This window comes from Porphyromonas endodontalis ATCC 35406, assembly GCF_000174815.1.
In the GTDB taxonomy this organism is placed as follows: Bacteria; Bacteroidota; Bacteroidia; order Bacteroidales; family Porphyromonadaceae; genus Porphyromonas; species Porphyromonas endodontalis.
This window is the reverse complement of record NZ_ACNN01000016.1, coordinates 1-57671: the sequence shown is the minus strand read 5'-3', so window position 1 is coordinate 57671 and position 57671 is coordinate 1. Positions and strand designations below refer to the sequence as shown.

43 protein-coding genes and 1 pseudogene (1 of these 44 running past the window's edge) are annotated in these 57671 nt (G+C 48.6%); 27 read left to right on the top strand and 17 right to left on the bottom strand.

The genetic code is table 11. The features are described 5' to 3' along the window. The 25 genes from POREN0001_RS03760 to POREN0001_RS03630 form a co-directional block, all read left to right on the top strand. Window positions 1-159, top strand: the final stretch of a protein-coding gene (locus POREN0001_RS03760) for a hypothetical protein (RefSeq protein WP_004333175.1). Its footprint begins 465 nt before the window's first position; the window shows 159 of its 624 coding nt (coding positions 466-624); the start codon falls outside the window, past its left edge; the stop codon is at window positions 157-159. A 107-nt stretch (window positions 160-266) separates the two neighbouring features. Then, window positions 267-1928, top strand: coding sequence for a dipeptidase (locus POREN0001_RS03755; protein WP_004333350.1), 1662 nt, complete (start codon window positions 267-269; stop codon window positions 1926-1928). Window positions 1929-2020: 92 nt separating this feature from the next. Then, window positions 2021-2902, top strand: coding sequence for a glucose-1-phosphate thymidylyltransferase RfbA (gene rfbA, locus POREN0001_RS03750; RefSeq protein WP_004333293.1), 882 nt, complete (start codon window positions 2021-2023; stop codon window positions 2900-2902). Window positions 2903-2913: 11 nt separating this feature from the next. Then, entirely contained in the window at window positions 2914-3969 is a 1056-nt protein-coding gene (gene rfbB, locus POREN0001_RS03745; RefSeq protein ID WP_004333352.1) for a dTDP-glucose 4,6-dehydratase, read from the top strand. A 21-nt stretch (window positions 3970-3990) separates the two neighbouring features. Beyond that, complete coding sequence (locus POREN0001_RS03740) at window positions 3991-5418, top strand: CCA tRNA nucleotidyltransferase (protein ID WP_004333193.1); 1428 nt, start codon at window positions 3991-3993, stop codon at window positions 5416-5418. Window positions 5419-6033: 615 nt separating this feature from the next. Beyond that, window positions 6034-7464 carry a TolC family protein gene (locus tag POREN0001_RS03735; RefSeq protein WP_004333346.1) on the top strand — a complete coding sequence of 477 codons (1431 nt, stop codon included), beginning with the start codon at window positions 6034-6036 and terminating at the stop codon, window positions 7462-7464. A 30-nt stretch (window positions 7465-7494) separates the two neighbouring features. After that, window positions 7495-8550: an efflux RND transporter periplasmic adaptor subunit gene (locus tag POREN0001_RS03730; RefSeq protein ID WP_004333324.1), complete on the top strand. Its 1056-nt coding sequence runs from the start codon at window positions 7495-7497 to the stop codon at window positions 8548-8550. A gap of 31 nt (window positions 8551-8581) precedes the next feature. Beyond that, window positions 8582-11710 (top strand): efflux RND transporter permease subunit, encoded by a 3129-nt coding sequence (locus POREN0001_RS03725; RefSeq protein ID WP_004333259.1) that lies wholly within the window; start codon window positions 8582-8584, stop codon window positions 11708-11710. A gap of 4 nt (window positions 11711-11714) precedes the next feature. After that, the gene (locus POREN0001_RS03720) at window positions 11715-12017 is read left to right on the top strand and encodes a PG0541 family transporter-associated protein (protein WP_004333200.1); all 303 of its coding nucleotides are present in this window, start codon (window positions 11715-11717) and stop codon (window positions 12015-12017) included. A gap of 402 nt (window positions 12018-12419) precedes the next feature. Further along, the gene (locus tag POREN0001_RS03710) at window positions 12420-13013 is read left to right on the top strand and encodes a DUF3575 domain-containing protein (RefSeq protein ID WP_004333187.1); all 594 of its coding nucleotides are present in this window, start codon (window positions 12420-12422) and stop codon (window positions 13011-13013) included. Window positions 13014-13072: 59 nt separating this feature from the next. Beyond that, window positions 13073-14551 (top strand): tetratricopeptide repeat protein, encoded by a 1479-nt coding sequence (locus POREN0001_RS03705; protein WP_004333159.1) that lies wholly within the window; start codon window positions 13073-13075, stop codon window positions 14549-14551. Window positions 14552-15760: 1209 nt separating this feature from the next. Further along, entirely contained in the window at window positions 15761-18868 is a 3108-nt protein-coding gene (locus tag POREN0001_RS03695; protein WP_040580593.1) for a SusC/RagA family TonB-linked outer membrane protein, read from the top strand. A 32-nt stretch (window positions 18869-18900) separates the two neighbouring features. Then, complete coding sequence (locus POREN0001_RS03690) at window positions 18901-20298, top strand: RagB/SusD family nutrient uptake outer membrane protein (protein WP_004333264.1); 1398 nt, start codon at window positions 18901-18903, stop codon at window positions 20296-20298. A gap of 308 nt (window positions 20299-20606) precedes the next feature. Beyond that, the gene (locus tag POREN0001_RS09020) at window positions 20607-23285 is read left to right on the top strand and encodes a trypsin-like serine peptidase (RefSeq protein ID WP_004333353.1); all 2679 of its coding nucleotides are present in this window, start codon (window positions 20607-20609) and stop codon (window positions 23283-23285) included. A 37-nt stretch (window positions 23286-23322) separates the two neighbouring features. Further along, complete coding sequence (locus POREN0001_RS03680; protein WP_004333356.1) at window positions 23323-24954, top strand: hypothetical protein; 1632 nt, start codon at window positions 23323-23325, stop codon at window positions 24952-24954. Window positions 24955-24988: 34 nt separating this feature from the next. Beyond that, window positions 24989-25954, top strand: a complete 966-nt coding sequence (locus POREN0001_RS03675) for a hypothetical protein (RefSeq protein WP_004333285.1) — start codon at window positions 24989-24991, stop codon at window positions 25952-25954. Window positions 25955-26275: 321 nt separating this feature from the next. After that, complete coding sequence (locus POREN0001_RS03670) at window positions 26276-28243, top strand: ComEA family DNA-binding protein (protein WP_147286685.1); 1968 nt, start codon at window positions 26276-26278, stop codon at window positions 28241-28243. 340 nt (window positions 28244-28583) lie between these two features. Next, window positions 28584-29864, top strand: coding sequence for a serine hydroxymethyltransferase (gene glyA, locus POREN0001_RS03665; RefSeq protein ID WP_004333270.1), 1281 nt, complete (start codon window positions 28584-28586; stop codon window positions 29862-29864). Window positions 29865-30147: 283 nt separating this feature from the next. Then, complete coding sequence (locus tag POREN0001_RS03660) at window positions 30148-31095, top strand: helix-turn-helix transcriptional regulator (protein WP_004333320.1); 948 nt, start codon at window positions 30148-30150, stop codon at window positions 31093-31095. A 181-nt stretch (window positions 31096-31276) separates the two neighbouring features. Beyond that, window positions 31277-32524, top strand: a complete 1248-nt coding sequence (serB, locus tag POREN0001_RS03655) for a phosphoserine phosphatase SerB (RefSeq protein ID WP_040580630.1) — start codon at window positions 31277-31279, stop codon at window positions 32522-32524. A 55-nt stretch (window positions 32525-32579) separates the two neighbouring features. Next, window positions 32580-32882: a Dabb family protein gene (locus POREN0001_RS03650; protein ID WP_004333235.1), complete on the top strand. Its 303-nt coding sequence runs from the start codon at window positions 32580-32582 to the stop codon at window positions 32880-32882. Window positions 32883-32894: 12 nt separating this feature from the next. Continuing rightward, window positions 32895-33635 carry an LPS export ABC transporter ATP-binding protein gene (gene lptB, locus POREN0001_RS03645; protein ID WP_004333284.1) on the top strand — a complete coding sequence of 247 codons (741 nt, stop codon included), beginning with the start codon at window positions 32895-32897 and terminating at the stop codon, window positions 33633-33635. Window positions 33636-34167: 532 nt separating this feature from the next. Then, on the top strand, window positions 34168-35256 hold the full coding sequence (gene gcvT / locus POREN0001_RS03640; RefSeq protein WP_004333304.1) for a glycine cleavage system aminomethyltransferase GcvT: 1089 nt from the start codon (window positions 34168-34170) through the stop codon (window positions 35254-35256). 78 nt (window positions 35257-35334) lie between these two features. Next, the gene (locus POREN0001_RS03635) at window positions 35335-35811 is read left to right on the top strand and encodes a hypothetical protein (RefSeq protein ID WP_004333289.1); all 477 of its coding nucleotides are present in this window, start codon (window positions 35335-35337) and stop codon (window positions 35809-35811) included. A 4-nt stretch (window positions 35812-35815) separates the two neighbouring features. Next, complete coding sequence (locus tag POREN0001_RS03630) at window positions 35816-36562, top strand: 2-phosphosulfolactate phosphatase (protein ID WP_004333326.1); 747 nt, start codon at window positions 35816-35818, stop codon at window positions 36560-36562. 129 nt (window positions 36563-36691) lie between these two features. Here the strand turns inward: POREN0001_RS03630 and POREN0001_RS03625 are convergent, their stop codons facing one another. The 14 genes and pseudogenes from POREN0001_RS03625 to POREN0001_RS03565 form a co-directional block, all read right to left on the bottom strand. Further along, window positions 36692-39214, bottom strand: a complete 2523-nt coding sequence (locus POREN0001_RS03625) for a S9 family peptidase (RefSeq protein WP_004333341.1) — start codon at window positions 39212-39214, stop codon at window positions 36692-36694. A 13-nt stretch (window positions 39215-39227) separates the two neighbouring features. Beyond that, entirely contained in the window at window positions 39228-40286 is a 1059-nt protein-coding gene (gene selD / locus POREN0001_RS03620; RefSeq protein ID WP_040580585.1) for a selenide, water dikinase SelD, read from the bottom strand. Further along, on the bottom strand, window positions 40277-40528 hold the full coding sequence (locus tag POREN0001_RS03615) for a putative Se/S carrier protein (RefSeq protein ID WP_004333318.1): 252 nt from the start codon (window positions 40526-40528) through the stop codon (window positions 40277-40279). Before POREN0001_RS03615 ends, selD begins: the two co-directional genes overlap by 10 nt. Continuing rightward, window positions 40515-41657, bottom strand: coding sequence for an aminotransferase class V-fold PLP-dependent enzyme (locus POREN0001_RS03610; protein WP_004333348.1), 1143 nt, complete (start codon window positions 41655-41657; stop codon window positions 40515-40517). Before POREN0001_RS03610 ends, POREN0001_RS03615 begins: the two co-directional genes overlap by 14 nt. 11 nt (window positions 41658-41668) lie before the next feature. Further along, window positions 41669-42262 carry a sulfurtransferase-like selenium metabolism protein YedF gene (yedF, locus tag POREN0001_RS03605; RefSeq protein WP_004333302.1) on the bottom strand — a complete coding sequence of 198 codons (594 nt, stop codon included), beginning with the start codon at window positions 42260-42262 and terminating at the stop codon, window positions 41669-41671. A 22-nt stretch (window positions 42263-42284) separates the two neighbouring features. After that, on the bottom strand, window positions 42285-43604 hold the full coding sequence (locus tag POREN0001_RS03600; protein WP_409371955.1) for an ABC-F family ATP-binding cassette domain-containing protein: 1320 nt from the start codon (window positions 43602-43604) through the stop codon (window positions 42285-42287). A gap of 39 nt (window positions 43605-43643) precedes the next feature. Continuing rightward, window positions 43644-44207 (bottom strand): annotated as a pseudogene (locus POREN0001_RS09665) (ATP-binding cassette domain-containing protein); the annotation flags it as partial. Then, entirely contained in the window at window positions 44204-46264 is a 2061-nt protein-coding gene (locus POREN0001_RS03595) for a tetratricopeptide repeat protein (RefSeq protein ID WP_004333331.1), read from the bottom strand. The pseudogene POREN0001_RS09665 and the gene POREN0001_RS03595, both read right to left, overlap by 4 nt. Before the next feature lie 27 nt (window positions 46265-46291). Further along, window positions 46292-46864, bottom strand: coding sequence for a peptide deformylase (gene def, locus POREN0001_RS03590; RefSeq protein WP_004333154.1), 573 nt, complete (start codon window positions 46862-46864; stop codon window positions 46292-46294). Between the two features lie 22 nt (window positions 46865-46886). Beyond that, a complete protein-coding gene (ruvX, locus tag POREN0001_RS03585; protein ID WP_004333162.1) occupies window positions 46887-47333 on the bottom strand; it encodes a Holliday junction resolvase RuvX in 447 nt (148 codons plus the stop codon). Between the two features lie 540 nt (window positions 47334-47873). Next, on the bottom strand, window positions 47874-50153 hold the full coding sequence (locus POREN0001_RS03580) for an NADP-dependent malic enzyme (protein ID WP_004333179.1): 2280 nt from the start codon (window positions 50151-50153) through the stop codon (window positions 47874-47876). 138 nt (window positions 50154-50291) lie between these two features. Beyond that, the gene (locus POREN0001_RS03575) at window positions 50292-51629 is read right to left on the bottom strand and encodes an ABC transporter permease (RefSeq protein ID WP_004333333.1); all 1338 of its coding nucleotides are present in this window, start codon (window positions 51627-51629) and stop codon (window positions 50292-50294) included. After that, complete coding sequence (locus tag POREN0001_RS03570; RefSeq protein ID WP_004333351.1) at window positions 51622-52563, bottom strand: ABC transporter ATP-binding protein; 942 nt, start codon at window positions 52561-52563, stop codon at window positions 51622-51624. The genes POREN0001_RS03575 and POREN0001_RS03570 overlap by 8 nt, the downstream gene beginning before the upstream one ends. Window positions 52564-52574: 11 nt before the next feature. After that, on the bottom strand, window positions 52575-53069 hold the full coding sequence (locus POREN0001_RS03565) for a type I restriction enzyme HsdR N-terminal domain-containing protein (protein ID WP_083797831.1): 495 nt from the start codon (window positions 53067-53069) through the stop codon (window positions 52575-52577). A 57-nt stretch (window positions 53070-53126) separates the two neighbouring features. Here POREN0001_RS03565 and holA point away from each other — a divergent pair, with 57 nt between their 5' ends. Next, window positions 53127-54170 carry a DNA polymerase III subunit delta gene (gene holA / locus POREN0001_RS03560; RefSeq protein WP_004333233.1) on the top strand — a complete coding sequence of 348 codons (1044 nt, stop codon included), beginning with the start codon at window positions 53127-53129 and terminating at the stop codon, window positions 54168-54170. Beyond that, window positions 54170-55105 carry a tRNA modification radical SAM protein MnmL/YtqA gene (gene mnmL / locus POREN0001_RS03555; RefSeq protein WP_004333240.1) on the top strand — a complete coding sequence of 312 codons (936 nt, stop codon included), beginning with the start codon at window positions 54170-54172 and terminating at the stop codon, window positions 55103-55105. Before holA ends, mnmL begins: the two co-directional genes overlap by 1 nt. 141 nt (window positions 55106-55246) lie before the next feature. On the opposite strand, the gene POREN0001_RS03550 is transcribed toward mnmL, so the two are convergent. Genes POREN0001_RS03550 through POREN0001_RS03540 form a run of 3 tightly spaced genes read right to left on the bottom strand, consistent with a single transcriptional unit; the run spans window position 55247 to window position 57563 of the window. Continuing rightward, window positions 55247-56110 carry a BamJ family beta-barrel-assembly machinery protein gene (locus POREN0001_RS03550; protein ID WP_004333246.1) on the bottom strand — a complete coding sequence of 288 codons (864 nt, stop codon included), beginning with the start codon at window positions 56108-56110 and terminating at the stop codon, window positions 55247-55249. 20 nt (window positions 56111-56130) lie between these two features. Then, complete coding sequence (locus POREN0001_RS03545) at window positions 56131-56946, bottom strand: BamJ family beta-barrel-assembly machinery protein (RefSeq protein WP_004333267.1); 816 nt, start codon at window positions 56944-56946, stop codon at window positions 56131-56133. 20 nt (window positions 56947-56966) lie between these two features. Continuing rightward, complete coding sequence (locus POREN0001_RS03540) at window positions 56967-57563, bottom strand: BamJ family beta-barrel-assembly machinery protein (protein WP_004333355.1); 597 nt, start codon at window positions 57561-57563, stop codon at window positions 56967-56969. Between the last annotated feature and the right edge of the window lie 108 nt (window positions 57564-57671).

Genomic DNA, 57671 nt, shown 5'->3' with positions numbered 1-57671 from the left:
CGTATAACCAACTATGACTATATGCCCTTCCCTAATGTGGGGTATGAGTTTACTATTACCTGCAATCGTAGTGATGTGGAGGGGAAGTTTGATCGGCTGGAAATACGCGTTATACTCAAAGATGGCAAGATACTCCATCGTGATATGCCTTTGAAATAGTAGGGCGATCGTCTTTTTATCAAGCGAATGTATGGAAGTCAATAGGCTGGATACATTCGCTTTTGTCGTATATTTGTGGGAGAATAATAAGCAAAAGCATTAGTAAGATGAAGATTCGTACTTTCTTTGCGACCCTTACCGTCGCAGCAATTGCCTCGCTATTAGCCCCCCAAGCTGATGCTTGTACCGGGTTGATCGTGGGTAAAGGGGCCTCAAAAGATGGCTCTGTAATGATCTCTTATGCCGCAGACTCACATACTCTCTACGGCGAACTTTACCATTGGCCTGCTGCCGACTGGGCAAAGGGCTCGATGCGTCAGATCATTGAGTGGGACACACATACCCCCATCGGGTCTATCCCTCAGGTAGCTCACACCTACAATGTAATTGGTAACATGAACGAGCATCAGCTCGCCATTACCGAGTCTACATGGGGAGGGCGCTCCGAGCTCGTCAATAACGAGGGTATCATGGACTATGGTAGCCTTATCTATGTAACCCTGCAACGCGCCAAAACGGCACGCGAAGCCATCAAGGTAATGACAAGTCTTGTCGAAGAGTATGGCTACCGCAGCTCAGGCGAAAGCTTTAGTATTGCTGATAAAAATGAGGCGTGGGTAATGGAGTTGATCGGCAAGGGCCCTGGTAAGAAGGGGGCTGTTTGGGTGGCTATGCGCATACCCGACAATGCAATTTCTGCGCATGCCAATCAGGCTCGTATCCAGCAAATCAAGTTCAATGACCCCGATAATTGTCTCTATGCTAAGGATGTAATTTCTTTGGCTCGGGAGAAAGGCTACTTCAAGGGAAAGGACAAAGACTTCAGCTTCCAGAAGGCATACAACCCCTGGACGTCCGATGGTCTCCGTGGTTGCGAGGCTCGTGTATGGAGCTTTTTCAATCGCTTTGCCGATGGTATGAAGAAGTACGAAGCTCTTGCTATGGGCGATGTAAACCAAGAGCCTATGCCTCTTTATGTCATCCCCAACCGCAAACTTTCGGTGGCCGATGTACGCAACATGATGCGCGACCACTACGAAGGCACCCCGATGGATATGACTCAAGATATCGGTGCCGGTCCTTATAGCGTTCCCTACCGCTGGCGTCCTATGTCGTGGGAGTATAATGGCAAAACCTATTTCAATGAGCGTGCTATCGCAACGCAGCAAACCGGTTTTGTACTCGTGGCTCAGCTCCGCCCCAACCTCCCCGATGAGGTAGGTGGTATCCTTTGGTTCGGTGTAGACGATGCCAATACCGCCGTATTTACGCCTATGTATGCCTCCATACAACGCACTCCCGAGTGCTATCGCGTAGGTAATGGTGACATGATGCACTTCTCTTGGACAAGTGCTTTCTGGATCCACAACTGGGTAGCTAATATGGCGTATGCACGCTATGCTCCCATGATTCAAGACATCCGTCCCGTTCAGTATGAGTTGGAAGATGGCTTCGATAATGCCCTTGCTCAGATCGATGCTAAGGCTGTTGCCCTCCTCAAGGAGTCGCCTGCCAAGGCACGAGCTTTTCTCACCAACTATAGTTGCACTGTGGCAGATGCTGCTACGGCTCGCTGGAAGTCTCTCGGCGAATATCTACTTGTAAAGTACATGGATGGTAACATGAAGAAGGAAGAAAACGGCAGCTTCAAAGACAATGGTCACGGCTTGAGCGCTATGCCCGAATTCCCCGGTTACGATACACGCTACTACAAGCAGATTGTAGACGAAACGGGCAATAAATTCCTCTCTACGGGGGGAGGTCACTAATTGACTTTTCCTTATCACTAACGGCAACAACTGCGGGTCGCTCTTTTGTGGCTTGCGGTTGTTGTATCTTTTCTCTAGTCAGTATCAGAAAAATGAAGGGTATAGTATTAGCAGGAGGCTCGGGCACGCGTCTCTATCCGATCACTAAGGGGGTGAGTAAACAATTGCTCCCTATCTTTGATAAACCCATGGTTTACTATCCGCTCAGTGTACTGATGCTGGCAGGCATTCGGGATATTCTCCTGATTTCCACACCGCAAGATCTCCCTGCTTTTGAGCGTCTTTTGGGAGATGGTAGCGACTTGGGGATTCGTTTGCAATACGCCCCTCAGCCCTCCCCCGACGGCTTAGCACAGGCCTTTATCATAGGGCGAGAATTCGTGAGCAATGACGCTGTTTGCCTTATTTTGGGGGATAATATTTTTTATGGAGCCGGCTTCCCTGAGATGCTTACAAGGGCGGTAGCGCGAGCGGAGCAAGAGGATAAGGCAACGATTTTTGGCTACCGAGTTAGTGACCCCGAGCGTTATGGCGTAGCGGAGATTGATGCCGATGGTCAAGTCTTATCTATCGAAGAAAAACCCAAACAGCCTCGCAGTCCGTATGCCGTAACAGGGCTTTATTTCTATCCCAATAAGGTCTTGGATATTGCACAAGCAGTGCGTCCTTCCGCACGTGGAGAACTAGAGATTACCTCAGTTAATCAAGCTTTTTTGTCCTTAGAATCCCTCTTTTTGGAGCAGCTCGGACAGGGTTTTGCTTGGCTCGATACCGGTACGCACGACTCCCTCAGTGAGGCCTCCACCTTTATAGAAGTTATCGAGAAAAGGCAGGGCATCAAGATCGCTTGCCTCGAGGGGATTGCTTACCAACAGGGTTGGATTGGGGCAGATACCCTCCGCAAGGTAGCCACCCCGATGGCAAAGAATGCTTATGGTCAATACCTTCTCTCCCTACTCGTCCCCTCTATTTGACATTTATTCCTATGAATTTACTGATTACGGGAGCAGCCGGTTTCATTGGATCCCATGTAGCACGGCACTTTGTTCGGCAGTATCCTGAGTACCGAATCATTCTCTTGGATGCCCTCACTTATGCGGGAAATGTGGCGAATCTCGAAGACCTCCTAGACCTTCCCCAAGTGCGCCTTGTGGTGGGGGATATTACGGACTTACCTTTGCTTCAGGCTCTTTTTGCCCAAGAGAGAATTGATGGCGTGGTGCATTTGGCGGCCGAGAGTCATGTTGATCGTTCCATATCCGACCCTCTTCTCTTTGCCCGAGCCAACGTATTGGGCACCCTCTCTTTACTAGAGACGGCCCGCGCTGCGTGGCAGGAGAAGTCGATAAGAGGGCGTTTTTATCACGTCTCTACAGACGAAGTGTACGGAGCTCTCCCCCTAGAGGGCGGACTCTTTACCGAGAAGACGCCTTATGCTCCTCACAGCCCCTACTCAGCCTCAAAGGCTTCGAGCGATCATTTCGTTCGCGCCTATCATGACACCTACGGACTGGATGTTGTGCTTAGCAACTGCTCCAACAATTATGGTCCCTACCAATTCCCTGAAAAACTGATACCTCTTTTCATCAACAATATCCGCCAAAAACTTCCTCTGCCTGTCTATGGCGAGGGGCTTAATGTGCGCGATTGGCTCTATGTAGAAGACCACGCTCGTGCCATTGATCTCATCTTTCACAAGGGACGCTCCGGCGAAACCTACAATGTGGGAGGGAGTAACGAGTGGAGCAATATAGAGCTAATCAAAAAACTTATTGAGACGGTAGATCGGGTTTTAGGACGCCCCAAGGGGGATTCTCTCTCCCTCATTACATATGTACAAGACCGCGCCGGGCACGACCTCCGCTACGCTATTGATGCTAGCAAACTGCATACGGAATTGGGCTGGACACCCTCAACCTCTTTCGACGAAGGGCTGGAGCAGACGGTGCGCTGGTATATAGACAATGCCGCTTGGCTCGATGCCATTACCTCTCAAGCCTACTTAGCCCAAAACGAAAAGGCTCGTAAAGCCTCCATATAATAGCCCCTACGACAATTCAGCATGACCCCGGATTACTCTCTTCGCTCTGCTATAGATACGCCTCTTTTCCACTTGATTAGTGAAGCTGCCGACGAACTCGGTGTGGAGGCTTATGTGGTGGGAGGTTATGTGCGAGACCTCCTGTTGCACCGCACCACGGGAGATATTGATGTGGTTTCTGTGGGGCGAGGTATCGACCTTGCGCGTGCTTTTGCCAAGAAATGGGGGCGAGGAGCACATCTCTCCGTCTTTGCTAATTTTGGCACCGCCCAAGTAAAAAAAGGGGGGATAGAGGTAGAGTTCGTAGGAGCTAGGCGCGAGAGTTACCGACGCGATAGCCGTAAACCCATTGTAGAAGATGGCACACTCGAAGAGGATCAAGAGCGGCGAGACTTTACCATCAATGCCATGGCTTTGTGCCTCAACAAAGAGCGATTTGGCGAGCTGGTAGACCCTTTTTACGGCCTAGAAGACCTCGAAGACTGTCTATTGCGTACGCCCTTAGATCCCGATGTAACCTTCTCAGACGACCCCTTGAGAATGCTTCGGGGGATTCGCTTTGCAAGCCAATTGGGCTTCTTTCTTGACGAAGAGACTTTTGAGGCCATTGAGCGCAATGCCGAGCGTATTCAGATTGTCTCTGCCGAACGCATCATCGTGGAGCTGAACAAAATAATGCTCTCGCCCAAACCCTCCATAGGACTGGAGCTATTAGAAAAGACAGGCTTAATGGCACTCATATTGCCCGAGGTATTAGCTCTCAAAGGCGCCGAGACCCGAGATGGCATTGGCCATAAAGATAATCTTACACACACCTATAAGGTGGTAGACAACCTCGCTGCAAAGAGCGATAATCTCTACCTCCGCTGGGCAGCCCTTTTGCACGATGTGGCAAAGCCGCAAACGAAGCGTTTCGATCGAGCGTTGGGCTGGACCTTCCACAACCACAACTATATTGGAGCCAAAATGGTGCCCAAGATGTTCAGGCGACTCAAGTTGCCCCTCGATGCCTCTATGAAGTATGTTGCCAAGATGGTAGAGCTGCATATGCGCCCTGCGGCACTCGTAGATGAGGGGGTAACGGACTCTGCCGTGCGTCGCTTGCTCTTCGAAGCCGGAGACGACATAGACGACCTCATGCTCCTTGTGGAGGCGGACATTACGAGCAAGAATCCCCAAAAGGTGCGCCGCTACCTCGATAACTATGTAGTGGTTCGCCGCAAACTCCACGAAATAGAGGAGAAGGATCGGATACGCAACTTCCAGCCTCCCATCTCAGGAGAGGAGATCATGGAGCTGTTTGGCCTCCCCCCCTCTCGCCCCGTGGGTACACTCAAAGAGGCGATTAAGAATGCGATACTCGATGGGGTTATTCCTAATGAGTACGATGCGGCATACGACTATCTGCTCAAAAAGGCAGACGCTATGGGGCTAAAACCCCTTCACTAACTCTCTTTTTTGCTTTGCGCTTATCCTGTTTCCCGAGAGGCTGTGAGAAGAGAGACGCGAACGCGCAATGGTTTTCTCATTTTCCCTATCCGATTTCCCCTAAGAGACTATTCCGGATTTTCCCGAAGAGCCTCTTAGGGGTTTCTTGTAAGGCTTCAACTCAATTTCCCTCTGCCTGGTTTCTTACTTTTTCTTGCCCTGTAACAAAAAATATATTAGGTAAATATGCCCCCCATAACTAGCCTAGAAATTTATTTTTCTTGGGCAGCATTTGAACAGAAAATCAGCGAGATAAATCTTTCTCCGCGTCTTAGGGCAATGGGAGGTCAGAGTATTCTTTTTTGCTAATTGCGTTTTTCATCTTGCCGGCTATAGTACGAATATGTACCTTTGCAGGCAAGAAAGAGATGGAATATAATTAAACCTTGCCCTATTATCCCCCTCCAATAGAGAGTATGCAATGTGCTAGCGCTACTCTAAAAGAGAAGAGAAGAGGCATGTTGAGTGGAGATGAAGCCCCCTTATTCGAGTGCTCTACAATGGAGTTTGTAGGGAGATTGGTTGGAATTCCTCTCCGAAGAGAAATAGAATAATACGATATTAGAGATAGAGTTTATGAAGCATCGAACTGTGATTAAAGCCTCTCTTGCCCTACTTTTGATGGGAGGAGCAACGTGGAGGCTGTGTGCCATAGAGGACTATCGGCCCTCAGTTACCGACACCCTTACGAGCCCTACCCCTCTCCCTGCATCCATCACTATCGATGACGCAGTGCGCATCGCTCTTACCGAGAGCACGAGTGTGCTGGTGGGAGATATGGCGGTGCAAAAGGAGCGATACACCTACAAGAGTGCGGTAGCTCAGTTGTACCCGAGTATTAATTTGCAGGGTTCTTATGGGTATACCATTAAGAAGCAAGTTATGTACCTCGATGGTTTTCCCGGAGCACCCTCTATGCCTGGGGCTTCTGCAGGGATTGAAATTGGTCGTACGCACAACATCCAAGGGGGGCTTAGTTTGGCTCTTCCTGTAGTGAATGCTTCCCTATGGAAAAGTGTGAGTATCAGCAAAGAGAATCTTCAACTCGCTCTAGAGAAATCTCAAACCTCTCGACTAAACAAAGTAGCTGAGGTGCGCAAAGCTTTCTTGCAGGCCCTTTTGGCAGAAGATAGCTACGGGGTACTCAAGAAAAGCTACGCCAATGCACAGAGAAACTATCAGTTGGTGGAGAATAACTTCAAGCAGGGACTTGTAGCTCAATATGATCTCTTGAGAAGCGAGGTACAGATGAAAAATCTTGAGCCTAACGTGTTGCAAGCCGACGATGCTCGCCGTATGGCTCGCCGTTCACTTCTTATTCTTATGGGATTATCTCCTGAAACCGAAATTTCACTCCGTGGCTCTCTCTCCGATTTTGCTCCGGAGGTGCTCCAGCAATATGTAGAAGCCGAGCAGAATCCCCTCGAGGGCAATGCAACTCTACGCGAGTTAGCGATTCAGCGCAACTTGGTAAACCATGCTACGGAGCTTAAAAAACTTGCTTTTTTACCTACTCTCAATCTCTCCGGATCTTATACTTACTCTTTTGCTAGCAACGATCTAAAGTTGAATAATAACAAACTTTGGACACCCCATTCCATGGTCTCTCTTTCGCTTTCGTTCCCTGTATTTACGGGGGGACGACGCATTTTCGACCTCAAGGGGCAGAAGATTGCCTTGATGCAATTTGACCTCAATGCTCGTGATGCTGAGCGTCAAGTCTCCACCGCCTACGAAGAGGCGAAAGATCGTTTGCGTAGGGCAGCTCGTACTTATAGCGTAAGCGAAGGGGCGGTCTCCACGGCAGAGAGAGGGTACACCATCGCCGAGAAGCGTTTTGAGACAGGCGAAGGTACCTTGCTAGAGGTAAATGATGCCGATTTGTCTTTGTTGCAAGCTCGGCTTAACTACCACCAGAGTATCTACAACTTCTTGGTGGCGCGCTGCGACCTTGACCTCCTAACGGGCAAAGGGGTACCCGAAGAAACTCCTACTCAACAAAAGTAATAAGACGAACCTTTTTTCGATATAACTAGTATGAATCCGATCTCATCTTTCCGTGCAAAGTGCGCACTTCTCTCTTTGGGAGCTATGCTTTTGGTTGCTCCCTCTTGTTCCAAGAACTCAAAGTCCAAAAAGGACAACCAGGATAGTGCACAGGTAGCTGTGGAAACGGCCATTGTGCAACAAGGTTCGATAGATAACATTGGTAGCTTTACGGCTTCTGTGCAAGCTAAGGCAACGAACGAGATTGTCCCACAAACGGGAGGACGTATCCGCCAAATCAAAGCCGAAGTGGGGCAGCAGGTAAGTCGTGGGCAGATTTTGGCTGTGATGGACAATAGTCAGCTTTCGCAGGCAGAGGTACAACTTGCCGATGCTAAGCTAGCCTACTCTCGTACCGATGAGTTATACAAGGTAGGAGGCGTGAGCAAAGCTCAGTGGGATGCCCGCAAAAGTGCCCTCGCTGTAGCCGAGACTGCGCACCGCAATTTGCAAGAGAATACCTATCTACGAAGCCCGATCTCCGGAGTGGTTACAAAGCGTAATTACGATACGGGGGACATGTGTTCTCCCTCTCTTCCCATATTTGTTGTGGAGCAGATATCGCCGGTAAAACTCCTGATCAACGTCTCCGAACGATATTATACCCAAGTAAAGAAGGGGATGCCGGCACGAGTGCACGTAGATGCTTTGGGTACAGACGAAGTTTTTGAAGGCAAGATCGCCCTCATCCATCCTACGCTCAATGCTCAGACTCATACCTTCGACGTTGAGGTAGAAATACCCAATAAGGATCAGAAGCTGCGTCCTGGGATGTATGCCAATGTAGAGATAGATTTTGGGCAAGTTACCGCTGTAATGGTATCGGATAGAGCTGTTGTGAAAACGCCTGGTAGTGGGGAATACTACGTCTACATGTTGGAGAATGGCAAGGCAGCGCGTACTATAGTAAAGGTCGGCCGTCAAGTAGAAGATCAATACGAAATTATTTCCGGTTTGACTCCCGGCACTACGGTGATTACCGAGGGGGCGCAAATAGTGCGCAATGGCGAGCAGGTAAAAGTGGTGAAGAAAGCTTCATCCAAATAACATCCTCTTATTAAACCCAAATAGAGTAGCTATGAGTATATATAGTGCTGCCGTAAAGAAGCCGATCACCACGATACTTGTGTTCGTGGCATTGGCTATCTTAGGTATATTCTCTTTGCAGAAGTTGCCTATCGACCTCTATCCAAAGATCGAGACCAACAACATTATTGTCTTGACCTCCTACCCTGGCGCAGGACCACAAGATGTGGAGGCAAACGTTACCGAACCTATCGAAAATGTCCTCAATGGTATTGCCAATCAGAAGCATATTACGAGTGAGAGTCGTGAGAATGTTTCTATGATAACCGTTGAGTTTAATGAGGGTACGGACATGGAGAGTGCCACCAACGACATTCGCGACAAACTCGGTCTTTTGAGCGAAACTTTGCCTGATGGGGCGCACGATCCTATGCTCTTTAAGTTCGGAGTAGACGATATCCCCGTACAGATCTTGGTGGCCACAGCTCGGGAGAGTACTCCGGGGCTGGACAAGATCCTAGAGGATAAGGTACTGAACGTGCTTGGGCGTATTGATGGTGTAGGGAGTGTTTCTTCCTCGGGTACCATAAAACGTCAGATACAAGTTTACTGCGATCCCTCCGCCTTGGAGGCTTATGGGCTTACTATCCAGCAGATCAGTGCGATTATTCGTGCCGAGAATAGCAATGTACCGGCAGGGCAAATCAGTATAGGGAATGCGACCAATTCAATCCGCGTACAGGGCGAATTTGCAGAGCCGCGCGACCTCGAGAATATTGTCGTACTAAGCCGTATGGGGCAGAATGTCTACCTGCGAGATGTGGCTCGTGTAGAGGACACCGTTGCCGAGCAAATGCAGGAGGCTTACCTCAATGGAGAGCGAAGCGCTGCCATTATTGTAAACAAACAGAGTGGGGCTAACTCCGTAGAGATCTCCCGTAAAGTGGCAGAAGCATTGCCTAAGATCCAAGAGACGCTCCCTAGCGACGTCGAGATATTCTCAGTCGTCAATACCTCTCGATCAATTGTCAATACCATCTCAAGTTTGGGAGAAACCATCCTTATCACCTTTGCTGTGGTTATGCTGGTTGTCTTCCTCTTCCTTGGGCGTTGGCGTGCCACCATTATCATCATTCTTACCATCCCTATCTCCCTGGTAGGTTCGTTTATCTACCTTATGCTTACGGGGAATACGCTCAATATTATCTCAATGAGTTCGCTCTCCATTGCTATTGGTATGGTGGTGGACGACGCTATCGTGGTATTGGAGAATATTACGACCCATATAGAGAGGGGGAGTTACCCCAAACAGGCAGCCGTACATGCTACCAACGAGGTGGCAATATCCGTATTTGCCTCTACCCTCACCATGCTTGCCGTCTTCTTGCCTCTTACGATGGTAGGAGGGGTGACTGGGATCATGTTCCGCCAATTGGGTTGGATTGTAAGTATTATTATGATCGTCTCCACCATTTGTGCGGTATTGCTTACGCCAACACTTTGCGCCCATTGGCTCCGTAGACGAGATACCAGCAAGCAGAAACCTAACTTCTTGGTTGTAAGGATGGAGAAACTATTAGGGAAGATAGAAGACCACTATGTAAGGTTGCTCCGTCTCACTCTGGCTCATCGCACCCTCACTGTACTCGTTGCGATAGCTATTTTTGTAGGTAGTATTGCTCTTGGTTCCTTCATCAATACCGACTTTATGCCCAAAAGTGATAGTAATGCTGCCACGGTACGTATAGACCTCCCTGTGGGGACGAATGTCAATATCGCTCGTGAGGTGGGGCTTGATATCTCCCGAATTTGGAAAGAAAAGTATCCCGAGATGACCAATTGTAACTTTACCGTGGGGCAAGCCGATGCTAGCAATACTTTTGCTACGTTCATGGGGAGTGGAAATAATATCATCCGTTACAACATTGGCTTTTTGGACGCAGGAGATCGTAAGCGTTCTATCTACGAACTTGCCGATATGATGCGTGCCGACCTTGATAATTATCCTGGTCTTAAATCTTATGTGGTCACTCCGGGAGGTGGCGGAGGTAACTTTGGAGGACAGACAGCAGTCTCGGTAGAATTGTATGGGTACGACTTTGAAAAGTCTAATAAGGCAGCACAGCAAGTGACTGAAGCCCTTCTCAAAAAATCCTCTTGCTCCGAGGTCAACAATGACCGCAACGAGGATATGCCCGAGTACTACATGGAGTTCGACCGTAGAAAACTAGCCGAGCATGGACTCTCCATGGCTACGGCTGCCGGTTATATATCAAGCAGCGTAACGGGTAGTCTTGCCTCTCACTTTAGAGAAGATGGGAATGAATATGAGATACGAGTTCGCCTAGCTCCCGAGCACAGACGCTCTCTCGAAGATCTCAAGAATATACTCGTAGCCACACCCTCTGGGCAGTCCGTACGTTTGGGCGATTTGGGTACGTTCCGCGAGTACTATACACCGCCTACGATTAAACGTAAAGACCGCGAACGTGTAATCACACTCTCTACGGTAGCTGCAAGTGGTGTTGCACTCTCTGAGTTGGTAAAGGATGCCAATGAGGTAATGAATAGCATAGATCTCCCTCAGGGTATAACCTACAAGCTTGCCGGGAGCTACGAGCAGCAACAAGAGTCGTTTACAGATCTTACGGTATTGCTTGTCTTGATTCTTATCCTAGTGTACATCGTAATGGCGGCTCAGTTTGAGAGTTTTCTCGATCCCTTTGTTATTATGTTCTCTGTGCCTTTTGCCTTTACGGGGGTAATACTCGGCTTGGTACTCACTGGGGTATCCCTTAGTTTGATCGCCTTTATCGGTGCAATTATGTTGGTGGGTATCGTGGTGAAAAACGGGATTGTGCTTATCGACTACACCCGCCTTGGTAGAGAGCGTGGGCACAGTGTGTGCCGGTCTATTTTGATTGCAGGTCGCTCTCGTTTGCGTCCCGTACTGATGACAACGCTCACTACCGTACTTGGTATGGTACCGATGGCTATTGGTATTGGCGAAGGTAGCGAGATGTGGCAACCCATGGGGGTAACCGTGGCTTTCGGGCTCACCATCTCTACCTTTGTAACCCTCGTACTTATCCCCACTATATACGCTTCATTTACAGGACGAGAAATAAAAAGAGATCGTCGTCGTTTGTACAAAGAACTAAAGAACAAAGCTAACTCGTGAGCCTATGAATCCCGATAAGATTATTTTCATCAGCTTCAACCAAGCTCTGCATGGGCTTGTCATACGACTTCTGGAGCGACACAATCTTCGAGGCTATACCCAATGGGACGAAATCCGAGGAGTGGGCTCTCGTGGAGGAGAACCTCACCAAGGTTCCCATGCTTGGCCTACGCTCAATGGAGCCTTGTTGGTAGCTTGTCCGGGTGCGGTTGTACCCACCATTCTGGAAGAACTACACGCCCTCGATGAAAGCCAACCGCTACAAGGGCTTCGAGCTTTCGTCTGGAATGTAGAGGCGTCCATCTAAGAAAGGAAGGATCCCCCTTCTTTCTTCTACAGAACCCTTCCTTCGGCGCCCCCTTTGTAACAGGGGAGCCGTGAAGAACCCTAGAATACTCTTTCTGCGTGCCTCATCTTCGGATAGGGGCATGCAGAGTTTTTCCCCACGACTTAGAGATGAAAAAACTCTCCACCACAATATTGAGCCCTTGAGAGAGACTTATAAATTCCCGAAACTATTTCATCCTCCTTTTGGGTTGTAGAGGGAGATGATAGAATCCGTCCATAGTATTGTTTGTACGGAAAAAAATCCTACCTTTGCACCTAAGATGAGGTTACCTAGAGGTAAATGTACCCGTAAAGCGTGCGAGTGGGTGCTTCGAGGGGTTGTCTCGTTACTGGTTGTGAATTTGATTTTGCATAAAAACATATGAAGAAAAGAATTATTATTTCTCTTGTTGCGTTGCTTGTGCCTTGTGCTCTTTCTGCACAGAAGGTTGCCCTAAAAACCAACTTGCTGCATCTCGCAACAGTTACCCCTAACCTCGCTCTTGAGATAGGTCTCAGTAGCCGTACTACTTTAGATTTGTATGGGGCTTTCAATAACTTCAGCCTCACGAAAGACAATACCAAATGGCATCATTGGTTGGCTCAACCTGAGTTGCGCTTTTGGACTTGCGAGAAGTTTGATGGGCTTTTCTTTGGACTGCACGCCATGGGGGGGCAATTTAATGTCGGAGGTCTTAAGCTCCCTCCTCTCGCTTATACGTGGAAAGAAAATGTGATGGCAAACCTCCCCGATTTCCGCTATCAGGGCTGGTTCCTTGGAGGAGGGGTTAGTGTTGGCTATCAATGGATTTTGGGTAATCGTTGGAACTTGGAGGCCAGTATTGGTGGTGGTTACAACCACTTGTGGTATGAGAAGTTTAGTAAAGAAAAGTGCGGACCAAAGTGCGGTGAAGGACAAACCAATTACCTTGGGATTACGAAAGCAACCCTCTCATTGGTGTATCTTTTCGACTAAATTCTCCTTGTGGGAAGTCCTTATTTATTTACCATAACCCTATAGATAAAGTAACGATAATGAAACTAAATAAACTATTTCTCATCCTTCCTCTCTTGTTCCTTGGTATACAAGTGGGGCGTGCTCAAGACAATCTTTCTCATCGCTATCAGAACCTCAAGATTGTTCGTGTGAAGGATCATCAGGGGAAAACAAAGGCTGTAAAGATTGATTTTGACCTTGATATTAATACTCTCACGGACATCAAGTCTACAGAGATGCTCTTTGTTTCACCTCAGCTTCTCGGTACCAATAAGGAGGAACCGATGCTTCTCCCCGGTCTTATGCTTGCGGGCAATAACAAGTATCTTACAACGCGTCGTAAGATTGCTTTAGGTAATACTAGTAAACTTTTTATGCCCCCTGCCCAGCTTTACAAGCTCAAAGATCTCAAGGGGCAGTCTTCTGTGCACTACACTCAGGAGGTACCCTTCGAAGACTGGATGCGTGAAGCTAACTTCGGGATTTCTGAACAGATTTTGGGTTGTGCTAGCTGTCCCAATGCAGGTGCGGCTCCCTATATCTTTGCTCGGATTTATGAAGACCCTTATAAGCCACAATACCAAAATCTTTACGTAAAGCCTGCTGTAGAAGCTGTTAAGCATCGTGCTGATAAACAAGAAGCTCGCTTCAACTACAAGCAAGGTCGTTATGAGCTTCTTAGAGATTTTGGCAACAATGCTGCCGAGTTTAAGCGTGTAGATGACTTTATCAAATCATTTATTGATGATAAGAACCTCAGTGTAAGTGATTTTGCTATTGATGGATATGCTTCTCCAGAAGGTAACTTCCAAAGCAATATTATCCTCTCTAAGAATCGTGCTTATTCTTTTGCCAATTATTTGAAGGACACCTATAACATAGCTCCTAATCGTGTGAAGATCAATTGGCATGGTGAGGACTGGGATGGACTTCGCAAGGCTGTAGAAGCAAGTTCTTTTACTAATAAGAGACAGATTATTGACATCATTGATAAGTACGATACCGATGTCAAGCGTGAGGCTGCTATCTCTGCTCTTGATGGAGGAGCTACCCTTGCTAAACTGCTCAGAGAACTCTATCCGCCACTCCGTCGTAACGTATATAGTGTGAGCTATGTAGTGAAGGGCTTTACGCTTGAGGAGGCTCTCCAGGTATATCGCACTAAGCCGGGTCAGCTTAGTCTTGAAGAGCTCTTCCATGTGGCTAACACCTATGAGAAGGGTAGCAAAGAGTTTATTGATGTGTTTGAGACCGCTGTAGCTCTCTTCCCCAATGATCCTGTTGCAAATCTTAATACAGGGTCAGCTCTTCTTGAAAGTGGGCAGTATGAAAAGGCTATTAGCCATCTTCGTAAGGCTGGTGATACTCCCGAAGCAGATAATAACCTCGGGATTGCTTACTCGCAGATGGGAGACTATAAGAAGGCTCGTGCCCATTTCGAAAAAGCATTGAAGCAAGGATGTAAGCCTGCTGAGCAGAATATTGCAGAACTTGATAAGTTAGAGAAATCTCTTTGATAACCTATCCTTTATAGAGAATAACGCTCTACAAGATTAAGGTTTTACTCATCAGGGGTTGTGGCCACAGGGTGGTTGCAATCCCTTTCTTTCGTTTGGGGGTGTTTCGAGCATAGGGTGATAGGGATGTGGTTGTTGTAAGGTTTCGCTCGCTTCCCTGCTTGCTATGGTGTTGAGAGTAGGGTGCTTCTACCGTGTCTGTTGGGTGGTTATGGTTGCTTTCTTGCCTAGGTTTGTGCCGAGTATTGGGTGGTTTGGAAAAGACTATAGGGTGGTTATAATTCTTTTCTTGGCTAAAGGGAGGAAGGAGTAGAGGGGGAAGGGTTATTTACACGAACCCAATACCAGAAAGAGAAAGGCTTCTTGTTTCTATGTAGGTCTAGGGTAAGTGTGCTTGTAGAGCGGCGGGTATGGCTGAGAGGAGAAAGTTTCTCTTTTCTATAGCTTCGCTGTTTTTACGGGGAGTTTTCTACCTATGGTGAGGGAGTTTTGTCCCTTATCTCCCACAAAGAATAGCTTCTCTTTCTGCTCAAGGTGGGGCTCTGAGGATTTTTTTTACTTGAAATCTTTCCCCTTTTCTTTAGAGTCTTTGTATCCTTATCCTCTTTTCCTCGAGAAGATTCTCTGCGCTTTTGCTCTCTTTTGGATAGGGACTCCTTCTTACCTTTTCCTTCTGTATCTTTATTTTTGTTACTACTAAGGTCGCTCCTTCTTTCTTGTGATAATGTTCCTTTGTAATTGTGGTTGATAATGTCCGTATTGTTATTATTCTTATATCAGATTATTTTTCATCCTGCATATTTATCTGTTTTATGGTCTTATTTTTATTTCTTTTTCTGTCTGTTACTTCTTCCTATTTCTGTTCTGTTTTACCCAATCTTCGTCTCTGCTTTTTCTTTTAATTGTTGAGTTCTCTCCTTCTTTTGGTAGTATTTGTAAAATGAGTCTTGCAATTTAGCCTCCCTTCATTAAAAAATAATGCTCTTGTGTGTTGCATATATCCTCGAATAGTGTATATTTGTATTGCGAAATGATTTTAATGAAGGTGTAGAGCAACATTATAGCTGGTTTTTCTTCTAAAATCTTTCAAAGAGGCAATGTGAAGTTGATCTTGCAACTTGTAAAAGAACACAACTAGAGGGAAGCGCCCTTTAGTATTCTCCCCCACTAAGAAGGTAATAGATAGAATCTAACTTAAATAGTAAGAGTATGAAAAAATTTGTATTGCTGCTGACTACACTGCTTGTTTCAGTGGGTTTAGCGATGGCTCAGACAAGAGTCGTCAGAGGTACGGTCACGTCTGCCGAAGATGGCTCTCCCGTGATTGGGGCTGCCGTTGTGCTTAAAACGGACATGACCAAGGGTACTACTACCGACTTCGATGGGAAATTTCGCTTAGAAGTGCCTTCGTCTGCAAAAACTCTCTTGGTTAGTTTTATGGGGATGAAGACGGAAGAGGTTACCATTACAGGCGGTGATCTCAAAATTGTACTTGCTTCGGACTCCAAGGTAATGGAGGAGGTTGTTGTTACAGGTTACACTACCACGAGTAAGAAGGCGTTCACCGGAGCTGCAAGTTCTGTGGGTGCTGAAACGGTAAAGGCTAAGTTTGATGCTAATCCGATTAACGCTCTTAATGGTAATGTGCCCGGTCTCCAGATGAGCCAAGCCAGCGGTCAGCCTGGAGCTCCTACCACTATCTTCGTTCGTGGGCGTAACTCTCTTAATTCGGGTACGCAGCCGCTGTACGTAATTGACGGGGTGCCTCTAGAGACGGGTGTGATGGGTACCCGTACTAGAGAAGGGGTGCAGGTTTCTCCTCTTTCTACCTTGAATTCAGACGATATCCAGTCTATCACCGTGCTAAAGGATGCTACGGCTACTTCTATTTATGGAGCTCGTGCTGCTAATGGTGTGATTGTAATTACAACCAAACGCGGTCGTGCCGGATTCAAGATGAACTTCTCGGTTCGCATGGGTTCTAGTATGATGCCCCGTACGATCAATGGTTATCGTCCCGTAGATGCGGCTACTTACAAAGAACTTGTGACAGAGGGGATTCTTAATACCCATAAGTATAGCTCTCTAGGGCTCAATTCTGTCTTTGATATTTACAACAATAAATTTTCTCTCGGACTTACTCCGGATGCTGAAGGAGCTGCCAAATTCCTCGAGTGGTATACGGATATCCCTAATATAGCCGGTGCAGGTACCGACTGGGTTAAAGAGGTAACTCGCTCGGGATTCCAGCAGAGTTATAATCTCGACCTAAGTGGTGGCGGTGATACACCTCGCTCGCCTCGTTACTTTGTTTCGTTCGATTATATGAATGATAAGGGTATTGTACGAGGCAAAGACCTTGAGCGTTATGCTCTTCGTCTCAACTTGGACCAAGCTCCTTTTGAGTTCTTTGCGTATGGTTTGAACACCTCTTTCTCAAAGACAACCACCAATATGGGTGCTGGTGGAGGTTACTTCTCAGATCCCATCACACAGGCTTTTATGCAAAGCCCGATGAGCCCTGTCAAAGACGAGAAGGGTAATTGGAATTTCAATACCGTCAATGGATACAACCCGGTTGCTCAACGTAGTAAATATGGGGATAAGAATATGGGGACACAATATCGTGTGCTTTTCTCTCCCTATGCTACGCTTAAGTTCAACGATTGGCTCAGCTTTACCTCTCGTTTTGGTCTTGATGCTTACTATCTAGACGACTTCGGTTACTGGTCTTTCTTGCAACCTCAAGGTCGTGATATGGGAGGTATGGGAGAAAATGGGCACTACCTCAATTTCTATACCACTATCACCAATACGTTCAATATCAATAAGAGCTGGGGTGAGCATCACCTCAACGCCCTAATTGGTCAAGAGGGGCAGCGCACTTATAATAAGAGTTCGTATCTTGCAGCAAAGAACTATTCTTCGGAAACACTTACTGATATTGTTCTTGCCTCTGTTCCCTCAGATGCAAGTCAGTATTCTGATGAGCTTCGTCTGCTCAGCTTCCTTAGCAATGCGGAGTACAACTATGCGAGCCGTTACTATCTCTCGGCTAGCTTCCGCTATGATGCTTCCTCTCGCTTCCACAAAAAGAATCGTTGGGCTCCTTTTTGGGCTCTCGGTGCTAAGTGGCGCATGAGCAACGAGGCATTTATGGCAGATACCGAAGATTGGCTCAACGATCTAACCCTCCGTATTAGTTACGGTACATCGGGTAACCAGGCTGTTGGCTCAGGGTGGTATGCAGGACGTTCGCTCTACGACTTTGGCTACTCTTACAACAATCGTCCCGGTAGCCTTTTCCTTCAGTTTGCCAATCCAGACCTCAAATGGGAGCAAACAGGGAAGTTTAACGTAGGGTTTGATACCCGTCTATTTGATCTCTTGAGTATTGGTTTCGACTTCTATAACCACGATACCAAAGACATGGTCTTCGAGGTGCCTATCTCAGGGACTGTAGGGCTACCCACCTACTATTCAGGAGTTGCTTATTACAAAAACATTGGATCTCTCAACAATAAGGGGATTGAGTTTACTGTGGCTGTTGATGCTATCAAAACAAAAGATACACAACTCACCTTTACACTCAATGGGTCGCACAACAAGAATACCCTCACCAAGTTGAGCAATGATAATCCTATCATCGAAGGTTCTCAGATCCGTAAAGTTGGCAACGATATCTATACTTTCTACCTCAAAGAATGGGCAGGGGTTGATCCTCAAACAGGGGTTGGCACTTGGTACAAGGGCAAAGAAGGTAAAGAGGTCACAACTGATTACAACGAAGCGAAAGAGCGTGAGGTAGGAAAGGCAAGCCCCGACTTCCAAGGCGGTTTCAAGACAGACTTCCGATACAAGAACTTCGATGTTTCATTCCAGCTTGGTTGTTCTTTGGGTGGAAAGATCTATGGTAATCACCTTCGTTATGACGAACAGGTTGGGAATGGTTTCGGTAACAACTATACCCAATATGTGGCCGACAATCGTTGGAGGAAGCCCGGGGACAATGCTTTAGTTCCCATGTTGGTAGACGATACTAAGATCTCTTGGAATAAGAGCTCTACTCGCTTCTTGATGGATGGTAGCTACCTCAAGCTCCAAAATATTATGCTTGGTTATACTTTCCGTAGCAAGTCATTCAAGGCAATAGGTCTCAGCTCTCTCCGAGTGTTTGCAAGTGGCGAAAATCTCCTTACTATCACAGCTAAAAACTATCGTGGTTTTGACCCTGCCAGTGTAGGTCCTGATGGTATTGCTTGGTGGAATTACCCTGTACCTGTTCGCTTTACAGCCGGTGTTTCTCTTGGCTTCTAATGGAGTATTCATAATATAATAGACAGATCATTATGAAAAAGATATTTGTTTCATTTATAGGGGTTATCGCAGCTCTCTTGTTTACAGCTTGCAATATGGATGTACCCCTTACGCACAATACCGATGGTGATAAACCCATGGAAACAGTGCAAGATGTAACCAATGCACTCCATGGAGCTATGGAGCAGTTTGGTGGGTATCGCTTTATGGGGCGTAACTATGTAGCCACAGGAGATTTCTGCGGCGATATTGCCAATGCAAGTGCTTCCACAGGACACTTCCTTAACATGTCCGGGTGGACGTTTGACGAAAACTCAGGGGAGCTTGAGGTAATGTGGCAATCCGGATATGTGATTATTGTAGCTTGTACCCGAGGGATAGAAGGTGCCAATCATGTGATGGCTAAGGTCTCTTCTGATAAAGAAAAGCAGACTCTTACCAATTGCCTCCAGCAATTTTACGGGCTCAAAGCTGCCACCTACTTCTACCTTTCTAATATCTTCTGCAAGGCTTATAGTGCTGAGCATGCTCCCGGTTTGGGTCTTGTCCTTGTAAAAGATGAGATTATAAAGCCGGAGCAAAAGGTGGAGCGTTCTACCCTAGAGGATACATATAAGTATATTCTAGAGCTTATCAATAAGGCATATACCTACGATAATAAGGAGACTAGCCCCTTCTTTATCAATCCGATCAACCTCAAGGCCATTGAGGCAAAGGTACGTCTCTATATGAGAGACTATACCGGGGCTTTGGCCGCAGCCGATGCCGTGGTTACTAGTGAAGCCTATAAGAAGGTGGATCCGAAAGAGAAAGATTATCTTGCTATGTGGCAGACGGTAGCTGCAGCTCCTGAAGATGTCTTTACCATTGTAAAGAGTGACAACGACAACCTTAGTGCCAATTCCCTCAATACACTCTATGGTAGTTATAAAGGAACGATTGATCTCACTTTCATAGAACCCTTATTTGCAGCGGGAGACTACCGTGCTAAGTTGTTTGATACAAAGGAATCAAGAACCCTCAAATATGAAGGGACTCCTACTGCTAAGGCTGTGAGCAACATCCATGTTATCCGCCTATCTGAGGTGTATCTCATCAAGGCTGAGGCGGCTGCCCAGCTTGGTAATGTGGCAGAAGCACAGACCGCTCTCCTCTATACAGCGAAGCGTAACCCTGCCATCACGGCAGTGGCTGATCTGCCTTCTGCTAAAGAAGACCTTCTCAAGTTCATTGCAGAAGAGCGTATACGCGAGCTATTTACAGAGGGAAATCGTCTCTATGACCTCCGTCGTACCGAGGCTACTGCAACGATTGCAGGTAAGGCAAACTTTAAGCCTTACAACTCAGTATTCCCCATCCCTGCTAGTGAAATCAATGCCGGTTTTATGACGCAGCAAAACGACGACTGGGCAAGCAATCTTCCTAAGTAATAGTATATGCTACCTCTCGAGAGCGAGGGGTAGTATTTGATATCTCAACAAAAGTTAGAGCCGTGTGTCAATTGTCTTTGTACATTGATGCACGGCTTTTTATGCTCTAAGACCTTTATTTCTTTTTCTCCAAGCCTGAAAATTAAATCTTCTCTTTCTCTTGTTTTTCTTTTGAAAAAAGAGTACATTTGCCTCTGAATAAATAACACAAAGGCATTAGTATTTGAGAGGGATTGAGTATCGATTTGGCTCGTTTAGTCACACCCTTTTATTGTTTAATTTGTGTTTTTGGTGCCTTAGGAAATGTGATGAATAAGAGAGGCGTATTTTTCTTTTGTGTGCGGAGTCTTTTGTTTTTCTCTGCATTGTTTGGAGTTGGTAATGGGTGGCTATTGGCACAGAAGCAGTTCGGTGGACAGCCGAGGGGCGTTGGATCCGTGGTAGCCACACGGGCAAAGGTAAACCTTAGGCAGCTTAATAGGCAGGATACCGAGGCTCTTCTCTCATGGAAAAACCGGCAAGATGGCGTTTTTTACATAGGGCAGACTATACCCCTAGATAAGGAGGCAAGCTTTTGGCAGTATAACTCCGATTTATCAATTTGGCAACTGGAGATTTCGGCACCCGGAGCCAAAGCACTTACTTTATATTACTCCTCTTTCGAGATCCCCCGGGGTGCCCGATTGTTTCTCTACACCCCAACAGGGAGTGAGGTATTGGGGGCTTATACAGAGTTGTCTGCACCTAAAAGGTCGGGGATGCACTTTGCTACGGAGATGGTGATGGGGGATAGGGTTATCCTTGAGTACCAACCCTCCGCCCTCGGGGAGGCCCCCAAGGTGGAAGTTGAGTCCCTGGGGTATATCGTTCGCCTCCCTAGAGGTCGTGGGCTTCGTGCCGATGGTTACGACTATGCTGGTGAAGATAATTCCGGCTCTTGCATGGTCAATATCAATTGCGAGGAGGGTGCTGCATGGCAAAAGGAGAAGAAGAGTATCGCCTTTATTCAGACGAAAGTAGGTAATGATATAGCCGTATGTACGGGCACCCTGCTCAATAATAGCAAGCAAGATAGTGCCCCCTACTTCATTACGGCAGCGCATTGTGCCATCCCCAGTGAGGGTAGGCAGGCTTCGGCAGAAGACCTAGAGCAATGGGTCTTTTACTTCCATTACGAAAAAGAGCAGTGTGGGAATGAGAGTGCCGCATCGTTACACGCGGTATCCCTTGTGGGGGCGGAGCAATTGGCAGTTAGCTCGCTCAAGGACGGAACAGATGGTCTCTTCTTGCGACTAAAGGAGGCGATACCTCCCTCGTACGATCTCTATTTTAGTGGATGGTCGCGCTCTTCTACACTCGCTTCTTCTGGGGTTGGGATACATCACCCCTCGGGGGATGCTACTAAGATTTCTACCTATACCACCACTCCTCGGGTCGACAGATGGGACGAATCCTCCCAAAAGGATGCTCATCTCAATGTAACCTATACAGCTACCAAGCATGGGCATGGCGTGACAGAAAAAGGCTCTAGTGGATCGGGCTTGTTTGATGCAGAGCACCATTTGGTAGGTACCCTAACGGGAGGCACTGCAGCCTGTAGTGCGCCTGATGGCACCAACTATTACGGCAGACTTGCAGCGCACTTTGGGAGTATGGGCTTGGCTCAATGGCTTGCTCCTGAGAACTCAGATCTTCTCTCCCTCGCAGGGCATTACCCTATGGGAGAAAGGGCTAGAGTACATGACTTTGTGGTCTGGCAGGGGCAGCAAAGGCTGCATGCCTCTTGGGTTGCTCCCGATGGGGATTTAGGTTCTCTACAGGGCTATGTATTGTACGTGGATAATCAAAAAGCTCTATCGATACCCAAGGATAGGCAAACCGCTATACTCAATTATGAACAAGAGGGCACGCATTATATCTCTATCACCGCTCTCTATACGGATGGTGAGAGTCGCCCCGTAGGTACTCATTTTTCCTCACAGGGTCGGCACATCTTAGTCCCCATAGATGCTCTAGCAGAGGGCAAAGTGCTTTGGAAGAAGCCACAACTAAGGCAGGTTTGGTCGTATAACGCAAAGATAAATTCGGAAGAATTGATTAAGGTAGGCGATATAGAGACAGCCTCTTTCTTCTATGTGGGGGTGCGCTATGGGGCAGATCAATTGAGAAATGCAGCGATGCACGGCAAGTACATTACCGCCCTCCGCTTTGTCCCTATCAGTGCCAAAGCTATTCCCTACCTATACATAAAGCAGGGAGATCGCACCTATGTGCAGAAGGTCGTTTTGCCTGAGCGACTCGGTCAGTTGCAGGAGGTCGCTCTTACCACTCCCTTTGAACTAACGGAGACTGAGCCCCTATTTGTAGGGCTTCGATTTAGGGGGGACACGAAAGCACCTTTTGTTGCAATGACCCACGAGAGTGGGCTGTTGGGGCGTAGTATGCTCGCCTCTCTCAATGGAGAAAACTTCTTCGAATACAAGACTTTGACCCATAGTTTGGCTCTAGAGACTGTGGTCTCGGATAGGAGCTTGACAAGCAAAGCCGTAGAGGTGTACAGGGGAGAATATCCTAGCGTATTCCCCTCTATTACAGGTTATAATATACTCTATGATGGGCAGTCAATAGGGCAAATACAGGAAAAAGGGGACGAGCAGAATAGTTTTGTATTCCCCCCGGAGTGCCAAGACGAAACGAAGCTAAAGATAGAAGCGATTTTGTCCGACGAGAAACCCTCTTATACTCAGCCTTTGGTAAATGGTAGCCCTACTCCCCGTCTCTATATTGATGCAGGTGGGCATCCCTATTTGCTGGATTCGGGAGCTGTAGAGCGAGTTCTTTTTTATGATCTATCGGGGCGTTTGTTGGGAGATTTTCCTCCTCAGCAACTAGACCGAGTAACCCTCTCTCCGGGGCAATATCTCGCCCAAATCGTGCTAGAGGGAGGTGCTATTTGCTCGCAGAAGCTACATGTTCATTCAAATTAAAAGCATAAATGGTTTAATTGAAAACACAAGAAAGATTATGAAACACCGCTACATTTTTTCTACTGCTTTAGCTCTCGCCTTTGTGGCATGGCAGGCTCTCTCTCTGAGAGTGAATGCGCAAGAAACGGATAAGTGGACCACCGTACTGCACGAGACTTTCGATTCGTTTACCAAGGGGACTAACAACACGGCCAATGCCCCCTCAGAAGATCTCAAGGTCTCTGCCGATGCAACACTCAAAGACTTTGACCTCTCTAAGTCGAAGGACTTGTACGAAGCCGGTGGAGCCGTTCTTTTCCATGGTGATAAAGGAGCCTTGCTTATCACTAAACCTATGGACTTCTCAGGAGGGGAGATTAAGGTCACCATAAAGGCAAAGTCTTTTGAGACATCAAAGTATATCTACTTCCGCTTTGATAAGGAGGACTACGACTCGGAGAACGAGACTGTAACAGCTACCTACGAAGAAGATTATGAGGTGCTTGAGATACTAATGCCTGCCGGAGATGAAAATTGCGCCCTCAAGATTTACACGAGGGATATGGGTCTCTTTGGAGCTGCACCGAGTATTTACATTGATGAAATCAAAGTGGAAGCAAAAAATCGCATAGAGCCCACTCCCGATCCAACGCTCATTGTGACTCCCAATAATATCATCTTTGAAGATTGTACTCCCAACGAAGAGTCTTATGCCAAAGAGATAAATATCAAAGGGCTTAACCTTGAAAATATCCCGACCTACAAGCTAGAGCAAGCGGATCCCTCCGAGGCGATCTTTACTATAACAGGTACACTGACCAAAGAGGGTGGTAAGCTCAGTGTTGTATTTAAGCCCCTCAAGCCGGGTGTACACGAGGCTAAGATTGAGATTGCAAGTGGCGAACTCAAAGAATCTATACAGCTCAAAGGGCGTGGATTAGGCGGCAACCCCGTAGCCGGATTGCCCACAGATGCTCCTCTTACCGAGCTCAAAGAGGCTTTTGCAACAGAGGGTCTCCCTAAGGGCTGGTCTACCTCTATTGCCGGTGGATATGAGGATTGGAAAATTGCTCCTTCGTCGTTTGATGCAACCAACATGGTGGCAACGATGGATATTTCGTCCACACCTTGGGACTTGGGTATGGCCTATTTGATAAGTCCTTGCTTGAATAATCCCGAGAAACATATCCCTGAGGTCTCTTTCGATTTTGCTATGCTCAAGGGGAAAGCTCTGTTTACGACCACTTCGTTTATGGCCTATCTTATTGCACCGGACGGCACCATGGGTAATCCTATCTTCGAGATGAACTACGAAAAACAACCCGACTATGCAACCCTAAAGAAGATCACCGTAAAGGCACCGAATGCTCCCAAGGGAAAATATTTCCTTGCAGTGGCTTACAAAGGGGCATCCACAGCCGCTTATTCTACAGGGGTAGAAGTGGATAATATCGAGGTTAAATCGATGGAAGATACAGCCACGACCGACCTCGCCGCAGGCGAAGCAAAGGTGTGGCGCACGGCAAGCACGATTTATTTCTCGGATATGAAGGGCTGCGAACTCAAGGTATATGCTCTCGATGGCTCCCTCCTCATCTCTTTCCCCAAGGCTCAAGACGGCTCTGTTACCCTTGTAGATGCAGACCAACGAGTAGTTGTTCGTTATGGAGAAAAGAGCCTTTTGCTCTAATTTAGAATAGGCAATATAGATAAGAATACAGATTATGAACGCGAATAAGAGAGTGCTACAATGGGGAGTTGCCTCCCTTCTTTTGATATTGGCTTGTGCTTGTGGAGGACGCAGCAATATCCCTTTACCTCCAATAGAGAAGAGGGCGGAATACAAACTTCCCATCATTGATTACGATTTCGATGGGGGCGTAAACAAAATTATCAAGTTTGAGGCACAGCAGGGGCATCGCTACAATATGGCGGAGTCGGATGCCACTACGCTAGTTTTTACAACAGGGGACGAAGTTTATCCTCAAACGGTATATCGCCTAGAGAATCAGAGGATTATAGAAGTGTATCAACCCTGCACTAAGGGTGATACTCTGAAAAAAGATCTCTCCAAGATAGACGAACTGTTGAAAGCGAAAGGATGGTCGGAGTGGGCTAATCCTGTGCAGAGAGGGGAGTGTGAGGCAGCTTATTTGCAAACTCGTACCATCAATGGTCAGAGCGTGCAGATAGCCTCAGCCTTGATCCGTACCACTACGAATCATGTGAAAAAGACGACCCCGGGCGTGACGTTCCTTTTTGCAAGAGTGCAAAATGATATAGACTACAGCAAAGTACGTATGCCCGAGATTTATTTTGATGCTGTGAGTAAAACCAAAGACGAACTGAAGGCCTACTTTGAGGGTAAAGGGCAGACAGTCAGCTTCTCCTCCTCGTTTTTACGTGTAAAGGTGGATAATGTAGCTTTCAACAACGAGGTGCTTTACTTTTTCCCAGAGGGAGAAGAAAAGTGTTCGCAGATCATATTGACTTCGGTGAGTTTCGTGCTAAACAAGAGCGAAAACATAACAAATCAACTCAAGGAGAGGGGGTTCGAGTTTAATAACGAGACGAACCTTATACGCACGTTCTACAACGAAACTCAAGATCTTTGGGCTTTGGTTCGGATCTATCCTGCCAATCAATTCACCCAACCCAACATTGTATTTACTAAGAAGATTCAGCAGTAATTGTTACAAGTAGGGCCTCACTCCCTCCCTCTTGGAGAGAAATACGCTCTCAAGAGAGGGAGAGTGAGGTTCGGCTTTATGGGAGATAAGAATCCTTTATTGCCCCTTTTTGTTCAATTGATGCTAGGGTAGTAGATTCTCTTTCTTAGCTGCCCGAGAGATATTTTTAGTGCTTCTCTCGGGTAGTTCTTCCTTTTTATCCCTCAGCTGTTCCCTCCTTTTTAGCCCTTTTTGTGGGGGCTTTTCTTTGATATGAGGCGTTTAGTACTTCGGTTGTTTCCCCCCTTTTGCTGCTTTATGTTGCTCTTATTCGATCCTTTAATGGGGTGGGGTCAGAGTGACACAACGCGCTATACCCCGAGGGATTCTCTGTTGGATGCAGAGGAGCTCCGCGATGATCTCTTGGAGCAAATGCTGGAGCTGGGGACGCTAGACGGCTTGGAGGCAAGCGAAGTGCTGGGCGAGTTTGTGAGCGATCCGGCTTTGCGTATCGATGTAAATAGCGTGACAGAAGAGGAGCTTGTGGCAACCGAGCTTCTTACCCCTTATGCTGCCCATCAATTTGTGTTGGCACGTCTGCATCGTGGGGGTGCCTTTCACTCTCTTCGAGAATTGAAGCAAATCCCGGGATGGGACATACGCACTCTCCGTCGTATTTTGCCCTATCTCGTTCTAATTCCTGTGCGAGATCCGTCGCGAGTTGTGCGCTCTTTGGGTCAGGGATCCCTCTCGGGGCAACTCTCTTTTGGCGTAGCTCGTGGCGATTTTACAACCAAGCCCAAGACCTTGGGTAGCCCCTCTTCGCTCGATTTTAGAGCACGGTATCAGGTGCGCCACCGACTCTCTTTGGGTGTATTAGGTGCGAGTCAACGTGGAGAACCCATCCTGCAACAACGTTACCCCCTGCTCGATAGAGGCGGCTTCCATCTCTCCTTGCAACTCCCAGAGCACGCTCTTCGCCAACTCGTTGTAGGGGATTATCGCCTTAAGATGGGATTGGGGTTGGTAGCCTATCAAGGGTTTATGAGAGGTACAGAGTTGCGCTTGGGGATGCCCCTGCCCACCTCTCCTGTGCAGGCTGCTCTCTCTGCCGATGAGGAGAATACCCTGCGAGGAGTTGCTACCGAACTGGGCTCCTCTGCTCTACGTTTCTCTCTTTTTTACTCGGATAGGAGGCGAGATGGAATACTCCATGAGGGCGACAATAGAGTACAACTCATGGCGACAACAGGCTACCATCGTACCCCTCTGGAGTGGAAGCATCGTCACCAAGTGCGAGAGAGGCTTGTGGGTGGGCGGATTGCCTTTCGTGCGGCACAAGGCTCTTTGGCTTTTAACTATCTCCGTATGGATTGGAGGGGGCGCCTCGTGCAGCAATTACCCCACTATGGATACCTCCGAGAGGCACATGACTTGTCTTATCTACAGCATTTTTCTTTGGATTATCGAATGACTTCTCTCTCGGGGCAGTGGCTTAGTGCCGGGGAGATGGCACTCTCTAGCCGAGGGGGAAAGGCGGCTCTTGCCTATGTGAGGTACCGCGATCTTGATAGAGGAGAGTACACGCTTTCGGGTCGATATCTATCCCCCTCTTATATGGCTCCATTGGGCAATACGCCGAGTCGTTTCGCTTACCCCGGAAATGAGATGGGGTGCTATATGGCGGCGCATTTACCCCTCTTAGACCAACTTGATTTGTTACTAAGTTGGGATGTTTATCGCTCTCTTGTGGTGCGTAAGGGGGAGGAGGCGCCTTCTCGTGGGGGACTTCTTGGGGTGCGTGCGAGGTACGCTTTTTCGCCCCAATGCCTACTTTATACACAATATCGTATGCACTACGAGCAGAACAAAGGGCAACGGCATTCTTTGCATATGCGAGGCGTGGTGCCCCTCTTCCCCGGATGGAAAGCGACCATTGGGGCACAAGTCAAGAGAAATCATATACGCTACGCAAAGCGTATGGCTTGGCACAGAGGATTTTCTACTTCGTTGCAACTTGATTATACCCCTACGGAGCGTTTTCGCATCGGCGGATTGGGCGTTTTTTACCAAACAGATTCGTTCGACGAACGAAGCATCTACTATACCCCCTACGTGCGTACAACCCATTTGCTTAGCACCTTCTATGGCAAAGGTATTGCCGGTATTGGATATGCACGCTGGCGTGTAGGTGAGCATTGGGCTGTTGAGGCGAAGGTGGTAACTACCCTACCGATGCAGCCGAATAGGGGCACCTCTCGAGCAACACCGCAGACCACCGAGTTTGCCCTCTCGCTATCCCTATTATAGGTTGTGGGGGAGCCGCCTTTTCTTCTCTGCGTGATTTCTGAAAAATTCCTGCCCTGCACTTTGAAAAGTTCTACCCTGTAATCAAACTTTTTTCAGCCAGAAAGGGACTCTCTTTTTGGCTGTCTTTTTTTGCATTTCTACCCTATGTCCAAAAAGGGGATGGGAGAGGCGGTTGAGAGGAGGGGTGGGGATCGGATAGCCCCCATGGCATCAGGACGTTGTTTTGGGGAGGAGGGACGCCCCTTTGCTGGATTTTCTTCCCCCATGAATAGGGCATTATATCACGATAATAAGCTACCTTTGCGGGAGTGTTTGGATAATTACTAAATCATCTCTAGATATGAACAAAGACAACATCATCTTCAGCCTCATCGAGGAAGAGCATCAGCGCCAAATGAAAGGCATTGAGCTTATTGCCTCTGAGAACTTCGTAAGCGAACAGGTAATGCAGGCTATGGGTAGCTGCATGACCAATAAGTATGCCGAAGGGTATCCCGGTAAGCGTTACTATGGTGGTTGCGAAGTAGTAGACAAAAGTGAGCAAATCGCCATCGATCGCATCAAGCAACTCTTTGATGCAGAGTGGGCAAACGTACAACCTCACTCAGGAGCACAAGCCAATATGGCCGTTCTCCTCGCTTGTCTAGAGGCTGGCGACACCTTTATGGGACTTAACCTCGATCATGGTGGTCACCTTTCTCACGGTTCTCTTGTTAATAGCTCAGGTATCCTCTATAAGCCCGTGGGCTACAATCTGAGCCGCGAGACCGGTATGGTAGACTACGATGAGATGGAGCAACTCGCTCGTCAGCACAAGCCCAAGCTCCTTATCGCCGGTGGTTCGGCTTACTCTCGAGAGTGGGACTACGAACGCATGCGTAAGATTGCCGACGAAGTAGGGGCTATCTTCATGGTGGATATGGCTCACCCTGCCGGGCTTATCGCTGCCGGTCTTCTCAAAAACCCTGTAAAGTATGCTCATATCGTAACCTCTACAACGCACAAGACACTCCGTGGTCCTCGTGGAGGTATCATCCTTTTGGGTAAAGACTTTGAGAATCCTTGGGGTAAGAAAACACCTAAGGGCGAGATCAAGAAGATGTCTCAATTGCTTGACTCTGCCGTATTTCCCGGAGTACAAGGTGGTCCTCTTGAGCATGTTATCGCTGCTAAGGCTGTTGCTTTTGGCGAAGCTCTCGACCCCTCATTCAAGGTATATCAAGAGCAGGTAAAGCTCAATGCTGCTACCATCGCTAAGGCCTTTATGGATTGTGGTTACAACGTAATCTCCGGTGGTACGGACAACCACTCAATGCTTATCGACCTCCGCACCAAGTATCCCGATCTTACGGGTAAGGTAGCAGAGAAGGCTCTCGTAGCCGCTGATATTACAGTGAATAAGAACATGGTTCCCTTCGATAGTCGCTCTGCATTCCAGACTTCGGGCTTCCGCGTGGGTACTCCTGCTATTACTACTCGTGGCGTGAAAGAAGACAAGATGCCTATCATCGTTGAGCTTATTGACCGCGTACTTCGTGACCCGGAAAATGATGCTGTAATTGCTGCCGTTCGTGCCGAAGTAAACAACATGATGCGCGAGTATCCTATCTTCGCTTGGTAATTCCACTATTTGTTAAATAGGATCCCCTCTCTGGCTGCTCAGTGGCAGTGGAGAGGGGATTTTCATATAGATTTTCTTGCTGCTCTGTATGGTAGAAATGGAACGAAATGAACCTACGATTCCCTCCTGCTTTACCTATGAAAAACCACTTTCGACCTCCTTTCTAATTCCTTATAAAAGTCTTTGAGAGAATAATAGTAGTTAAATATCGAAATTCCCTTGATGAAGTGGAATCAAAACCGCCCCAAAATAATTATCTTCGCATTCGTTAATGAGAATGTAAATGAAGCACCACGATTCGAAAACTAAACCTGAAGTTTCCTTCTCTTCGATAGATATCGAAACAGATGTACTCTTCGCTGACCATCCGTTGCAATACTCGACGGCTGTGGCGTCTTCGCTACGGAAGCCCCCTGCTATTGTATCGCTTACGCACGATGCACCTCGCCCCTTAGAGACTGAGGATGAGTACGCTATTGTGATGCCTCTTGATGGGGATCTTGTAGTGAGAGAGGCTCCCTATCTTGACAGAGTATTGCGTCAAGATCATATGCTCTTTCTTCCCTATTTTACGAACCTTTCTTTGCATACTTTGGCAAAGGAAAGCTCGTTTTTGATTTTCCGTTTCCTCCCTAGTATCCAACTTTGTGCAGGGCGTTGCCCCAATAAAGAGCTTTGTGGTGTAGATTTGGATCATCACCGTCGTTCGGTGGCCTCAGATACTCAACTCGTTTCGGGCACTGCCTATCTACAGGTCAATCATCCCACCGATAGTTGGTGTCAAACAGTCGCTTCCTACCTTAGAAAGGGCTGTACTACGCTCTCTCTTTATGAGTACAAGTTGCGCGAGTACTTCTATATTTTGCGTAACTTCTACAACCGACAAGAGGTAGATACTTTCCTTGAGAACTTCCATTGTCGTAACGTGGGATTCCGAGCTTTTGTCTATCGACACCACCTTGATTGCCGCAATGTGGAGGAATTGGCTCAGATACTTGGGATGTCGCTATCAACCTTTAAGCGTACATTCAAAGAGGAGTTCAATTGCCCCCCTCTCCAGTGGATGCATAAACAAAAGGCTGTCTATATCTACCGAGATCTCGTCGCAAAGGAATTGACTCTTGCCGAGGTGGCAAAGAAATATCACTTCTCTTCGGTGAGTTATCTTTGCGCTTTCTGTAAGAAAATGCTCAATGCCACCCCGATGAAGATTAGTGGGCAGAAGCTATAGTTTTGCTCTTCCCCTGTTTCATGGTAGAGGGGAGAGGTGTGTGCGAGCCAGAGCAAAGAATTAAAGGCTAACGAGCATGGATTGTTGCATTATGTAGCCAACAATCGGGGAGAGTTGTTATCTTTGTTATCACGATTCTCGCACTGAAAATAAATCTGAAGTAGCTAATAACTACGATATGATGCAAAACAAAAATAAGCTTCTACTAGCTACAATCCAAGGAACTGATCGCCCCGGCGTAACCGCTTCGCTCATGCAAATCCTCGCGGAGCACGATGCCTTTATCCTCGATATTGGTCAGGCGGACATCCACAGCAACCTCAATCTGGGAATCCTCTTCCAGACGACAGAAGAGGCTTCCGGAAAGATTCTTAAAGATCTTTTGTTCCGTAGTTACGAGATGGGCGTCTCTATTCGCTTCTCTCCCATTACCAACGAAAATTATACCCATTGGGTAGAAGCTCAAGGTAAGAACCGCTACATCATCACAGTGGTAGCCCACAAAATTACCGCTGAGATGCTTGCCGCTCTTACAGAAGAGGCTGCCAGTCAGGGGCTTAATATCGACAATATCCGTCGCCTTACAGGGCGTATTCCTCTAGAGAAGGATGCCCGAGCCCCTATGGCAAGTATTGAGTTCTCAATGCGAGGTACACCTAACGATCTAGATACCCTTAAGGAATCTCTTTTGCGCATTTCGGCTGATCTCAATATGGATATCTCCTTCCAGAGAGAGTCGATGTTTCGCCGGATGCGTCGTCTCATCTGCTTCGATATGGACTCAACACTTATCCAAACTGAGGTGATAGACGAGCTGGCCATCAAAGCCGGTGTGGGCGACAAAGTAAAGGAGATTACCGAGCGCGCTATGCGTGGCGAGATTGATTTTCGTGAGAGCTTTACCGAGCGAGTGGCTCTACTTAAGGGCTTGGATGTGTCTGTAATGCAGGAAATTGCAGAGAATCTCCCTATGACAGAGGGTATCGATCGTCTCATGAAAGTGCTTAAGTTCATGGGCTACAAAATTGCCATCTTGTCGGGAGGGTTTACCTACTTCGGTCACTATCTCCAGAAAAAATTTGGGATAGATTACGTGTATGCCAATCAGCTGGAAGTGGGCGAAGATGGCAAGCTCACGGGGCGATATGTGGGCGAGATCGTAGATGCTCATCGCAAGGCTGAATTGCTCAAATTGATTGCCCAAGTAGAGAAGGTAGACCTACAACAGACCGTAGCCGTAGGGGATGGAGCCAACGACCTCCTTATGCTACGAGAGGCAGGGCTGGGTATTGCCTTCCACGCCAAACCCAAGGTTAAGGCAACCGCACGGCAAAGTATCTCGTTTGTGGGACTAGATGGTATCCTTTACTTCTTGGGGTACAAAGACTCCATGTTCGACGAGACGCTCATCAATCATCAGATTATCTAAGGGAGGCTTTTCCCCTTTTAGTCAAATAAATTCTTCTCTATTATTCACTAGTACAATGGTACGTCACCTCGTTACCTTTACTCTGGAGGGTTTTGATTCGCCCACTGCTGCTCAATCCCATCTTCAGAAAATAAAAGTAGCTTTGGAGGCTCTCCCCACTAGGATCCCTGCCCTCAAGGCCATGCGTGTACATCCCAACGAAAACCCTGCCGAAGCCGTGGGCTTTATCCTAGAAGCTGACCTAGATACTTGGCAAGATCTACCCCTCTATGCCGAGCATCCGGAGCATCAGAGTGTGGTAAAAGATCTCATCGCTCCATACAAAAAAGGGCGTGCGTGTGTCGATTTTGAGATTTAAAAGAAAATCCCGATGAGCACTCTCCGAACCGATAATCTTATCAAGCGTTATCGCAGTCGTACCGTTGTCAATCATGTATCTGTAGAGATCAACCAAGGCGAGATTGTGGGGCTTTTGGGTCCTAATGGCGCAGGTAAGACTACCACCTTTTACATGACTGTGGGGCTTGTTGTGCCTAATGAGGGGCGTATTATCCTCGATGACGTTGATATTACAGACTATCCGGTATATAAGCGAGCACGCCTAGGCATCGGATACTTAGCCCAGGAGGACAGTGTATTTCGCAAAATGACGGTGGAAGACAACCTCCGCACGGTACTAGAGATGACTCCACAATCGCGAGAGGAGCAGGCCGAGAGCCTAGAGCGACTTATCAAGGAGTTTAGGCTGGAGAAGGTGCGTAAAAATCAGGGGAATCGGCTATCCGGAGGGGAGCGTAGGCGTGTGGAGATTGCTCGCTGTTTGGCAATTAATCCGCGCTTTATTATGCTCGATGAACCCTTTGCCGGCGTCGATCCCATTGCCGTACAAGACATCCAATACATTGTAGCCCACCTCAAAGAGCGTAACATTGGTATCCTTATTACGGATCATAATGTGAATGAAACCCTCTCAATTACCGATAGAGCCTACCTCCTTTTTGAGGGTAAGGTGCTTTTCCAAGGTACGCCGGAGGAGTTGGCAGAGAACGAGATTGTGCGAGAGAAGTACCTCGGAAGAGATTTTCTCCTTCGTCGTAAACAATTTTCTTAGCCCTCTTTTATTTCTATATTTCTGGTAATCAGGAATAAAAATTCTGTCTATCGATAATCTAAATAGCTAGATAGAAAAAAAATATTGCTGCGTACCAATAGCTTGGATTATCTTCGCGGCGTGATTGATTCAGATAGTATTTTGGACAGTCCCCCAATCCCTTAGATGTATCTCGTATACGCGGTATGAGATGTAAAGGAAGGAGAGTTGATTAAACTTCTACCTAAGGGGGCCGTCTAAATAACGAAAGGCACTAGGGAGAGCGTGAGAGCTCGATCCCTCGATAGTATATCCCTCAGGGGGGTACAGATACCCGAGTAACCAAGGCCTTAACCCATAGTCGGGGTGGGAGAGTTTTCTTTAGGAAGATGCTCCTTTAGTCTTTTGAGCTCTTTGCACCTTAGTGCCCTCTCTTATTCCCCCTTCGCTTAGTTTTTGAGAGCTGAGCGGAGGGGGAACTTCTTTATCAGACGGTAATAATTCGCTATCTTTGTCGTTAGGACAAAAATAAATTAGATACAATATCATACGTATGAAGACGACTCCATTTACCGACCTGCACATCGCACTCGGTGCTAAGATGGCAGAATTTGCCGGCTATAATATGCCTATCGAGTACAATGGCATTATTGAAGAACACCTTAATGTTGTGAATAACGTAGGGGTATTCGACGTTTCGCACATGGGTGAGTTTTGGGTAAAAGGTCCCAATGCTTTGGCATTCCTCCAAAAAGTATCGAGCAACGATGCTTCCAAACTTGCTGTAGGTCAAGTACAATACTGCTGTTTCCCCACAGAAGAAGGGGGTATCGTAGACGACTTCCTCCTCTATCGTTACGAAGAAGAGAAGTACATGATGGTACCCAATGCCGCTAATGTGGAAAAAGACTGGGCTTGGTGCCAAAAGCACAATACCATGGGGGCAGAATTGGAAAATGCTTCGGACAACATCGCACAGCTAGCGGTGCAGGGCCCCAAGGCTACCGAAGTAATGCAACGCCTTACCAACATCAATCTCTCTGAGATTTCCTACTATACCTTCAAGGTTGGTGAGTTTGCCGGGTGTCCTAACGTGATTATTTCGGCTACGGGCTACACAGGTGCCGGTGGTTTTGAGCTTTATTTCTACCCTGAGTATGCAGAGAAAATCTGGAAGGCCCTCTTCGAAGCAGGAAAGCCCGAGGGGATTATGCCTGCAGGTCTTGGTTGCCGCGATACGCTCCGTCTAGAGATGTCTTTCTGTCTCTATGGTCATGATATCGACGATACACACTCTCCTATCGAAGCAGGTCTTGGCTGGATTACCAAACTTGTAGAGGGTAAAGAGGAGATGGTTGGTCGCAAGCTCCTCGAAGAACAAAAGGCCGGTGGGCTTACACGCAAGCTCGTTAGCTTCGAGCTCCAAGACAAGGGCGTACCCCGTCAGCACTACGAAATTGCCAACGAAGCAGGCGAAATTATCGGGGAAGTTACCTCGGGTACGATGTCTCCTTGCCTCAAAAAGGGTATCGGTATGGGCTATGTAGCCAAAGAATATGCTAAGGTCGGTACTCCTATTGCCATCGTGGTACGGGGTCGCAAGCTCAAGGCAGAAGTAGTAAAAGCCCCCTTCCGCAAGTAATTCGGAGCTTAATCTTGATGCAATAATAGTTTTAGAGGGTCTTCTCATTTTCGGGTGGGGAGACCCTTGTTTTAGTCTATGAAAAAGTACTATTTACGTCGTAGTTTACGCAGCGCTAAGGCGGCTTATCTCGTGGCAATACTCTATACCCTAGCCATGGTTGCCTTTATCATTGTTATCTTTCATAGTACTACGGCTCCCCTGTGGACGCTGATCCCTCCTGCACTACTCATCCCCATTGGGGTTGTTCTTTACCTCCGTCACGACACCTATTACTATATAGATGAAAAGACGTATCTACTCTATGCCGGCAATGACTATGGGCGTAAACCTCACGTCGTTTGCAAGTTTACCGACCTTGTAGAGGTAACCTATCTCCCCCATACTAAAGAGGTGAAATTGACCAAGCCCGGGGGTACAGACTATCTCAAATTAGCCGAGGGGAAAGACTTTGTAGACGAGATCACAGAGATTTTCGAGCGGATCTATCCTAAGGATGTGCATCATACAGAGACTACAGAAGAGGGGGATACAACGTCCCCAAAAGAGGACTAATGCCATGGATCTAACACTACAGCTCTGCCCCTCTCCTGACCTTATAGGCTGCTATGCTCAGCAAGATTGGGATAGCACCCTTGTGGTGATAACGGATGTGTTCCGTGCTTCGGCTACCATTCTGTCTGCCCTCTATCATGGTGCCATAGAGGTGCAGCCGGTAGCTACGGTAGAGGAGAGTTTACAACACCAAAACGACCCTGATTACCTTGTAGCTGCCGAGCGCAATGCACGGCGTGTAGAGGGGGCAACCCTAGGCAATGACCCCGAAGAATACACTCGAGATAGGGTAGAGGGCAAACGAGTTGTCCTCACCACCACCAACGGCACCCGAGCTCTTCACCTGGCTCAAGAGGCTGGGGCAAAGCATATTGCTGTGGGGACTTTTGGCAACATCTCTTGCCTTTCCGACTATATTCTTCGAGAGAAATTCAAAAGTGTACTCGTGGTGGCAGCCGGATGGAAGGGGCAGCTTGCCGGCGAAGATTGTCTTTTTGCCGGAGCCTTACTGCACCATATCGGGGAGCGAAATGTAGATGCAAAGGGAATCAACGATGCCCTACTAATGGCGGAGATTTCTTTCCAAAAATATAAGGATGATCTCCTCTCTTTTATCAACCGAGTAGAGCACTACGCTCGTTTGGAGCAACTCGGTTATCTCCCCACCATTGCCGTTTGTCTGGAGCAAGATCGCTATCCCATACTCCCTCTTTTCGACCTAGAGAGGCAAACGCTACTACCACTACAATAGGGGAATAATAGCTCCCTCGAAATCCCCCTCTGAGTACTAAAAAGAAATCCTCCCCCTATGGTTTCTCACCATAGAGAGAGGATTCTTCTTATCTATTGCCTTAGAAAAACTTTCTATCGCACAGCCGTGTTATTTCTTTTCGTCGTAGAGCTGATGCCACCAAGAGGCATCGTCTTTGAGGAAACGTGCGAACCAAGCTTGTATGCTGGCAGTCCATTTTTCGCGGCGTTCGGGTTCGAGGATAAAGTGATCTTGCCCCGTAAATTCGATAAGTTCCACCTCCCGACCGAGTACCTTTAGAGCATTGTAGAGGTTCACACTCTCGCTGGTGGGTACGTTGGTATCGCTATCGCCATGGAGCAAAAGTAGGGGCGTGTGGATTTTGTCGGCATTGAATAGGGGGCTGCGGTCTACGTAAATATCTTTGCGAGTCCAAGGATAGTTTCCCTCCGCGGCAGTTGCGTTGTAACCGACACCCCAGTAGCCGCTACCCCAATAGTTACTGATACTGCTGATACCAGCATGGCTTACCGCTGCTGCAAAAGTATCTCCCTTAGTTTGTAGGTATTGGGTCATAAAGCCTCCGTAGCTCGCACCAAAGCAACCGATCTTTTTAGCATCTACAAAGGGATGTTTTTGGCAAAACTCTTTGGTGGCTGCAATGATTTCGGTAGCGGTAGGTTCGCCCCAGGCGTTGAGGTGGCGTGCTGAGAACTCTTGTCCATAGCCCGTAGTACCACTCGGATTGAGGGTGTAAACCACATACCCTTGTGCTGCATACATGGCAAGCGAGTAGGTCCCCTCTAATCGGCGAGATATGGGAGAAGTCCCCCCATAGTAGTAGATGAGCATGGGGTATTTCTTCGAGGGGTCGAAGTTGGGAGGGAGGTAGTACCAGCCTTCGATAGGAGTACCTTCGGGAGTGGTATAGACGAATTCTTTGATGATAGGACGCTCATAATCTGCCATCTTTTCTGCGTCAAGGTCCCAAATCTTTCGTGCTTTACCCTTGTAGACGGCATAGAGGACATCGGCCGTAGTTGCACTCTGCCCGAAGTACCAATAATCGCCCGTATTGTAGGCAACTGATAGGTTCGTTACATAGTCTTCTGCCACGGGTAGCGTCTGTACGGCCACCTTCTTCATATCCAAACGATAGATATGACGGCGAGAACCATTCTCTGCAATAAAGTAGTAGTTGCCCTCTTTGTCAAAGGATCCTCCCTCTGCGGAGGGATCAAAGTGTAGGGTAGGGGTTTGTACCTTTCCGCTAGATAGGGAGTAAATGAATATCTCGCCTTCGAAGCTGTTTGCCACCTGCTCTTTGGGGAGTTCCTTACCTACGCCGTCGAATGCATTGGGGGAGCTACGGATGAGTAAATAGTCGGGGTGCCCGGGTACGTAGCGTGCCTCATGCAAATCCACAAACCTATGGAGCAACGTGTCTACCTTGCCCGTGGTCGGATCGAATTGGTATAGGTCGCTAAAGTCGTAGGGCTGCTTCGTCCAATCTGTGGTGTAGCGAGCAAAGAGTAGTTTGCCCGAAGGGGCAATATCAAGTAGCCCGATATTTTCTTTCCCTGAGGTGAGCGGAGATTGTACTCCCGTGGCAAGGTCTATGGCAATCCATTGTGTAGCGTCTCTCCATGAGGGCATACGGTCGTTGGGGTCTCGCATGCGTATTACTTTTTCGTCCTTGGCATCGCCCTTTATCTCTTTGGCAAGATAGATCGTTTTAGCATCGGGAGAGAATCGGTATTCCCCTTGAGGTAAATCTCTGAGGAGTATCTTTTCGCTAGCTCCCTCGGGCGATTGCACTACGAGTAGGCGTTTGCTCCCTTCGGTACGTACAAAGTGTAGTTGGTCGCTTTGGGGGAGCCAATTGGCGTAAACCAGTTCCTTACTCTCGCGGATGAGGCGACCGTCGGCGTGCATCAAGCGCCCAAAATACTCTGTTTTGCGCTCACGCTGCGAGTAGTAGATCACGAGGGCATACTTGCCTGAGGGGGAGAGGCGCACTCTGGAAAGACTATTCCCGGACATCATATAGGCAAGAGAGAGCAATTTCTTCTGCTGTATATTCGTCTGGATGGGGGCGGACTCTGAGGGCTGTTCTAGGGTGAGGCGGAAGGCTTGTCGAGCACTATCCGAAGGCTGGGAGAGGCAGCGTATCTCCAATTGATGGCTCCCGGGAATAAGGGCTAGGGGGGCGGTAATCAGAGCAGCTGTGTCTGTAGCGGCTCCCTTTAGGGCTTTATCCAACAATACCCCATCCAAATAGATCGCCGTAGGGCGAGTGCCATAAAGGCGGAAGGTACCTTTAGAGAAATTCGTACAAGAGAGCTGTGCTGTATAGATCTGGAGTGTGCGTACTTTGGGTTTTGCCTCGTCTAGGGCAAACCATCCCTTGGCATCGGCTTTGATGGTAGGGAGTACAGCTGAGGAAGTGGGGGCTAGAGCCGAAGCGTTGAGGAGTGGCTCTGTAGCCGTTTGGGCTGTTGTATCCGTGAGCCCAAAGCTGTGAGGCAGTGCAATTGCAGCCTTTTGCTGGAGAGAGAGGATCGGGGATTCTACCCCTTTTTTCTCTTGGGCAAAGCTCGCAATGGAGAGCATCGATGCCCCTAATAAAAGGATAAGTTGTTTGATTCGCATAGCTTTTCTTAGATTACCAAATAGTGAGAGCGGAGCCATTAGGTGAGGCAGGTGATGCAACACCGATAAGGGCAGATTGAGCTGTATTGGGGTTGTCTTGGAGTCGGCGGAGGAGGTCGGGGGCTTCCTCTTCGGGGAGTGCAATCAGGAGCCCTCCCGAGGTTTGTGCATCACATAGGAGCAACGTCTCTTCCGGTGAAGCGTGCGAGTGGAGATGCTCTTCTACGTAGCGTCTATTGCGCAGTGCTCCGCCGGGGATACACCCCTCGTGCAGTAGATCGCGCACGCCGGGCAGGGCCGGTATGGCGGAGGATTCGAAATGAAGTTCTACGCCCGAGGCAAGTGCCATTTGCATAGCGTGCCCTACCAATCCAAATCCGGTAATGTCGGTCGCTGCATGGGTGGAGACTTGGGTCATTTGCTCGGCGGCGTAGCGGTTGAGTCGTTGCATGGAGAGGAGAGCCTCTTGGTAGTCTTCTTCGCGTGCCATCCCTAAGCGGTGAGCTGCAATCAATATCCCCGTCCCTAGAGGTTTGGTGAGAATGAGGGCATCGCCGGGCTTGACTCCTCTATTCGTAATAACTCGCCGAGGGTGTACCCGCCCCACTACCGCCATACCATACTTTACGGGAGAGTCTTCTATTGTATGCCCTCCCACAATGAGCGCACCAGCCTCGTCTGCTGCCGATTGTCCCCCTCGTAGTATCTCACGAAGTACCTCCAAAGGCATTTGAGAGGAGGGGAAGAGAACGATATTGAGGCAGAGGAGGGGACTCCCTCCCATGGCGTAGACGTCGCTCAGAGCGTTGGTAGCCGATATCCGTCCAAAGGTGTAGGGGTCACTTGCTACGGGGGGGAAGAAGTCGGTCGTGACGATAAGCGCTTCGTTTTCGTTGAGCTGATATACTCCGGCATCGTCGCTGGTATCGGTTCCCACAAGGAGCCGATCGGAGTGAGGAACAGGTAGGTCTGCAAGTATTTTGTGCAGCTCTTTGGGATCGAGTTTTGCGGAGCATCCCCCTTGCTCCTGTCCCTCAAGCAGGTCGATCAAAGGTGGTGGTACTAGTTCCATTGCTTGATAAGTTTATAGGGATGAGTGGAGAAAAGTCGTCCTGCGATACCCCCCTCTTGGAGTAGTTGACAGGCAGGATCTATCGCGTCTTGGGTGAGCCCAAGGCACATCCCACAGCCTGAAGTAATAGCATCGGGTACGGAGAGTGCCCGCACAGACAGACGTGCCGACTCACAAAGCGTGAGTGCTCGGATAAATAGCCGCGTAGAGCTAAATAGGATGAGGGCACTATCTGAGTACATCGTCTAAAGCACGCGCTAGTAGCTCAAGGTCTTCATTTGTATGGAAAGGCGAGAAGCCTATGCGTACACTACCGCCCTGGGCTAGAGTGCCTAGGGTTTGGTGGGCAAGTGGAGCACAATGCAGTCCATCTCGTACAATTATCTCATGATCGTATCGTAAGGCATTCGCTATCTCATCGGCTCGTTTGGTCTGATGGACGAGCGAGAATAGGGGGCCTTGGTGCGTAAGATCGAGGGAGCGGAGGAGGCGCACATCGGGGTTCCGCTCTATTTGATCGAAAAGATTTTTCCAGTCTTGGCGCGAAGTGTTCCACGCCACAGGGTGCTCTACGGCGGCGGCGAGGGCAGCAAGCCCCAACATATTGGGGGTACCTGCCGAAAATCTCTCGGGCATCTCGAGAGGAGTATCGGTGTAATTTTCGCTATGTATCCCGTTACCTCCGACGATGAGAGGCTCAATACTTCGGGGATTACGGATGTAAAATCCGCCCGTCCCTGTGGGACCAAGTAACCCTTTATGCCCGGAAAATACGATATAGTCAAACTCGATCCTTTGGGGTATTTGGCTAAATCCTAAGTATTGTGCCGTATCGATGAGTAGGGGAATGCCCAATTCACCCCCTATCACTTGGGCTATCTCTTCGAGGGGTTGTATTACTCCGTTTACATTGCTCTCGGCATTGACAATTGCTAGTGCCGTACCCGGGCGAGCTTCTCTACGCAACCTCTCTATATTAACGCGCCCATCGGGGGCGGAGGGCATTATGCGCAGATTGAATCCGTAGCGCGTCTTGAGGCGTGTTAGAGGACGCATTACGGCATTATGCTCTAAAGGAGAAATCCAAAGGGTGCGTCCTTCCAGCTGAAGGCTACTTAGGATGGTATTGATGGACTCTGTAGCTCCGCTATTGAATACGATATGCGTAGGATCTACCCCGCCTAGTAGTACGGCAAGGCGATCCCGTAGCTTCTCGATGTCAGCTGTGGCATGCAGAGTTGCGGGGTCTGTGCTCCTACCATAACTTCCGATGGGGTGTTCGTAGTAATGGGCCAATACCTCTTGTAACTCGGGACTCTTGGGCCATGAGGTAGTACCACAATCGAAGTAATGTAGGGAGTTTTGGGACATAAACAGGAGGGTTAAGGGGTTACAAGGCGAGAGGCTTGGCGCATATATTCGGCAATAACAAGCATATTGGAGATGGTACCTACCGCTATCTTATCGCGAAATTCGAAGTAATCTACACAGGTGCCGCAGAGTATCACTTCTACACCATGCTCCTTGTGTAGGCGAGTAAGAGTAGCCCCGGTATCTGTGTCTTTATCCGCTAGGAGTACCCCACGATTGTAACAAACAATGCGATTGGGTTTGCGCTCTACTCCTTCAAGTGCGTTGACAAAAGCACGAGCCAAGATACGCCCTAGTTCGTCATCGCCTCGCCCCATGGTATCACTCGATAGCACAACGGTATAGTCTTCGCCGCCTGATTCTTTTTTCCCTATAGGCCTACAACTTTCTTCTTCTAGGGTAAAACGCAGAGAAGTGTAGCCCTGTAATTCTTCCGTTTCTAGCGAGGAAGTGATCTGACGAATGTAGTCTGTGAGATTTTGACATGCTGTAGCGTTGTCGGTTAGAACCTGCCATTCGCCGGAAAATCCCTCGCTATTGAGTGCCTTTTTGAGGAGGATGAGCGGCATGGGACAGAGCTTGCCGCGTGTGTCTACTGTGTTCATAATGATGGGATTAAGAGAATTATTATGATAACTTTTCCATGGCTCGTTCCCACTCAATCATCGCTTTGTCGAGTTTTTTGCGAGTCGTATCGTATTCGTTGTATAGAGGGCTGTCAATGGGGAGGTTGGGGGCAGAAAGTTCGCCCTCGAGACGTGTTAGTTCCTGTTCGAGAGAGGCTACTTTTTTCTCGATCTCTTCGGCCGCTTTCTCCAGATTGCGCTGCTGCCTAGCTCGTTCTTTTTGGGCTTGATAGTCCTCTTTTACAGAGCTTTTTGTAAGAGCTGAAGGGGTGGGTTTACTCGTGTTTTTAGGCGTCTCAAGCTCATGCAAACTCTCCATCCTTCGTTTGGCAAGATAGTCGTAAATGCCTCCGAGGTGGGGGATTACCTTCCCGTGTGAGAACTCGTACACTTGCTCTACCAAGCCATCAAGAAAGTCACGATCGTGCGAGACGAGTACCACAGTGCCCTCAAAATTCTTGATTGCCTCCTTGAGTACGTCCTTAGAACGCATATCAAGGTGGTTGGTCGGTTCGTCTAAGATCAGCAGGTTGGCAGGCTCAAGTAGAAGTATCAAAATGGCGAGTCTTGCCCTTTCACCTCCGCTCAGTACGGATACGGGTTTGTCTGCTAGTTCCCCTCCAAACATAAAGGCTCCTAGGAGGTTGTTGATCTTGTCTCGTACGGGGCCTCGGGCGGCACGATCTACTGTATCTCGTATGGTTAGGTTGGGGTCAAGCTCTTGAGCTCTATTTTGAGAGAAGTAGGCAATGTGAATGTTGTGCCCTATCTTGAGCGAGCCCGTGTAGTCGTTGATCTGTTGCATGATGCACTTGACCATTGTAGACTTGCCGGCACCATTCTTCCCAACAAAAGCTACCTTGTCTCCACGGCGGAGGGTAAAGGAGGCATGATCGAATACTTGATGCGCCCCATAGGCCTTGCCCACGTCTTCTACAATGATGGGGAAGTCTCCTGAGCGTTCAGCAGGGGGGAAGCGGAAGTGAATGTGCGAGAGATCGAGTTCGTCTAGCTCAATCAGTTCTATTTTCTCTAGCTGCTTGATGCGGCTTTGCACCTGTATCGCTTTGGTCGCTTGATAGCGGAATCGCTCAATAAAAGCCTCGATGTCCTCAATCTCTTTGCGTTGATTCTCGTAGGCACGACGCTGGTACTCGAGTCGCTCTTGGCGCAGGGTCACGTACTGAGAGTAGTTGGCTTTGTAGTCGTAGATGCGCCCAAGCTCTATCTCTATGGTGCGTGTGGTGGTGGCATCAAGGAAGGCGCGGTCGTGGGAGACGAGTAGTAGGGTGGCTCCCGAAGTTTTGATGAATTGCTCCAACCACTCTATGGACTCAATGTCAAGGTGGTTGGTCGGTTCGTCTAAGAGAAGTATATCGGGTCTTCTGAGCAATATCTTGGCAAGCTCAATGCGCATACGCCATCCACCACTAAACTCGGAGGTTGGTCGCTCAAAGTCTGTGCGCTCAAATCCGAGTCCAATAAGGGTGCGCTCTGCCTCGGCTTCGTAGTTGTCTTGCCCCATGAGGTTTAGTCGATCGCTTTCGTGCGAGAAGCATTCGATGAGATCTTGATACTCGGGCGTGTCGTAATCCGTCCGCGCTGCCATCTCGTCGGCAAGTTGGGCTACGCGCTCTTTGATGCGGGCTACATCCTCAAAAACCGTCTTCACTTCTTCGATAACGGTGCACCCATCGGCAAGTTGCATTACTTGTGGTAGGTACCCTATCTGTAGGTCTTTGGGATGGGTAACGGATCCGCTAGTAGCCTCTCTAAGTCCGGCAATCAATTTGAGGAGAGTAGACTTGCCTGCTCCGTTTTTACCCACAAGGGCTACACGCTCTTTGGGGGATACGACAAATGAAACGTCGTTGAAAAGAAGTTGTTTGCCAAAGTCTATTGTGAGGTGTTGCACCGAAATCATAGTTGCTCCTGGATGCGTTTGATGATGTTATATGCTTGGAATATTCCCTGCTCGCCGGCTAGGCTGAGATCGGCTATTGCCTTGTCTTTTTGCCCCACAGAGAGGAATAGAAGCCCTCGATTGAAGTAGGCCTCTGGGAGGAGGGTGCCCCCCAGTGTAATAGCTTGGGAGTAATCTTGGAGCGCTTTTTCCTTCTGACCCAACGAGAGATGCACGATGGCTCTATTGTAGTAAGCGTAGGCAAACTTGGGGGCTAGCTCTATGGCTTTGTCAAGGTCGCCCAAAACGGTATCCATCCCTCGTAGGGTTGGGGAGGCTTGTTCCCTCTGTGTGGGAATGCTTATCCCTAATCCGTTGTGCAACTCTTGAGAGGGAGCACTTAGGGATGGCGTGGAGAGGGTGGTGTGCTGTCGCACCTCAAGGCGTCGAAGCCATGCTGCCGAACGTACGAAGTAAGCTAGTGGATTCTTTTTGTCTAGCGAGAGGGCATGGTCGAAGTCGTCTATCGCTCTGTCAAAGTCTATGAGAAGTAGAGAGGTAACGCCCCTACGGAGGTAGAAGTTGGCCTCTTCTTTGGGTTGAGCATCGAGGGCGGAAAGGGATTGACGCAGCTCAGTTGTGGCTACGCTATCAAGGATGCGATTGCTCGGAGCCACCAACAAACGAGGTAATTGTGTAGGGTGGGCTTCGTTATAAGAGGTTACTTCCTGACTGTAATATACTCTAGGAGGAATACCGGGCTGAGGGGTAGCGTGGTAGTAATTGAGCGAGAAGGCTCCAAAAGGCACGATAGCTACATCGGCATCCTGCACCCTCCCGCGGAGCGACTGGGGTAGAGTAGTTGTTCCTCCCATAGTAGAAGCGGAGAGCGAGGTCTCCACAAGTTCGTTGTACCGCTCAATGGCTTCTTCTGTTTCGCTTCGGGTGGATTTGGATGTGCTCGAAGCCTTTTTCTTTATCTGTTTCTTCTGTTGTTGGTAGGCTTGCCAACTATCTCTATCGGCCCCTGCGGCGTCTCCCAAACCTCGTTTTGCATCCGCTCGGGCTAATAATCCCATTTGGAAGTTAGGATGTCTCGTGAGCACTTTGTCGAAACTCTTGAGTGCCGTGCGAAAGTCTCCTACCTCAAGACTCAGTAGCCCTCTATTGTAGAGAGCCATGTAGTTATTGGGCTGTACCTCTAGTACTACGGCGAGATCTTCGAGGGCATTGTTGGCATCTCCCACAGTGGCGCGGAGCAAGGCGCGGTTGTAGCGTGCTACGGGGTCGGAGGGGGCTAGGTTGATCGCAGCAGTATAATCCTCTATGGCTCCTACATAGTCATTGAGTTGATAGCGAGTGAGACCGCGGTTGATGTAGTTGTTTTTGTCATCGGGAGCAAGCTGGAGGGAGCGGTTAAGATCGAGGAGCGCGCTCTTGTAATCCTCTTTTTTAGACGCGAGCATGGCACGAAAAGCATAGGCTTGTGCCTGTGTGGAGTCAAGGGCAAGAGAGCGGTTAAGTTCCTCTGTCGCTTGTAGCGTATCTTGCTGATTGAGCAGAATATCGGCACGCAGGAGGTGGGCTATTGCGTGCTTAGGATGTCTTTTGATTAGGGTAGAAATGGTGGTGTCGGCAGCATTGTATTGCTTGTCGGAGAGCTGAGCCGCAGCAAGATTGAAAGCAATCTCGGCATCGTCCGGAGCTAAAAAAAGAGAATGCTTGAGGTCGCTTATGGCCCCTTTGTGTTCGCCCAAAGAGTGGCGTACTACGCCTCGCAGCACATAGGCTCGGGATATAAAAGCATTGCGCTCTAGGGCTAGAGAGGCATCCAATTCTGCTCCACGATAGTCCCCAAGCATATACTTAGAGACGGCTCTATGGAAGTAGGGCTCTGCCATCCAGGGGCGTACTTCTATAACCTGATTGAAGTAGCCGATGGATACGATGTAGTCTTTGAAGTAGAGCGCATTCTGCCCAATGGTCATTACTCGGTCTACGTCGAGTTGAGCCTTGGCTCCCCACAAGAGACTTAGCAGTGCCCCTAGGGTAATCAGTGTACAGCGTAGCCCTCTCATGTCTTATGCCCTTTCAAGGAAAAGATATTAGCGGCGCATCCCTTTTTTCTGAGGGGCTGCCACTACAGGATAGCCGGGGTACGCCTTGCCGGATGCAATGCGTGCCAACTTGTTTTTGAGCAGACTTTTGCGGAGTGTGCTCACGTGGTCGGTAAAGAGTTTTCCCTCCAGATGGTCGTACTCGTGCTGAACGACCCGAGCCGCAAAGCCCGTGAGGTGGCGAGTTTGGGGGGTGAATTGCTCATCGAGATACTCTATTGTAATCTCCTTGGGTCGCTCTACTCGCTCGTGGATCCCGGGGAGACTGAGGCATCCCTCTTCCTCAGAAAGGGTCTCTTCGCTCAGCTCTGTAATACGAGCATTGATCATTACAGTTTTGAAGTCTTTGCACTCGGGGAAGTATTCTGCCATGGGCGAGGCGTCAATCACAAGAAGGCGGATCGACTTGCCAATTTGGGGGGCAGCCAGTCCGATGCCGTCGCTTTCGTACATACTCTTCCACATCTCGGCAATAAGCCCCGATAGGTTGGGATATTCCGGAGTTATATCTTGTGCCACTTCGCGTAATACCGGGTGACCGTAGAGATAGATAGGTAGCATATTATTGGGTGTTTAGTTATTTCTATTTAGGGGATAGGGGGAGTGGTGCACCGGAGTAGGCAAGAGACTCCATATACGATTGTAGAATAATGATAGCACTCACCTCGTCTACCAACGCTTTGTTGCGCCGTTTTTGTTTCCCTATCCCACTCTCTAATATCGTTTTTTGGGCAAGGCAAGAGGTGAACCTTTCGTCGTAGTAGACAATGCGGAGCTGAGGAAAGCGTTTTTCTAGCTTCGCAACAAAAGGACCGATGTAGCGCATAGATTCGCTCTCTTCGTTGTTCATTTGCCGAGGATAGCCCACTACCACAAGGTCTACTCCCTCTCGGGGGATATACTCGGATAGGTACTGAAGTAATTCGGACGAAGCCACCGTCGCAAGACCTCCCGGAGTGATTCTAAGCGGATCGGTCACGGCCAGTCCCGTACGCTTCTTGCCATAGTCTATTGCTAGTATTCTGCCCATAATGATGCTTACAAAGATACGTTATTCTCCCCAATCTTAGAGGCTAATTTTGTGTATAAATGGGGGAGAAAAAGTCGTATCGCTAAATAAAAAGAGCTACTAACTTCCCTCTCTCGGAGGCGAGTCAGCAGCTCTTTTAGAGACAAAACCGCACTGTGAATTGTGAAAACTCCTATAATCAGGATTAAAGCGTGTCGGCACTTTTGTAATCCGTCTCGTGCACACAAGGTGTACCAGCGGCCCGCCATTGTTGCCAACAACATCTCGGTAAACACAAAACACTTGATGAGTTTCCCAATTTGACAAGTGCGGTTTTTATTTCGACTTATCAATACTTAAATGAAAGATCGTCTTCTATTCTGTTACCACAAAGATAGTAATTAATCCGATAAAAACAAGGGATAAAGAGAAAGAAAGCCCCCCTTAACTGCAGCTTTTCCCCTCCCCGTAATGAAAGGGGAGAGGATGGGTTGCAGACTTTATGATATAAGAGAGGTTTTCTCCCCTCTAAGGAGCTTTTTTGCAGATTTATGAGGATGCTTAGCCAACAATGCAGGCGTTGCTATCGAGGGATGCCATGGCGGTGATATTTACAATATCCTTGACAGAGGCATCGTGGTCGGCAAAATAGATGGGGCGAGCAAGCCCTACCTGTATGGGACCTACCACCTCGTCTGCATTGCCTACAGCTTTGAGGAGTTGGTAACAGGCGTTCGCTGCTGAGAGTCTTGGGAAGACGAGTACGTTGACCTGCTTGCCTTTGAGCTTGTTTTGAGGGTATTTGGCATCGCGTTGTGCAAGCTGAAGAGCCGTTTGTATCTGCATCTCTCCATCTACGGATAGGTCGGGGTAACGCTCGTGTAGGAGGGCAACAGCTCGGCGAGCTTCGCAAGAAGACTCTGCATCGTCGCTACCAAAGTCGGAGAAACTGATGAGAGCAATATTAGGTTGAAGCCCAAAGCAACGCACTTTTTCCGCAGCAAGTACCGAAATATCAACCAGGCTCTCGGCACTGAGATTGCGGTTAATGAGTGTATCGACAAGGAATAGCGGACCCGACTTGAGGGTTACAAGGTGCATGGTAGCAAAGTGATTATGCCCCGGAGCTAGCCCTACTGTGGAGCGCGCTACCTCGGATAGGTAGGAATAATTGGAGTACAACCCCGTGAGCATGCCATCAGCATCTTGATTTTGCACCATCATCATGCCAAAGTAATTGGGGTCATACATTTTGTCGAGAGCCTCTCTGAAGGTGCCCCCCTTTCGCCAGTTTTGCTCTGCGTAGAGCTGAGCGTAGCGGTGGCGAGTCTCCTTGAATGCGTCGGATCGGTGGTTGATGATTTGGATGCCAGCTAGATCGAGATCGTCATGCTTAGCCATGTCCTGAATATGGGATTCGTCGCCTAAGATGATAGGCTTTGCAAGCCCTTGATAGAGTACCTCCACGGCTGCTTTTAGTACTGTGTCGCTCTCTCCTGCGGCATAGACCATCGTGCGGGGCGCTTGGCGAGCAGAGTCGTGCAAGCGGCGCATAAGGTGATTCATCTGCCCCAGACGAGCCATGAGTTCGCCTTCGTATGCCTCCCAGTCTGTAATCTCTTTTTGCGCAACACTCGATGCCATGGCAGCTCGTGCTACGGCGGTCGAGACGCGTACGATCAGTCGGGGGTCTACGGGTTTGGGGATAAAGTAATCGGGCCCGAAGTGTAAGCGCACATTGCCATAGGCTTGACTCACCTCCTCGGGTACAGGCTCCGAGGCTAGTTCGGCAATGGCAAGGGTAGCGGCCTTTTTCATCTCCTCGTTGATGGCAGTAGCTCGTACGTCTAATGCCCCACGGAATATATAGGGGAAGCCAATTACATTATTGATTTGGTTGGGATAGTCCGAGCGCCCCGTAGCCATGAGCACGTCGGGGCGAGCCTCTTTAGCCTTTTCGTAGGTAATCTCGGGGTCTGGGTTGGCAAGGGCAAACACGATGGGGTTGGGAGCCATCTTGCGTACCATGTCTTGGGTGAGTACGCCCGGGCGGGAGAGCCCGACAAAGACGTCTGCCCCTACAATGGCGTCGGCAAGCGTCTTGAGTTCGGTACGATCGGTGGCGAAATAGGCTTTTTCTTCGCTCAGCCCTTCTCTGTCTTTTGTGATTACTCCTTTGGAGTCTATCATCACGATATTGCTGCGCTGTGCCCCAAAAGACTCGTAGAGCTTGGTGCAAGAGAAGGCGGATGCTCCGGCTCCGCTTACAACGATGCGAGCCTCTTCGATGCGTTTACCGGCAATCTTGAGGGCATTGAGAAGCCCTGCCGAAGAGATAATGGCAGTACCATGTTGGTCGTCGTGCATTACGGGGATAGACAACTCCTTTTTGAGCGTTTGCTCAATGTGGAAGCACTCGGGGGCTTTAATGTCTTCTAGGTTTATCCCCCCAAAGGTGGGAGCAATGGATTTGACAATTTCGATAAACTTATCGGGGTCTTTCTCGTCGATCTCTATGTCGAATACGTCAATCCCGGCATATATCTTGAAGAGAAGCCCCTTCCCCTCCATCACGGGTTTACCGGCAAGTGCCCCTATATCGCCCAATCCCAATACGGCGGTACCATTGGAAATAACGGCTACGAGGTTGCCTTTGGAGGTGAAGTCGTAGGCTTGGGATGGGTTCTTTTGTATATCGAGACAAGGGATGGCTACCCCTGGGCTATAGGCAAGGGTAAGATCGTTTTGTGTACTATAGGGTTTGGTCGGTTTGACCTCTATCTTACCGGGTTGCGGTAAGGCGTGATATTTGCGTGCGGCTTCGGCTAATTTGCTATTCATTATCTTGATTCTTACAAATTCAGTTATGTCGTTTCCCTACAAAGATAGCGAATAAGAACTTGTTTTACTACCCTTTTGTGTAGAAAAATAGCCGGCTCATTCTCAAAATCAGCCGACTATTTTCTTTGTTTTTCTCACTTACTTATATCGAATCCAGCGGCGAAGCTCTCGCCAGCTTGGTTTCTTCCCGTACATCAGGATACCTACTCGGTATATTTTGGCACTCAGCCAGGTAATCCCTCCAAAGGTGGCAAAGAGAATCACAAGGCTGAGAATCTGTTGCCATACAGGCACGTCGTAGGGAAGTCGTATCATCATAACGATGGGCGAAGTGAAGGGGATGAGCGAGCACCAAAGAGCTAGAGGTCCATCGGGGTTGCGCATACTTCCAAAGCCGGCATAGAAGGCAAACATGAGGAGAAGCATTACGGGAGTGATGAACTGGTTGCTGTCTTCTTCGCTAGAGATAGCAGCCCCTACGGCGGCAAAAAGAGAGGCATAGAGGAGGTATCCGCCTACAAAGTAGAGGAGGAACATGAGGAGCAACTCGCCAAAGTTGATGCCCATCAAGGCTCCAATCCCCATCTGTATCTCACTAAAGCTATCGGGGTTAAGTCCTGCCCCTAGGCCTGTCATATCGCTTTGTTGCATAGAGGCAAGGGAAGCAATGCTTTGCAGGTTTCCTGCCATAAGGCTACTAAAGGCGGTTAGCAGGATGCCTGTAAGTGCTACCCAAAGCACGATTTGCGTGATCCCGACTAGGCCTAAAGCAATGATTTTTCCCATCATCATATCAAAGGGACGTACGCTCGATACCATCACCTCCATGATGCGGTTCTTTTTCTCCTCGAGTACACTGCCCATTACAAGGGAGCCAAAAGTGGTGATAAAGAAGAAGCTAACCCCCGCAAGTATCATCCCTATTATGCTGGCAATATTACCGCTAGAGCGTTCTTCTTCACCATCGGCAGCCCATTTGAAGGTAGGTACATTTATCTCTACTTTGCTGTTGGCTACAATCTCCGTAATACCCTCTACCTCGCTAGCTTCGAGCTTCTTTTGGCTCAGATAGGGTGAGAGTACGTCGTTGATGTGCTCTGCCACCCCGGGAGGTATTTGCTTATAGCCATAGAGGGTAATAGCCGTAGGATCTTGTAAGAGGTCGCTTCTAATCTCTAGCACGGCAGCATATCCCTCTTCATTATCCTTGCCCAGTGCCTTTAGTTCCTCTAGGGATTGCTGAGTTGGGACAAAGGTGTAGGCTTTTGTATTCTCGAAGAGATTGGCATACAAACCGGTTGCATCCAATACGGCAATCTTCGTTTCTGAGACACTCGTCTTCCCTATGATGATGGGGACGGTGAGGAATGCTACAAAAAGAATGGGCATCAAGATGGTCATGACAAAGAACGACTTCTTGTGCACTCGGGTCGCGTACTCGCGCCCTATAACAATGGCAATTTTGCTCTTACTCATGGTCTTCTTGGTAGTTTTGTTGTTGGGTAATCGTTTGAATAAAGATCTCATTCATAGAGGGGATCTCCTCCCGAAGGCTGAGGAGATGGAGCTCTCTTGGGAGCGTTTGTACTAGGTCTCGTAAGTCTTCTCCGGCACGCATCTTAAGGCGCAGGAGCTGTTTCTTCTCGCCCGGATAGAAGTTGCTATCGACAACCGAGAGCTGAGACAATTGCTCTTGGGATAGGGGAGCCGACGTCTCTACCTCTAGGCTCACAATCCCTTGAGCAAAACGCTGACGCACCTCACTCACATTCCCTTGCAATACTACGTGCGACTTGTTGAAAAGCGCACACTCATCGCACACCTCCTCTACCGATTGCATATTGTGTGTGGAGAAGATAATGGTGCGCCCTTGGTCGCGTAGGGTCAAAATCTCTCGCTTGAGGAGTTCTGCATTCACGGGGTCGAAACCGCTGAACGGCTCGTCGAAAATAAGTAGATCCGGCTCGTGTATTACGGTACAAACGAATTGGATCTTTTGTTGCATCCCCTTGCTCAGCTCCTCTACTTTGCGGTTCCACCAAGGCATGATGTCGAATTTTTCAAACCACTCGGTGAGCCGCTTACGAGCTGTCGCCTTATCTATCCCCTTAAGGCGCGCTAAGTAGATGGCTTGCTCGCCGACCTTCATTTTGCGGTACAGACCTCGCTCCTCGGGTAGGTAGCCAATGCGTGCTACATCTGTGGGGGCAAACCTTCTTCCCTCAAAAAGGATCTCGCCACTATCGGGGGCTGTGATGCGGTTGATAATACGTATAAGAGTAGTCTTGCCGGCTCCATTGGGTCCCATAAGACCGAATACAGAGCCTTGAGGTACGGCGATGGAGACATCGTCGAGTGCCAAGTGACGGGCATACCTCTTGACAATATGCTGCGCTTCTAAAAATGCCATAGGATATATGTCTATTCGTTGTTATTGCTTTGGTGATAGGCGCGGAGGGCGGCAAAGCTGGGGACTGAGCTGAGAAATTCGTACTGCCCCGTGTGGTAATCGATTTGGCAGACCATATGTTGTCTGCCGTTGGTAAGTACCAGATGGGCTGCCTTGTAGGTGAGGTTGTATCTACAGATCTGCTGCCACATCTCTCGGGTAAGCTCTAGGTGTGCCGCTTTGTACTCTACTACCATCCAGGGTTTCCCCCCTACGCCGTAAATAATTGTATCGGTTCGTTGTGCCGTATGGGCGGCAGCAACGCGTGTCTCGAGCGCGAAGCTGGCAAGCGGGTAGCCAAGGTGCTCCCTTAGATAGTGTACAAAGTGCTGCCTTACCCACTCCTCGGGGGTTAGGGCAACGCGCTTTCTACGAATATCATCGTAGATTAGTTTTTTCCCATTTTCCTCCTCAATTATGGCTCCATAGGCTGGGAGGTTCAGCACATTCGCGTTATCTTTGCACACAAGCTACCAACTGCTGCTCGTTTGTTTCTCGGCAAAGATACTATATTAGGATATACTATGGCAACCTCTACTCCCTCTCTCTCGCAGAGTTACCACCAGCTTGTAAAGAGCTTCTCTTCGGGCAAAGAGCTTCCCCCTCTTCTCTTTTTGGGAGGGGAAGAATCGTACTATATAGATAGACTTGTGGAGCTACTTGCCGAGCATTACCTGCCTCGTGAGGAGTGGGCTTTGAGTAGGACTATCCTCTACGGATCGGAGCTCTCTCTCCCCGAGCTGAGGGATACCATCCTTTCCTCCTCGCTGCTGGGAGGGCGTCGCCTTTACATTATACGAGAGGTAAATGCCATCAAAGGGTTGGATGAGATTGTGGAGGCAATACCTTCGATACAGCCCGAGACTACGGTTGTACTTTGCTATAATGGAGATCCCGAGCGTGCTGCTCGTTCCCTTTTGAAGCGTCTCACCGAGGCTCAAGTGCCCCTATTCTTATCCCCCAAAATGCGGAATAGTCGGGATACAGCATCGCTAATCCGTGATGCTGCTGACCTACTTCATATCACCGTAGAGCCTGATGCTATGGGGGCTCTCTACGACTTTATTGGTACCAATGGTGCTACCCTTTATAGTGAACTACGCAAGCTTGCCGTACTCGCCTCGGGCAGAGGGGGAATGGTAACGCGCGCCATGGTGGAGCAGAATGTGGGGATTAGTCGCGAGTATTCTCCCTATGAGCTCCTCAATGCTCTGGTAGCTAAGCAACGAGCCAAAGCCTACAAATTGGCGCGCTATATGGCGCTTAATGAGAAACGCTACCCCTTGCCCATCATCCTATCTACCCTGTATACCTACTTTGCCAACCTGATGATTGTAATGTACCAACCGCGGAATATCTCTGCCGATGATGTGGCTAAGGTATTGGGCTTACGCAACTCGTACGCTGCGGAGAGTTACATGACGGGGAAGTGGGCTTTTACCCCTATGCAGGTATTCAACATCGTGCACGAGATCCGTATGACCGATGCACGATTTAAGGGGGCAGAGGGAGGAGCCTATACGAATGATGGTTTGCTTATCGACCTTGTAACCTTTATTCTAGGGTGATGGCTCCCGAGTTTTCCTATTCGCAACGCTTGGCAGAGTGTGACTTCTCTACCTACATACAACGCTTTTTCCCTGGAGAGAAGATCCAAAAGATAACGCTGGATGCAGGTTGCTCCTGCCCCAATAGGGATGGAACCATGGGGCGAGGGGGATGCACCTATTGCAATAATGCCACCTTTAGTCCCTCATTTGCTCTTCAGCCCGGCTCTATTACGCAACAGCTAGAGCGGGGAATTGATTTCTTTCGACACAAGTATCCTCACATGCGTTACCTGGCTTACTTCCAATCCTATACGGCAACCTATGGGGAGGCTGAGCAGTTGATCGCTCTCTATGAGGAGGCGGCACGATTCCCCGGAGTGGTAGGTTTGGTAATTGGTACGCGACCCGATTGTATGCCGGAGGTCCTTCTCGATTACTTTTCTGACCTCTCTCGCCGATGCTTTGTGCTGATAGAGTATGGTATAGAGTCCACTCTCGATCGCTCGCTGGAGTACATCCGCCGAGGGCACTCGTGGCGATGCTCTCTAGAGACCATCAAAGCAACGCACGAGGCAGGGCTCCCCGTTGGTGCCCATCTTATCTTAGGGCTCCCCGGAGAGACTCGGCGTGAAATGCTAGACCACGCGTTGCGCCTCAACGACTTACCCATAAGCCTCGTAAAACTACACCAATTGCAAATAGTCCGCCATACGATTATGGCTCATCAATACCGGACGAATCCGGAGCAATTCCACCTTTTTACGGCAGAGGAATATGCCGAGCTTTGTCTGGACTTCTTAGCCCTCCTAAGAGAAGACATTGTGGTAGACCGGTTTGTGGCACAGTCCCCTCCCTCTTTGCTTCTTGCGCCCCAATGGAATATCAAGAACTATGCTTTTATGGATCTTCTGAGGAAAAAGGCGCAGTTGCGCGATAGGGAAAAGACTATCTAGAGGAGAATATTCGCCCTCCACTTCCCTTGCTATACAAAAAAGCACCGGAGTAGATCTTACGATCCTCTCCAGTGCATTTCTTTTATGCATTTGCACCCATTGGGGCTTCTACCTTTCTAGGCTATGCCCTCCTTAGGGCTATTAGTTTGCTTGCTCTCCGGGGATAACTTGGAGGAGGGTAACCTCGAATACCAAAGTAGAGAAAGGCTCAATGTCACCTCCGGCTCCTTGCTCACCGTATGCGAGTTCGTAGGGGATAACAACCTTTACTTTTTCACCTTCGGACATGAGGAGGAGCATCTCTGTCCAGCCTGGGATTACTTGAGTTACACCAAACTCTACAGGCTCTCCGTTACTAGCGTCGAACTCGGTACCATCAACAAGAGTACCCTTATATTCAACCTTTACACGGTCTTGGGGCTGAGGCTTCTTAGCTCCCTCTTTGGCAGGGGTGAGCACCTTGTATGCAAGACCCGTAGCTGTAGTTTGTACGCCGGCTTCTTTCTTAAACTCTTCGATGAACTTGAGTCCCTTTTCCTTATTAGCTCCGAACTTTTCTTCCATCTTCTTAGCTTGGAGTTTCTGTTCGGCTTCTTGCATGTAGGTTTGCATGTCTTCTTGAGACCATCCTTTGAGGAATGCAGTGTCGCCCATGATACCGGCCTCAAAAGCCTTTAGGAAAGGACCGGTAGCGATCTTGTCTTCATTAAGGCTTTGACCGATTTGGAATCCTGTAAGCATACCGGCAAGATAGGCATACTGAGCAGAGTCTGCACTCTTACTCATACCATCTTTTACCCCTTTGAGGAACATGGTGGTATCCATAGCCATCCCTTGCGCATTTGCCATAGCAAGTTGCTGTGCCATTTGCATACCAATCATGTAACCACGAGCCATACCCAGGCTGTCGTTTGCAGGATCAGCGTCTTTGGAGGTGCCACCATTGCAGGCAACCATACCCAACATCATTGCCGTACCTAGTACAGCAGAAAAAATCTTTTTCATATTACGTTATCAGAAAGTTTTTATTTCTTCTTGAGTTTTGTTTTTGAGGTCGCTTTGGCCTCTTTGGAGTCTGCTTTTGGGGCAGCTCCCTTATCGTCTACTTTAGAAATATCCGATACAGGTATGGGTTCTCCCTTGATTACATCAAGCATCTCAATCTCGAAAATGAGTACAGAGTGTGGGGGAATCTTGTTGCCGGCACCACGATCGCCATAGGCAAGAGAAGCCGGGATGTATAGCTCCGCTTTGGTACCTTTGCGCAAGAGGCAAAGCCCTTCTGTCCAACCCGGGATTACTTGTAGGGGAGAGAACTTAATAGGCTCACCATGGCTATAAGAGCTGTCGAACTCGGTACCATCGATAAGTCGTCCACGATAGTGTACCTGCACGGTATCTTCTACGGTGGGTTTGATGCCCTTACCTTCTACCAAAATCTTGTATTGTAGACCACTCTCTGTTACCTTCACTCCTTTCTTCTTCGCATTTTCGGCAAGGAACTTTTCACCCTCTGCCTTTCGTGCTTCAGCCTCGGCTTTTTGTGCAGTCTCGAAATAACTGTTGAGCTGGTTACCGGCATCTTCGGGGGAGAGTTGTGAGTTGCCCGAGAAATATTCGGTAATAGACTTGAGTATGATTGCTTTGTCGAGGTTTTTACCTCCGGGCGCACCCTTGAGGGTCTCTTCGATAGAGCGACCCACCATAGTGCCTAAAGCATACGAAGCCTGCTCTGCAGTTACCTTTTTCCCTTCTGTGGTTGTAGCCGTCTGAGCCCAAGAGTGGGTGTGTACTGCAGCCAAAAGGAGAGCGGCAGCGGACAGCGTACGATAGAGTTTCATAGTCGTTTTATTTTGAGGAGTTACTGTTTGTCTTCGATACGAAGGAGCTGAATTATGAAGATCAGGGTCATGTTCGGTTCGATCATTTGCCCTGCACCGCGCTCTCCATAGGCGAGTTCGGCTGGGATTACCACACGCCACTTAGAGCCTACCGGCATCATTTGGAGTATTTGCGTCCAACCGGGAATAACGGCGGTAACCGGGAAAGAAGCAGGTTCGCCCCGGCGGATAGAACTATCGAATATCGAACCATCGATAAGGGTTCCTTCGTAGTGAACCTCTACCGTATCGGTGCTCTTGGGGAGAGCGCCTTCGCCCTTCTCTAAGATCTCATATTGCAGCCCGTTGGGGAGGGTCGTTACCCCTGCTTTCTGCTTATTGATCTCTTGGAATTCCTTACCGGCTTTGAGGTTTAGTTCCTTCTTTTCGTTTTGTATTCTCTGGAAAAACTCGTTGAGTACTCCCTGAGCCTCTTCGTAGGTCATCGAGGGTTCTTTCCCTTCAAAAACCGTATTCATAGCTTCGGAGAAATCTTCCATCGAGATGCTGTGAATACCCGTGCTTCTGAAGTTATTGGCCATGCTGAGACCTAGTGCGTAGCTTACTTTATCTTTCATTGCTTTATCCTTTTAGAAAAGTCCTAGGGCTCTTATTGCCCCACAAATCTCTGCAAAGTTACCCATTCTTTGTATATGAGCAACTTGTAGCAGAGCAAAATTGTATCT

Bases quoted from the DNA above. Each gene is read 5' to 3' on its own strand.
- POREN0001_RS03755 (WP_004333350.1), top strand. From the start codon at position 267: ATGAAGATTCGTACTTTCTTTGCGACCCTTACCGTCGCAGCAATTGCC.
- rfbA (WP_004333293.1), top strand. From the start codon at position 2,021: ATGAAGGGTATAGTATTAGCAGGAGGCTCGGGCACGCGTCTCTATCCG.
- rfbB (WP_004333352.1), top strand. From the start codon at position 2,914: ATGAATTTACTGATTACGGGAGCAGCCGGTTTCATTGGATCCCATGTA.
- POREN0001_RS03740 (WP_004333193.1), top strand. From the start codon at position 3,991: ATGACCCCGGATTACTCTCTTCGCTCTGCTATAGATACGCCTCTTTTC.
- POREN0001_RS03735 (WP_004333346.1), top strand. From the start codon at position 6,034: ATGAAGCATCGAACTGTGATTAAAGCCTCTCTTGCCCTACTTTTGATG.
- POREN0001_RS03730 (WP_004333324.1), top strand. From the start codon at position 7,495: ATGAATCCGATCTCATCTTTCCGTGCAAAGTGCGCACTTCTCTCTTTG.
- POREN0001_RS03725 (WP_004333259.1), top strand. From the start codon at position 8,582: ATGAGTATATATAGTGCTGCCGTAAAGAAGCCGATCACCACGATACTT.
- POREN0001_RS03720 (WP_004333200.1), top strand. From the start codon at position 11,715: ATGAATCCCGATAAGATTATTTTCATCAGCTTCAACCAAGCTCTGCAT.
- POREN0001_RS03710 (WP_004333187.1), top strand. From the start codon at position 12,420: ATGAAGAAAAGAATTATTATTTCTCTTGTTGCGTTGCTTGTGCCTTGT.
- POREN0001_RS03705 (WP_004333159.1), top strand. From the start codon at position 13,073: ATGAAACTAAATAAACTATTTCTCATCCTTCCTCTCTTGTTCCTTGGT.
- POREN0001_RS03695 (WP_040580593.1), top strand. From the start codon at position 15,761: ATGAAAAAATTTGTATTGCTGCTGACTACACTGCTTGTTTCAGTGGGT.
- POREN0001_RS03690 (WP_004333264.1), top strand. From the start codon at position 18,901: ATGAAAAAGATATTTGTTTCATTTATAGGGGTTATCGCAGCTCTCTTG.
- POREN0001_RS09020 (WP_004333353.1), top strand. From the start codon at position 20,607: ATGAATAAGAGAGGCGTATTTTTCTTTTGTGTGCGGAGTCTTTTGTTT.
- POREN0001_RS03680 (WP_004333356.1), top strand. From the start codon at position 23,323: ATGAAACACCGCTACATTTTTTCTACTGCTTTAGCTCTCGCCTTTGTG.
- POREN0001_RS03675 (WP_004333285.1), top strand. From the start codon at position 24,989: ATGAACGCGAATAAGAGAGTGCTACAATGGGGAGTTGCCTCCCTTCTT.
- POREN0001_RS03670 (WP_147286685.1), top strand. From the start codon at position 26,276: ATGGGGTGGGGTCAGAGTGACACAACGCGCTATACCCCGAGGGATTCT.
- glyA (WP_004333270.1), top strand. From the start codon at position 28,584: ATGAACAAAGACAACATCATCTTCAGCCTCATCGAGGAAGAGCATCAG.
- POREN0001_RS03660 (WP_004333320.1), top strand. From the start codon at position 30,148: ATGAAGCACCACGATTCGAAAACTAAACCTGAAGTTTCCTTCTCTTCG.
- serB (WP_040580630.1), top strand. From the start codon at position 31,277: ATGCAAAACAAAAATAAGCTTCTACTAGCTACAATCCAAGGAACTGAT.
- POREN0001_RS03650 (WP_004333235.1), top strand. From the start codon at position 32,580: ATGGTACGTCACCTCGTTACCTTTACTCTGGAGGGTTTTGATTCGCCC.
- lptB (WP_004333284.1), top strand. From the start codon at position 32,895: ATGAGCACTCTCCGAACCGATAATCTTATCAAGCGTTATCGCAGTCGT.
- gcvT (WP_004333304.1), top strand. From the start codon at position 34,168: ATGAAGACGACTCCATTTACCGACCTGCACATCGCACTCGGTGCTAAG.
- POREN0001_RS03635 (WP_004333289.1), top strand. From the start codon at position 35,335: ATGAAAAAGTACTATTTACGTCGTAGTTTACGCAGCGCTAAGGCGGCT.
- POREN0001_RS03630 (WP_004333326.1), top strand. From the start codon at position 35,816: ATGGATCTAACACTACAGCTCTGCCCCTCTCCTGACCTTATAGGCTGC.
- POREN0001_RS03625 (WP_004333341.1), bottom strand. From the start codon at position 39,214: ATGCGAATCAAACAACTTATCCTTTTATTAGGGGCATCGATGCTCTCC.
- selD (WP_040580585.1), bottom strand. From the start codon at position 40,286: ATGGAACTAGTACCACCACCTTTGATCGACCTGCTTGAGGGACAGGAG.
- POREN0001_RS03615 (WP_004333318.1), bottom strand. From the start codon at position 40,528: ATGTACTCAGATAGTGCCCTCATCCTATTTAGCTCTACGCGGCTATTT.
- POREN0001_RS03610 (WP_004333348.1), bottom strand. From the start codon at position 41,657: ATGTCCCAAAACTCCCTACATTACTTCGATTGTGGTACTACCTCATGG.
- yedF (WP_004333302.1), bottom strand. From the start codon at position 42,262: ATGAACACAGTAGACACACGCGGCAAGCTCTGTCCCATGCCGCTCATC.
- POREN0001_RS03595 (WP_004333331.1), bottom strand. From the start codon at position 46,264: ATGAGAGGGCTACGCTGTACACTGATTACCCTAGGGGCACTGCTAAGT.
- def (WP_004333154.1), bottom strand. From the start codon at position 46,864: ATGCTACCTATCTATCTCTACGGTCACCCGGTATTACGCGAAGTGGCA.
- ruvX (WP_004333162.1), bottom strand. From the start codon at position 47,333: ATGGGCAGAATACTAGCAATAGACTATGGCAAGAAGCGTACGGGACTG.
- POREN0001_RS03580 (WP_004333179.1), bottom strand. From the start codon at position 50,153: ATGAATAGCAAATTAGCCGAAGCCGCACGCAAATATCACGCCTTACCG.
- POREN0001_RS03575 (WP_004333333.1), bottom strand. From the start codon at position 51,629: ATGAGTAAGAGCAAAATTGCCATTGTTATAGGGCGCGAGTACGCGACC.
- POREN0001_RS03570 (WP_004333351.1), bottom strand. From the start codon at position 52,563: ATGGCATTTTTAGAAGCGCAGCATATTGTCAAGAGGTATGCCCGTCAC.
- holA (WP_004333233.1), top strand. From the start codon at position 53,127: ATGGCAACCTCTACTCCCTCTCTCTCGCAGAGTTACCACCAGCTTGTA.
- mnmL (WP_004333240.1), top strand. From the start codon at position 54,170: ATGGCTCCCGAGTTTTCCTATTCGCAACGCTTGGCAGAGTGTGACTTC.
- POREN0001_RS03550 (WP_004333246.1), bottom strand. From the start codon at position 56,110: ATGAAAAAGATTTTTTCTGCTGTACTAGGTACGGCAATGATGTTGGGT.
- POREN0001_RS03545 (WP_004333267.1), bottom strand. From the start codon at position 56,946: ATGAAACTCTATCGTACGCTGTCCGCTGCCGCTCTCCTTTTGGCTGCA.
- POREN0001_RS03540 (WP_004333355.1), bottom strand. From the start codon at position 57,563: ATGAAAGATAAAGTAAGCTACGCACTAGGTCTCAGCATGGCCAATAAC.